This window comes from Solimonas terrae (genome assembly GCF_011067135.1).
Lineage (GTDB): Bacteria > Pseudomonadota > Gammaproteobacteria > Nevskiales > Nevskiaceae > Solimonas > Solimonas terrae.
Genome location: NZ_JAAMOW010000004.1, coordinates 1 through 56,343, shown reverse-complemented (window position 1 = coordinate 56,343; position 56,343 = coordinate 1). Strand labels below are relative to the sequence as shown.

The following is a 56,343-nucleotide window of genomic DNA, read 5'->3' as shown; positions in this document are numbered from 1 at the left end:
TTGATTGTTTCTTTCGATACGATAGTCAATGACTGTCGCCGTCGATGCGCGGCCCGGCCGCGCTGTTGGCGCCACCCGCCGAATCCCGGACAATCGCGCGCTCGTTCGCCTGCTCCGCACCCATGTCACGCCTCTTCCTGCTGGAAATCGGAACCGAAGATCTGCCGGCCCGCTATGTCGTGCCGCTCGCCACCGCCTTGGCGCGCGGCATCGGCGACGGCCTGACGCGCCGCAATATCGGCTTTGCCGGCACGCAGACCTTCGCCACACCGCGACGCCTCGCGGTCCTGATCGAGCAGCTCGACGCGACGCAACCCGAGCAGAACATCGAGCGCCTGGGCCCGGCGCTGAGCACCGCGCTCAAGGAGGGTCAGCCGACGCCGGCCGCGCTGGGCTTCGCGCGTTCCTGCGGCGTCGAGTTCGCCGCCCTCGGCGAGAAGGAGGGCAAGCTGCATTTCGCGCAGCGTGTACCCGGCAAGCCGACGGTCGAGCTGATTGCCGACATCTTCGAAGAAGCTCTCAAGCAGATGGACGCACTGGTGCCGAAGCGCATGCGCTGGGGCAGCAGCGACGAAACCTTCGTGCGTCCGGTGCAGTGGCTGTGCTGCCTTTACGGCACCGATGTCGTGCCGCTGCGCCGCTATGGCCTCGACAGCGGCCGTCTGACCTACGGACATCGCTTTCACGCGCCGGCCGCGATCTCGCTCGCGTCGCCGGACGTCTATGTCGAGTCCCTGCGCGCGGCGCACGTCTGGGCCGATATCGCCTCGCGCAAGACCGAAATCCGCAGACAGATCGAAACGCAGGCGGCGGCGCTCAAGGGCCACGCGCGCATCACCGACGATCTGCTCGACGAAGTGACCGCGCTGGTCGAATGGCCGGTCGCGATCACCGGGCATTTCGAGGAGCGCTTCCTCGAACTGCCGCCGGAAGTGATCGTCGCCACCGTCGAGACCAACCAGCGCTACTTCACGGTCTTCAGCGACGCCGCGCAGACGCAGCTGACCAACGCCTTCATCACCATCAGCAACATCGAGTCGCGCGATGTCGCACAGGTCATCACCGGCAACGAGCGCGTCGTGCGGCCGCGCTTGAGCGATGCGCTGTTTTTCTGGCGGCAGGATCTCAAGCAGCCACTCGCCGCCTATGGCGCGGCGCTCGAAACCGTGACTTATCAAAAGGATTTGGGCTCATTAGCACACAAGGGAGCCCGCGTCCGCGCGATGAGCAGTCACGTCAGCAGCTTGTTGTCCGCCTCGACGCATAAAGTAGATTTCGTCAGCGATGTAGCTGCGGATGCCGGCATAGCCGCCAGCCTGTGCAAAAACGACCTCGTCACGAAGATGGTGTTCGAGTTCCCCGAGCTGCAGGGTCTGATGGGCGGCTACTACGCTGCTAAATCCGGCGAGTCGCCTGCGGTCGCGGCCGCCATCCGCGAGCACTATCTGCCGACCCAGCAGGGCACGCCGATCCCGTCGACGCGCGAAGGCCAGATCGTCGCGCTCGCCGACAAGCTCGACACGCTCGCCGGCATCTTCGCGATCGGCCAGAAGCCGACGGCCAGCAAGGACCCGTACGCGCTGCGTCGCGCCGCGCTCGGCGTGCTGCGCATCTGCCTCGAGGCCGGGCTGCCGCTCGATCTCGAGGAAATGCTGGGTTATGCCCTCGAGCTGCAACCGGCCGGCAAGCGCGACGCCACCACGCTCGGCGAACTGGTCGCGTTCGTGCAGGAACGCCTGCGCGCATTTCTCGTCGGCCAGATCGTCGACGGCCGCGCGATCGGCGGCGAAACCTTCGAGGCGGTACGCGCGCTCGACATCCGCCAACCGCTCGATTTCCAGAAGCGCCTGCATGCGGTCCACGCCTTCGCCGCCCACGCCGCTGCAGCCAACCTTGCCGCCGCCAACAAGCGTGTGCGCAACATTCTCAAGCAGGCTGGCGATGTGTCCGGCGCAATCGATGCCTCGCGTTTCGAACATGCCGCCGAGAAGCAGCTGTTCGCCGCACTCGAAATGATCGAGGCACAGAACGTGAAGACCGGCGACTACACGCAGCAGCTCGTCAATCTGGCGGCGCTGCGCGAACCGGTCGACGCATTCTTCGACGGCGTGATGGTGAACGCCGACGATGCAGCCGTGCGCAGCAACCGCCTCGCACTGCTCGGCAAGCTCGATGCGGCCTGCCGGTCGGTAGCGGATCTGTCGCAACTACCGGGCTGATCCGGCGCGTGATCCATCGATGATAAGGGGCTCGATCCGGCCTTTCGTTCCGCGCTGCGGCGCGGGTTTCTTTTCTTTGCGTGTCCAAAGAAAAGAAACCAAAAGAAAGGACACCCCTGGCTTACGCGTCCCGGCCCTCGCCAGAGGCTCGGGCGTTCGTCGGGGCGGATTGCCATTTAGGCAATCCGCTTGTTCCCGACTCACCCCTGCGATGCTCGAACGGCAGGCCGTGCCTGAAACTCGCGCTGCTCCGCAGCGCTCAGACAGTCAGGCCAGGACGGCCGGCCAAGTCGTCGTCGCGGCAGGACGCCGCGTCGGCGACGCTCCCGAGCACGTGAGCAGCGCAGGGCACTCCGCAAAGCGGAGTGCGGCCCCAGGGGTGTGCTTTCTTTTGCATACTTGTTCTTTGCACAAGCAAAGAAAAGTAAGTCGCGCCGCAGCGCGAAACCAAAGGGAGGATCGAGCAACAACCCCGCAAAGGAGAAGCGCCCTGACACGCACGCCTTCCCGAAGCGCTAGAGTTGCCGCATGAAACTCGTCATCCTCGACCGCGACGGCGTGATCAACGAAGACTCGCCGCGATACGTGAAATCGGTCGCCGAATGGCAGCCGATCCCCGGCAGTCTCGAAGCGATCGCGCGCCTGAGCCAGGCCGGGTATCGCGTGTTCGTCGCGAGCAACCAGTCCGGTCTCGGTCAGGGCCTGTTCGACTACGACGCGTTCAGTGCGATGAACGATCGCATGCAGACACTGCTCGCCGAAGTCGGCGGACGCATCGACGGAATCTTCTTTGCGCCGGACCACCCGCAGCAGGCAACCGCCCAGCGCAAGCCGGCGCCGGGCATGCTGCTCGATCTGGCCAAGCGCCTCGGCCTCAATCTCGAGGAAGTGCCGTCGGTCGGCGATTCACTGCGCGACATTGAAGCGGCGCGTGCGGCGGGCGCGCGGCCGGTGCTGGTCCGCACCGGCAATGGCCGCCGGACCGAAGCCGAACACGGCCCATCGCTGCGCGGCATCGCCGTCTACGACAGCCTCGCGGATTTTGTCGTAGCGCTGCTGACCGGCGCCGATCAGCGCCCGCAGACGGCGTAGTCCTCGCGGCGGCGGTCGATTTCGATGCCGACCGCCTTGACGCCGGCAACGGCGCCCGGCTTGTCGATCGCCAGTTTCAGACTCAGGATCGGATAGCTGTCGAACAATGCACGCGCGATTTTCTCGGCAAGGGTTTCCAGCAGGCCGGGCTGTTCCTTGCCGGCGACGCGGCGCACGGCCTGCGTGACCGCATCGTAGTCGACGGCGTCGCGCACCTGATCGCTGGCCGCGGCATCGCGGGTATCGACCCCCATTTCCAGATTCAGGATCAGCGGTCGCGGCAACTGCCGTTCCCAGCCATGAATGCCGATGATGGTTTCGATTTCCAGCCCGCGGATAAAGACTTTGTCCATGCGTTCCAACGATCAGGCAGCGGCTTCGGGAGTGCGCAGTTCGGCAAGCGGCCAGCGCGGCGTCGTGAACAGCGCGCCATCCGGGGCGCGACCCTGCGCACGACGTGCCCAGCCGGCATAGGCGATCATCGCACCATTGTCGGTGCAGAACGCCTGGCGCGGGAAGAACAAGTCGAACCCGTCGCGACGTGCACGCTCGGCGAGCTTTTCGCGCAGACGCAGATTGGCGCCGACGCCGCCGGCGACCACCAGCTGCCCGTAGCCGCTCGCCTGCAGCGCGCGTTGGCACTTGATCGCCAGCGTATCGGTCACGGCTTCCTGGAAGGAGGCGGCGAGATCGGCCTTGTCCTGCTCGTCCGGCGTTTGCGGCAGCGTCGTCAGTACCGCGGTCTTCAGGCCGCTGAAGCTGAAATCGAGGCCGGGGCGGTCGGTCATCGGCCGCGGAAACTTGTAGCGCCGACCGTCGCCGCGTTCGGCCAGTCGCGCGAGTTCGGGGCCGCCCGGATACGGCAGGCCGAGCAGTTTCGCGGTCTTGTCGAACGCCTCGCCGACCGCATCATCGAGGCTTTCACCCAGCAGTTCGTAGTCGCCCACGCCACGCACCGCTACCAGCAGGGTGTGGCCGCCCGAAACCAGCAGGGCAACGAACGGAAAGGTCGGCCGCCGTTCTTCCAGCATTGGCGCGAGCAGATGCGCTTCCATGTGGTGGACCGGAATCAGCGGCAGGTCCAGCGCCGTCGCCAGCCCGGCCGCAACCGAGGCGCCGACCATCAGCGCGCCGATCAGGCCCGGCCCGGCGGTGTAGGCGATGCCGCCCAGGTTCGCCGGCGCGAGTCCGGCCTCGTCGAGCACGCCGCGGACCAGGCCGTGGATGCGCGCCACGTGATCGCGCGATGCCAGCTCCGGCACGACCCCGCCGTACTCGGCGTGCAGGCGGATCTGGCTGTACAGCACGTGCGCCAGCAGACCGCGCTCGCCGTCATAGATCGCGCAGGCGGTCTCGTCACAGGAGGTCTCGATGCCGAGCACGGGGCGGTTCGGCGGAACAGGAGGCGCAGGCATTCGCGCATTGTACGGGAGCGTTTGCGCTGTTCGTCATCGCAAGCTAGAATCGCCGCCCCTTGTGGGGCCTCACGGCCTTTTTTTGCCAAGATTCAATAGAGAGTGATCTGAATGCCTTCCGTTCGCGTTCGCGATAACGAGCCTTTCGAAGTGGCGCTGCGCCGCTTCAAGCGCACCTGCGAAAAGGCCGGCGTGCTGACCGACCTGCGCAAGCATGAGTACTTCGAGAAGCCGAGCCAGGAACGCAAGCGCATGCGCGCTGCTGCGGTCAAGCGCCAGGCGAAGAAGGTCCAGCGCGAATCGAACCGCCGGATCCGCCTGTTCTAAACGGCGGTCGCGGTTTCGCGGCACCCTACGACCCCGGCCTCAAAGACCGGGGTTTCGTTGTTTGTGTGGCTTGAGCGGAGAACGCAGATGTCCGACCTGAAAACGCGCGTCTACGACGACGTCAAGACGGCGATGAAAGCCGGCGAGAAAGAGCGCCTGGCGATGCTGCGCATGCTGACCGCCGAGCTCAAGCAGCGCGAAGTCGTCGAGAGCACCGAGCTGACCGATGCGGTCGTGCAGAGCGCGGTCGAGAAAATGATCAAGCAGCGGCGCGATTCGGAAGCCCAGTTCCGCAACGGCAATCGCCCGGAGCTGGCCGACAAGGAAGCGCGCGAGATCCAGATGCTGATGGCGTACCTGCCGCAGCAGCTGACGGAAGCCGAAGTCGTTGCGTTGGTGAAGCAGGCGGTCGGCGAAACCGGCGCCGCCAGCGGCAAGGACATGGGCAAGGTCATGGGCTGGCTCAAGCCCAAGGTCCAGGGGCGTACCGACATGGGCAAGCTGTCGGGCCTGATCAAGGCGCAGCTGCCCGCCTGAGTCGGCGCGGCCTGCCTGCTCAAGATTGCCGGCTGCAGAGTCCGTAAACTGCGGCGCTCATGGCCGGCCGCATTCCCGATTCCTTCATTCACGATCTGCTCGCACGAACGGACATCGTCGAGCTGATCGGTTCGCGCGTGGAGATCAAGCGCGCCGGCAAGGAATTCAAGGGACTCTCGCCGTTCACCAGCGAGAAATCGCCGTCGTTCTTCGTTTCGCCGCAGAAGCAGATGTTCTTCTGCTTTTCGTCCGGCAAGAACGGCACGGCGATTTCCTTTCTCATGGAGTACGACCGCCTCAGTTTCGTCGAGGCCGTCGAGGAACTGGCCAGGCGCGCCGGCGTCGAGGTGCCGCGCGAAGGCGGCAACGAACCGCGCGTGGTCATGGACGGTCCGCTCGATGCGCTGGCCGCCGCCCAGCGCTATTTCACCGAACGCCTGCGCCACGCGCCGGCCGCGATCGAGTACCTGAAGAAGCGCGGCGTCAGCGGCGATACCGCGAAGCGCTTCGGCATCGGCTACGCACCGGACAGCTGGGACGGCCTCACCCAGTTCCTGAAGGACACCCGACACGCCGTCGATGCCGGTCTGCTGATCGAGCGCGACGGCCGCGACGGCGCCTACGATCGCTTCCGCAACCGCGTGATGTTCCCGATCCGCGATACGCGCGGCCGGGTGATCGGCTTCGGCGGCCGCACGCTTGCCAACGATCCGGCCAAGTACCTGAACTCGCCGGAGACGATGCTGTTCCACAAGGGCCGCAACCTCTACGGCCTGTACGAGGCCCGCACCGCGACCACCGGCGCGCTGCCGTATCTGATCGTCGTCGAAGGCTACATGGACGTGGTGATGCTGGCGCAGCACGGCATCACGCAGGCGGTCGGCACGCTCGGCACCGCGACCACGCGCGAGCATGTGCAGCTGCTGTTCAAATCGACCGCGAAGATCGTGTTCTGCTTCGACGGCGATCGCGCCGGCCGCGCCGCCGCCTGGCGCGCGCTCGAGCAGGTGCTGCCGGAAATGCAGGAAGGCCGCGAATGCGTGTTCATGTTCGTGCCCGACGGCCAGGACCCGGACAGCTGGGTGCAGGAAGTCGGCGCCGCGGCGTTCCGCGCGGCGCTCGATGAAGCGGCATCGCTGACACAGTTCCTGCTCGAATCGCTGATCAGGCAGGTCAATCTCGGCTCCCTGGAGGGCCGCGCGCGGTTGATCGCGCTGGCGCGTCCGCACCTCGACAAGCTGCCGGCCGGCGCCCTGCGCACCCTGCTGGTCGACGAACTCGGGCGTCGCGCGCGGCTCGGCCGCAACGACATCGAATCAATGCTCGGCGCGCCGAAAGCGGCGCCGGCGCCGGTTGCGGAGAACGGGGCAGTGCAAGCGCCGACGCCCGGCACTTCGCGACCCGTCCGGCGTGCGATGCAGCTGCTGCTGGAACGGCCGGCGCTGGCGGAAAGCGTCGATCACATCGAGTTGCTGGCGCAGGCCGGCGTGCAGGGCATCGAGATCCTGATCGAGGCGATCGACTATTTCCATGCGCATCCGGGTGCGCATGCCGCGCATCTGGCCGAAGCCTGGAAGGACACGCCGAAAGGGCGCGGCGTCGCGCGCCTGCTGAGTCAGGATCTCGGGGTCGGCGACGACACGCTTGAAATCGAGTTCCGCGACGCCATTAACCTGTTGACGTTCAAGGCGCTCGAGACTGAAACCACGCGCCTGCTGGAGGAATCGCGGCACCGCGAACTGACGCGCGCCGAGCTCGGCATCATCGACTCCTTCCATCGGAGCCGCCCGCCCCGATCGCGCTGACGATCGCATTCATCCGCGGCATTTTTGCAGGGCTGCCGGTATAATAGTCAGTTCCGCGCTTACCGCCGCACCGTGCCAAGTCCTTTGGCGCCGCTACACGAAGAGTACCGCATGGCCAACACGAACCACTCCGAAAAGATCGACAAGCTCGCCCTGGCGATCGAGAAGCAGGTGCAGAAGCAGTCGCAGATCAAGGTCCTGATCGCGCTCGGCAAGGAGAAGGGCTACCTGACGTACGCCGAGGTGGCGGACCATCTGCCCGAGATCGTCGATACCGAGCAGATCGAAGACATCATCAGCATGATCCAGGCCATGGGCATCAAGGTCCATGAGGAAGCGCCGCAGGAAGACGAGCAGCTGTTCTCGGAGCCGGCCGTCGTTGCCAGCAACGAAGAAGAAGAAGACGCCGCCGAAGAAGCGGCCGCGGCGATCGCGGCGCTCGATGACCAGTTCGGTCGCACCACCGACCCGGTGCGCATGTACATGCGCGAGATGGGCTCGGTCGAACTGCTCGATCGCGAAGGCGAAATCCGCATTGCCAAGCGCATCGAGGAAGGCCTGAACGAAGCGATGTTCGCGATGGCCCAGTATCCGGAAACGGTCGCGATCCTGCTCGAGTCCTACGAGAATTCGAAGATCGGCAAGAAGCGTCTCGCCGACATCATCACCGGCTTCATCGATCCGAATGCCGCCGACACGCCGCCGCCGCCGCCGCCGGTCGCACAGGTCGAGGAAGAAGACGAGGACGAGGACGGCGAGGACGGCGACGGCGAAGAGGAAGAAGCCGTCGACACCGGCCCCGATCCGGTCATGACCGCCGAGAAGTTCGCCGAAATGCAGGCGCTGTACGACAAGGCCTGGGACTCGCTGCTCAAGCTCGGCTCGGCGCATCCGAAGACGCAGGCCAGGCGCGAAGCGGTGGCGTCTCACATCATGACGCTGAAGCTGTCGCCGAAGATCGTCGACGAGATCACGCAGAACCTGCGCGCCAAGATCGACACCGTGCGCCAGACCGAGAAGTCGATCATGCGCATCTGCGTCGTCGACGCCGGCATGACGCGCGAGGAATTCATCAAGATCTATCGCGAGAGCAACGGCGCGACCAGCCCGGAGTGGATCCAGAAGCTGATCCGCGCCAAGCGCAAGTATTCGTCCGAGCTCAATGCCCGCCAGGAAGAGATCTACGCGCTGCAGGAACAGCTGCGCAAGATGGAAGGCGACAACCTGGTTTCGCTCGACGAGATCAAGGACATCAACCGCCGCATGAACGTCGGCGAGGCCAAGGCCCGCCGCGCAAAGAAGGAAATGGTCGAGGCCAACCTGCGCCTCGTGATCTCGATCGCCAAGAAGTACACGAACCGCGGCCTGCAGTTCCTCGACCTCATCCAGGAAGGCAACATCGGTCTGATGAAGGCGGTCGACAAGTTCGAATACCGCCGTGGCTACAAGTTCTCCACGTACGCGACCTGGTGGATTCGTCAGGCCATCACGCGTTCGATCGCCGACCAGGCCCGCACCATCCGCATTCCGGTGCACATGATCGAGACGATCAACAAGCTCAACCGCATTTCCCGGCAGATGCTGCAGGAGATGGGCCGCGAGCCGACGCCGGAAGAACTCGCGCAGAAGATGGAAATGCCCGAGGACAAGATCCGCAAGGTACTGAAGATCGCCAAGGAACCGATCTCGATGGAAACGCCGATCGGCGACGACGAGGATTCGCATCTCGGCGACTTCATCGAGGACACCGCCGCGGTCTCGCCGCAGGAATCGGCGACCTCGCAGTCGCTGTCCGAGGCCACGCATCAGATCCTCGCGTCGCTGACCCCGCGCGAGGCCAAGGTGCTGCGCATGCGCTTCGGCATCGACATGAATACCGACCATACGCTGGAAGAGGTCGGCAAGCAGTTCGACGTGACCCGCGAGCGCATCCGCCAGATCGAAGCCAAGGCACTGCGCAAGCTGCGCCACCCTTCGCGGGCAAATTACCTGCGCAGCTTTCTGGACGAGTGACCATTCCGCGGGATTGCGGGGATTGCCGGCGGCAGTCCTGATCGTGCAAGCCGGCAGCTGACCGACGGCGCGGTCCGTCGGTGAACCGGCTGTTGTTCCGGCAGGGCCGCGCCTCATACTGTGCGGAAACTTTCAGTGTGGGCGAAGCATGTCTTTGCGGCGGGGTCCGGCACCTGCTTCGGTCTCATCGGGACATTCCGGCGCGCTGCGCACGGACCTTGCGATCCTGCTGGTCGCCGCGGCCTATTTCGCCAGCGGACGGATCGGCCTGCTGCTCGCGATTCCGCCCGGCTATGCAACGGCGGTCTGGCCCGCGTCCGGGATCGCGCTGGCCTGCATCCTCGTCCTCGGCCGCCGGGTCTGGCCCGGCGTCTGCGCCGGCTCGTTCCTGATCAACGTCTGGACGTCTCTCGATCCTTCGGCCCCGACTGCGCTGCTGCGCTCGCTGCTGCTGCCCGGCGTGATCGCCTGCGGCGCGGCCGCGCAGGCCTTGATCGGGGCCGCGTTGATCCGGCGTTTCGTGCAGCATCGCAACATTTTCGAGCAGGAATTCGACGTCATCCGCCTGCTCGCGCTCGGCGGCCCGCTGGCCTGCCTGACGGCGGCAAGCATCGGCGTCGGCAGCCTGTGGCTCAGCGGCCAGATCGACAGTGGCGCCATCCTGTTCAGCTGGTGGACCTGGTGGAGCGGCGACGTCATCGGCGTGCTGGTGTTCACCCCGGTGGTGCTGGTCTGGGCGGTTCGCCCCTATCGGCTGTGGCTGCGCCGACAGCTCGCGATCACCTTGCCTTTGCTGATGCTGTTCACGCTGGTCGTGACAGTGTTCGTTCTCACCAGCGCGCGCGAAGACCAGCGCCTGCGTTCCGACTTCGACAATGACACCAACCACGCGGGTCAGCGCCTGCAAGTCCAGCTGGACCGCTACACGATGGCGCTCGCGGCCTGCGCCGGCCTGTTCACCAGCTCGGACTCGGTGACGGCTGCGGAATTCGATCGCTACGCCGGCATGCTGTTCGAGCAGACGCCCGGGCTGTTCGCGGTGAGCTGGAACGCCGTGGTCCGCGAAGACCAGCGCGTCACGTTCGAGCAGGACATGCGTCGTCAGGGCTTCGGCGATTTCCGCATCTACGAGGTCGATGCCGGTGGCCGGACGGTACCGGCCCTGGCCCGTCCGGAGCACATCGTCGTGACCTATGTGCGCTACTCGGCACCGGCGCTCGGCGCGCAGGGTCTCGATGTCAGTTTCAATGCCGATCGTCGCAACGCTTTCCTGCGCGCCGCACAGACCGGCAGCCCGGTGGCGACACCGCAACTGAAGATCATCGGCGATCTGCGCTCGGTAGACGGCCTGTTGATGGTGCTGGCCGTTCGCAAACACGAACGCGTGCTCGGCTATGCGACGCTGGTCGTGCGTTCGTCCGACCTGTTCGACGCCATGCTGGGCGAGCTGTCGGCAAACGGCATCGGTCTGCGTGTCGTCGACCACAGCGGTGACACGCCGCAGCTCATGTTCGAGGCCGGCGCCGCGGCGGATGGCGATCGCAGGGCGTTGCGCCGCACATCGGAACTGCACTTCGCCGGCCGCAACTGGACCCTGCAGTACTCGCAACCGGGTTCCTATCTGGTTGGCCACAGCACCTGGCAGGCCTGGCTGGTACTGGCAGGCGGCATGCTGCTTACCGCCTTGCTGGGCGTGCTGATGCTGGTCATGGTCGGGCGCAACGCACGCATCGAGCGACTGGTACGCGAGCGCACAGGCGAGCTGATGGCCAGCGAGGAGCGCTTTCGCAGCCTGCTGGAATCGGCCCCCGACGCCATGGTCATCGTCGCCGCCGACGGCCGCATCGTGCTCGTCAATTCGCAGACCGAAAGCCTGTTCGGCTACACGCGCGAGGAACTTCTGAGCCAGCCCGTCGAACTGCTGCTGCCACAGCGCTTCCACGAGGCCCATCCGGTGCATCGGGCCGGCTATGCGAAGCTGCAACGCGCCCGCCCGATGGCGGAAGGCAAGGCCCTGTGCGGAAGGCGACGCGACGGCAGCGAATTCTTCGCCGAGGTGTCGCTGTCGCCACTGCTGCTGGGACAGGAGCATGTGGTGACAGCGGCGATTCGCGACGTCACCGGGCGCAAGCAGGCCGAAGACAAGCTCAACCGCGCGCATTCCGTGCTGGCCGCGACGCTGGAGTCGACCACCGACGGCATCGTCGTCGTCGACCTCGGCGGCAGGATGCAGCACTTCAATCGCAATTTCGTCGAGATGTGGGGCCTGCCCGAGTCGGTCGCCGCCGGCGGCAGCGACGCGGCCGCGCTCGACGCCGTGTTGCCGCAACTCCGCAATCCGCAGGCCTTCATCGACCGCGTCAGGGAGCTGTACGCAGACCGCAACGCCGAGAGTTTCGATCTGATCGAGCTCAAGGACGGACGCGTCTTCGAACGCTACTCGCGCCCGCAGGAGGTCGGCGGCGAGATCGCCGGCCGCGTCTGGAGCTTTCGCGACATCACGCAACGGCGCTCCAGCGAAGCGCGCATCCGTCATCTCGCACAGCACGACGCGCTGACCAATCTGCCGAACCGCAGCCTGCTGTCCGAGCGCCTCGAAAGCGCCATCAGCAGCGCCGGCCGCGGCGGGCATCAGCTTGGCGTCATGCTGCTCGACATCGACCATTTCAAGCGAATCAACGATTCACTGGGCCACGAGACAGGCGATGAGCTGTTGCAGGTGATTGCCAACCGCCTGCGCGAGTGCACCCGCAAGACCGACACCGTCGCCCGTCTGGGCGGCGACGAGTTCGTGGTGCTGTTGAGCGATATCCGCGATCGCGGCGACGTCGCTCACGTTGCCGGCCACATCGTGCGCGAGCTGTCGCTGCCGATCCATCTCGGCACACACGAACTGAGCGTGACGCCGAGCATCGGCGTCAGCACCTATCCGGACGATGCACGGGACGCGACGGGACTGATCAAGTGCGCCGACATGGCCATGTACCACGCCAAGTCGCGTGGCCGCGGCAACTGGCAGTGGTATCACCAGGACCTGCTGCGTGCCAACGAGGAACACCTGTCGCTCGACAGCGCCCTGCATCGCGCCATGGAGCGCAACGAACTGTCGCTGCACTATCAACCGGTGCTGGCGATCGGCAGCGGCCGCATCGTCGGCATGGAAGCGCTGCTGCGCTGGAACCATCCCGAGCGCGGCCCCCTGCTGCCGAGCAGCTTCGTCGGCATCGCCGAGGAGTCCGGACTGATCGTGCCGATCGGCGAATGGGCCTTGCAGACCGCCTGCCGCGAAACGCATCTGCTCCAGCAACAGACCGGCGTACCGCTGATGCTGGCCGTCAACGTGTCGCCGCGCCAGTTCCGGCAGCAGGACCTGGTGAAGCGGGTCAGCGCGGCGCTGAATGCCAGCGGGCTGTCGGCTCACAGTCTGACGCTGGAGATTACCGAAAACCTGCTGCTTGTCAGCCGCGACGAAACCATCGCCACCCTGCAACAACTGCGCGAGCTGGGCGTGTCGATCGCCATCGACGACTTCGGCACCGGCTATTCGAGCCTGTCGTATCTCACCCGCTTCCCGGTCAACAAATTGAAGATCGACGGCTCCTTCATTCGCGATCTCGCCGAGGACTCGCGCGATGCCGCCGTCGTCAGCTCCATCATCGCCATCGCGCGCAGCCTGCAGATGACGGTAGTCGCCGAGGGCGTGGAAACGCCCGGCCAGCTCGCCTATCTGCGCGAACGCGGTTGCGACGAAGTGCAGGGCTTCCTGGTCAGCGAGGCCGTCCCGTACGCTGCATTCGCGGCAACCATGGACGAAGTGCAGCGCCGCGGCAGCTCGCCGACCTGAGTCCGCCTGCAGCACGAAAAAGCCCCGCCGAAGCGGGGCTTTTCGTTGTCGCTGCCGCGTTCTACATCGCGCCGAAATTCCAGCGCAGGCCGAGACGCACGTCGTCGAGCTTGATATCGACGTTGTCGCTGTCCTTCAGATCGGTCGAGCGGTAGTCGGCGAACGCGCCGAACATCGGCGTGAAGTTGTACGCCGCACCGACCTGCCACTCCAGTCCGTCGGCAGAACCATGATCGCTGACGCGCACATAGCCAAGCTGACCATACAGCGTCGCCGCAGGCAGCGGTGCGAACTCGATGCGTCCGTGCAGGCCGTAACCGTCGGGCGTCGAGCTGTCGCCGCCGCCGGCGTCGAGCTTGAGATGCACGTATTCGGCGAGACCGCCGAAGCGCAGCTGTTCACCCATCATGAAACCGAGCCCGGCGCGGATCTGGTCGATATCCGTGTCGCTGTCGTCGAGATTCGCGGTCTGGTACTCGGCTGCGACAAACAGCGTGTCGCCGATCGGTGCCGCCACGCGCAAGCCGTAGCCGTCGCCGCTGTCGTCACCGGAACCGGCGCCCGGAACATGGACCTTGAGCTTGGAATCGGCTGTGTAATAGCCGTCCAGATATCCAGGCGTCGCCGCGAAAGCCAGACACGGACCCACAAGCAATGCTGCGGCGATGCCGCTCTTCAGGAAATTCATCTTGTCTCCCTTATTGGTTTTTGTATCGACCGACCCCAGTCGACCGCCGCAGTATACCGATCAGGATCAGCTCGCTACGGCCTGCCCGCGCAGCGAAACCTGACCGGGCGCACAAAAAAACGGCGCCTTTTCGGGCGCCGTCGGACCAGCATCCAGCCGCGAACGGACTTACGGCGTTTCCGGCGTGGCCTCGCCGACGCTCGGGGTATACAACGGGCTCTCCTGCTCGGAGAAATAGCCCGCCAGCGCCTTGATGTCGTCTTCCGACAACGTCGCCGCCTGCGCGCCCATGATCGGATTCTTGCGATCGCCGGACTTGTACTCGTGCAGCGCGCGTTCCAGATAGTTGGCGTACTGGCCGGCGAGCACCGGATAGTTCGGCGCGATCGGCTTGGCGCCGCGCTCACCGTGGCACGCCGTGCAGACGGCCGCCTTTTCCGGAGCGGCGCTTTGCGCCAGCGCGACGCCGGCGGGTGCCAGGCCGAGCAGGCTGACAGACAGGACCCAGGAAGGGAAAGATGCAAGCGAACGTTTCATGCGTCGACCTCTACGGATGCTTGGGCGCGGTGGCGAGGAACGCGGCGATGTCCGCGATGTCCTGATCGGACAGGCTGGAGGCCTGCGCGTGCATCGTGCCGTGCGCGCGGTTGCCTTGCTTGTACTCGTTCAGCGCGGCGGCGATGTAGTCCGCCGACTGGCCGCCAAGCTTGGGCACGCGGTAGGTCGGATAAACATTGTTGTACTTGGGAATGCCGTGGCATCCCATGCAGGTGTTGGCCTTGACGCGGCCTGCCTCGGCATTGCCGTCCGCGGCCTGTACGGGCGCAGCCAGCAAAAGGGCAAGCGGAGCGGCGAGGGCAATGACGCCCCAACGCGCAGACTTCATGGTAGAGCTCCCAAACCAGGGCGGATGTAGATGAACCTGAATCCAGCCGCAATATGTTCCGGGAATTGCGCCCTGCGGTCAACGCGTGTCCGCGTCGGCCGCAGGCCGCGCGTGCGCTGTCTGGAGCCCGTCACGGATGAACTGCTACGCTGCCGCACAAATTTTCGCGACGCTTCTGCCGACATGCCCCTTTCCGTTCCCCGCGTCCCGTTTGATGCCACGCATGCCGCCGGCTAAGCCCGCGCGCAGTGCCTCGACGCGCGCGCAGGAGTTTGCGGCGATCGACCTGGGCTCCAACAGTTTCCACATGCTGGTTGCGCGCCGCGAGGGCGACAAGCTGCAGGTGATCGACCGTCTGCGCGACTCCGTGCGTCTGGCCGCCGGCCTGGAAGCGGATCGCCGCCTGTCGCCGCTGGTCACTGAACGCGCACTGGCCTGCCTGCGTCGTTTCGGCGAGCGCCTGCGCGGCATTCCCGGCAGTCAGGTGCGCGCGGTCGGCACCAATACCATGCGCAAGCTCAAGGCCGGCAGCGATTTCGTCGCGACCGCCGAAGCCGCGCTCGGCCATCCCATCGAAGTCATCGCCGGCGCCGAGGAGGCGCGGCTGGTGTACGGCGGCGTCATCCACGGCCGCGGCCGCAGCCAGCCACAGCGGCTGGTGGTCGACATCGGCGGCGGCAGCACCGAATTGATCATCGGCCGCGGCGAAACGCCGAAACTGCTGGAGTCGGTGTCGCTGGGCTGCGTCGTCCACACCCAGCGCTTTTTCGGCGATGGCCGCATCACGCCGATACGCTTCAAGCGCGCGCGGCTGGCCGCCGGGGTCGAACTCGAATTCCTGCAGCAGCCCTATCGCGACGCCGGCTGGGATCTGGCAATCGGCTCGTCCGGCACGATCCGCGGCATCTGGCGCGTGATGCGCGAGAACGGCTGGATCGACGACGAGATCACGCGCGACGGCATGGAACACCTGATCGCGCTGGCGCTGCGTCGACGCAGCATTGCCGACATCGACTTCCCGGCGCTGCGAGAAGATCGCCGGCCGGTATTCATCGGCGGGCTTGCGGTGCTGGCCGGCGTGTTCGACGCGCTGCAGATCGACCGCATGGAGACCTCGGATCGCGCCTTGCGCGAAGGCCTGCTCTACGACCTGCTGGGCCGGCTCAGCAATCGCGACATCCGCAACGACTCGGTACAGACGATGGCGCAGCGCTACGGTGTCGACGTGGCGCATGCCCGCGATGTCGAACGCACGGCGCTGCGCATTTTCGAGCAGCTGGAAACGCCCTGGAAGCTCGACCGCGTCATGGCGATCCCGTTCCTGCGCTGGGCCGCGACCCTGCACGAAGTCGGCCTCGCCATCACCCACAACGGTTATCACAAGCACGGCGAATACATCGTCCGCCACAGCGACCTGCAGGGCTTCTCGCAAACCGACAAGCACATGCTCGCCGCGCTCGTGCGCCTGCATCGCGGCAAATTCACGCCGGCACCAACCGCCGGCCTGCCGGGCGACTGGATCGTGCCCGTGCAGAAGCTGGCGGTGATCCTGCGTCTGGCCTATCTGCTGCATCGCTCGCGCAAACCCGGCCTGCGACCGCCGCTGCAGGCGGATGCCACACGCAAGGCGCTGCAACTGCGCTTCAATCGTGATGGCTGGCTTGACCGGCATCCGCTGACGCGCGCCGACCTCGAGCGCGAGGTGCACTATCTCGCCGCGCTGCCGATGACCCTGCGCCTCGTCTGACCGACGGCGCCACGAGGCGCGGCTTCAGCCTTCCAGCAGCTTCTGCTGGATCGCCTTGCCTTCGATGCGCTCGGCGCGCTGGTAGGAACCGTCGGCCTGCAGGAACCAGCTCTGCGCGGTGTCTTCGAGATAGCCCTGCAGGTGCGCGAGAATGCGCTTGCGCAGGCGCTTGTCGAGAATCGGGAAGGCCACCTCGACACGCTTGAACAGATTGCGCTCCATCCAGTCGGCGCTGGACAGATAGAGCTCGATGTCGCCGCCGTTCTCGAAGCAGTACGCGCGATGGTGCTCGAGAAAGCGGCCGATCACCGAACGCACTTCGATGTTGTCCGACAGCCCCTTGACCCCCGGCCGCAGCGAGCACATGCCGCGCACGATGAGATCGACGCGGACGCCGGCCTGCGAGGCGCGATACAAGGCGCGGATCATGTCCGGCTCGACCAGGGCATTCATCTTGGCGATGATGCGCGCCGGCCGGCCGGCGCTGGCGTGCGCGATCTCGCGCTCGATCTTGCCGTGCACTTCCTTGGCCATCGTGAACGGCGACTGCAGCAGGCGATCGAGCTTCATCACCTTGCCGAGGCTGGTCAGCTGCAGGAACACGGCATGCACGTCGCGGCAGATCACCGGATCGGCCGTGAACAGGCCGTAATCGGTATAGATGCGTGCCGTCTTCGGATGGTAATTGCCGGTGCCGAGATGCGCGTACTGACGCAGCGCCGACGGTCCGTCGACGACCGTTTCCTCGCGGCGCACGATCAGGCACATCTTGGCGTGCGTCTTGTAGCCGACCACGCCGTAAACGACGTGAGCGCCGACTTCCTGCAGTTTTTCCGCCAGATCGATGTTGTTGGCCTCGTCGAAGCGCGCACGCAGTTCGACGACCACGGTCACTTCCTTGCCGTTGCTGGCGGCTTCGATCAGGGCGTCGACGATCGACGACTGGTCGCCGGTGCGATACAGCGTCTGCTTGATCGCCAGCACCTTGGGATCGCGCGCCGCCTGGCGCAGGAATTCGACGACCGGTGTGAACGAATCGTAAGGATGGTGCAGCAGGTGATCGCGCTCGCGGATCGCCGTGAACAGATCGCCGGACAAGGCCTTCGGGACGTGCGGCACGTACAGCGGATATTTGAGGTCTGGACGATCGACCATGTCCGGAATCGCCAGCAGACGATTCAGATTGACCGGCCCGTTGACCTGGAACACGTCGTCGGCAGTCAGCTGCGCGACGTCGGTGAGGTACTGCCACATCTGTTCCGGACAGTTGTGCGCGACCTCGAGCCGCACGATGTCACCCCATTGCCGCTGCGAGAGCTCGCCTTCCAGCGCCTCCATCAGATCCTTGGCTTCTTCCTCGTCGACCAGCAGATCGGAATTGCGCGTCAGGCGGAACTGGAAGCAGCCGCCGGCCTGCATGCCCGGGAACAGTTCGTCAACATAAGCGTGAATGACGCTCGAAAGGAACACGAAATCGTAAGGACCGCTGCCGGCGATCTCGCGCGGGATCTGGATCAGGCGCGGCAGCGCACGCGGCGCCTGCACCACGGCGAAGCCGGTATTGCGACCGAAGGCGTCCTTGCCGGACAACTGGACGATGAAGTTCAGCGACTTGTTGAGAATGCGCGGAAACGGATGCGCCGGATCGAGTCCGAGCGGCGACAGCACCGGCATCAGCTCGTTCTGGAAGTAGGTATGCAGCCAGGCGTCCTGCTCCGGGCTCCATTCGGTACGGCGCACGAAGCGGATCTTCTCCTGCTCCAGCGCCGGAATCAGCACTTCATTGAAAACCCGGTACTGCTCGGCGATCAACGCGCGCGCGCGGGTGCTGATTGCCGCCAGCGTCTCGGCCGGCCGCATGCCGTCGGCGCCACGATTGAGCGGATTGAGCTCCGCCATCTGCTGCAGGCCGGCAACGCGGATCTCGAAGAACTCGTCGAGATTGGCACTCGAGATGCAGAGGAACTTGAGGCGCTCCAGCAGGGGCACGGTTTCGTCGAGCGCCTGCGCGAGCACGCGCCAGTTGAATTCGAGCAGCGACAGTTCCCGGTTGAGGAAAAGGTCGGCGGGCTGCAGTTCGAGATCGGGAGGCGTTTCGCTCATGAAGGCATCCACTGACGCCATGGTCGGCGCCGGCATTCGGGCTCTGCAGTCTATGACAGCGCCGTGAACTGCATGTGACAGGCCCAGCGTTCAGCCGGAGGCGAGCAAGGCCGGATAGCGCGCGCTCAGGCAGCGGTACTGCAATGCACGCTGCGCGACCGCCGCGATGTCCTGCAGATAGCCGGCGTTGACGGCGCCGCCGATCACCGCACCGATCACCGGCACCAATCCCAGGCCGAACACCGAACGGCGGGCGATGTTGAAGCCGATGCGGTCGGCCAGCGACTTGATGCTGAACTGCGCCGCGCCCTTGGCCAGATGCCGTTCGGCGACGCGCTCGACGCCGTCGCGCCAGGCTTCCGCGAACAGGTCGCCGGATTCGCACCACGCGGCCCAGGCCGTCTGCTTCTCCTCCAGCGTGTTGGCCGAGGCCAGCGCGAACACGCCGATCGCCAGACCCCGGCGCTCCGGCGCCCGCCAGTCCTCGCCGTAGCAGTACGCCGTGCGATGAATGGTGCGCAGCGCCAGCGCCAGCAACGTCGGAATGTCGGCAGCGATGCCCGGCGCACCGGCGAGCCCGAACAGCGCCCCGCCGCCGATGCCCAGCGCCATCGCGCGAACTTCCACACGCTGCGCAAGGCGATCGCATTCTTCCAGCGGTGCGCGACGCAAATCGTCCAGCTGCTCGACACCGGCGGCCTTCAGCACGTCCTGACGAACCGCCGTCCAGCCGGCCGCATGATCGACACCGCGCAGAACGCCGCGCAGAACGCCGGCCGGGACGATCTTCTGCGCGGCAAACGCCGCGATCCGGCTCGGCGTGCGCATGGTGCGCGTGCCCCAGTCGGGCTGCGCTTGACGCCAGCGCTCGATCGCCTGCCATTGCGCCAGATCGTAAGCCAGGGGTTTGCCGTGCTTCGTCATGCCGACACTGTAGGCGCAGACGGCGCCACGAACCAGACACGCGACGATATTGACCGCCGATATCGCGGCCCCGATAGTGCGCGCCATGTGTCTCATCGCACTGGCGCTCGACGCCCATCCCCGTTATTCGCTCGTGCTCGCCGCAAACCGCGACGAGTTTCACGCCCGCCCGACCGCGCCGGCTTCGTACTGGGACGACAGTCCGCAGATTTTCGGCGGCCGCGATCTTCAGCAGCACGGCAGCTGGCTGGCCGTCGCGCGCGATGGCCGCTGGGTCGCCGTCACCAATGTGCGACGCATGGAATTGCCGGACCCGACGGCGCCATCGCGTGGTGGCCTGGTCACTGCGTATCTGCGCGGCGCGCTCGGTGCGCGCGACTACGGCGAATCGCTGGCCGAACGTGCCAGCCGATACGCGGGCTTCAATCTGCTGCTCGGCGATCGCGACGGCGTCTGGTATCTGAGCAACCAGCCGGGCTTCCAGCTGCAGGCACTGCAGCCCGGTCAGCATGCCGTCAGCAACGCCAGTCTCGACACGCCCTGGCCGAAACTGGTCCAGCTGAAGTCACGCGTCGGGCAGTGGTGCGGCGATGGCGAAACCGACACGGCGGCCTTGTTCGCGGCGCTTGCCGATCCGGAGGCTGCCGATGACGGCGCGCTGCCGGATACCGGCGTCGGCATCGAGCGCGAGCGCTTCCTGTCGCCGGCTTTCGTCAACAGCGACGAATACGGCACGCGCTGCAGCACGGTACTGACCGCCGATGCCGGCGGCCACGCGGTGTTCCACGAACGCCGCTTCGGGCCGCGCGCGGCATTCCTCGGCGAGACGATCGAGTATCTGTCACTGGCCTGATCGCGGCGGCGCCGGTGCGGCTGCCGCGCTCGATCGCGCCGGTGATCGCGGCACCACGCACGGCGAACACCCTGGCGTCTTTTCAGCGCAGGCGCAGACCGCCGTCGACCGGCAGGATCGCGCCGGTGACATAGGCCGCATCGGATGACAGCAGAAAACGCACGGCGCGCGCGATCTCGTCGGCGCCACCGAGTCGACCCAGCGGGATGCGCGCCAGCTCGCGCGCCTGTTCGGCAGCATCGATGCCACCGCTGACGGCCCACAGCATGTGTCCCGGCGCCACGCCGTTGACGCGCACGTGCGGCGCCAGTTCCAGTGCCAGCGACTCGGTGAGCGACCACAAACCGGCCTTGGCGGCGTGGTAGGCCGCATAGGGCGGCTGCGGCCGCGGCGTCTGCGTGTCGAGGATGTTGACGATCGCCGCACCGGCGCCGAACCGCGGCGCGCAGGCCTGCGCGAGCAGCAGCGGCGCCCGCAGGTTCGATGCGAACAGCTCCTCGAGCTGCGCGTCATCGATCGTCCCCCAGGGCGTCTGGAAATAGCTCGACGCGTTGTTGACCAGCGCATCGAGTCGCCGCCAGCGGCCGTGCGCGGCCTCCGCCAGCGGCGCGAGCCTGGTCGGGTCCGCCAGATCGGCGAGCTGCAGCACGGCCGAAGCGGCGCGCTCGCGGTTCAGTTCGTCGACCAGCGCCTGCGCCTCCGCCACCGAGCGGTGAGCATGGACGACGACATTCCAGCCGGCGGCATGCTGCGTGCGCGCGATCGCCGCGCCGATGCGCCGCGCGGCGCCGGTCACCAGTACCACGGGCGTTTCTGCTGCGAGCGCGCTCACGGTGCGTCCTTTATCCTTGTGTCCTCTTTCCCCAACCCAGTGTAAGGCCCCGCGTGGACGCCCTGATCAACGTCATCCTGCTTGGCATCATCGAAGGCATCACCGAATTCCTGCCGGTCTCCAGTACCGGCCATCTGCTCATCGCCGAACACTGGCTGGGACATCGCTCGGATCTGTTCAACGTCGGCATCCAGGTCGGCGCGATCCTTGCCGTGGTGCTGATCTACCGGCAAAGGCTCTGGGAGTTGCTGCGCAATGTCGGCAAGGCCGAGAACCGCGACTATCTGTTCAAGCTCGGCGCCGCGTTCCTGATCACCTGTGTCGGAGGCCTGGTGGCCAAAAAGCTCGGCCTCGAACTGCCGGAAACGGTGGCGCCGGTCGCCTGGGCGCTGATCATCGGCGGCATCGCGATCCTGCTGATCGAACGTGCCGCGGCGGGCATGACGCCGAGCGAAGCCGTGACCTGGAAGATCGCGATCTGGGTCGGGCTGGCGCAAATCCTCGCGGCCGTGTTTCCCGGCACCTCGCGCTCGGCGGCGACGATCTTCGCCGGCATGCTCGCCGGTCTGTCGTCGCGCGCGGCGGCGACCGAATTCGCGTTCATTCTCGGCATCCCGACGATGTTCGCCGCCAGCGGTTACGAAACCCTCAAACTGCTGAAAACGCCGGTGTTCGCCGACGAGAACTGGCAGGAGTTCTGGATCGGCTTCGTGGTCTCGGCGGTCGTCGCGTTCATCGCCGTGAAGTGGCTGCTGCGCTATGTGCAGAGCCACCGCTTCACGGTGTTCGCCTGGTATCGCATCGTCTTCGGTGCCACGCTGCTGCTGTTCCTGCCAGGCTGAGCGTCTTCGCTCAGTCGGCAGCAACCGCGTGCACGGCACCCTTGGGCCGGCGCGTGAACCAGACCATGCCGATCACCGCCAGCGACAGCCAGCCGGCGAACCAGAAGATGTCGAGCGCCGACATCAGGTAGGCCTGTCCGGCCAGCGTGTGCGCCAGCGCACCCAGCGACTGCTGCTCGTTGAGGCCTCCCGCCTGCAAGGTGTTCATCGCGTGCTGCAGGCTTGGATCGTAGATGCTCGACGCCTCGGCCAGCCGTGACTGGTGCAAGGTGGCGCGACGATCCCAGGTGGTCGTGACGATCGAGGTCGCGAAGCTGCCGGCCGTGATGCGCAGGAAGTTCGACAGACCCGACGCCGCGGGAATCTGTGAATCCGGCAGACCGTCAAGCAGGATCGCCAGCATCGAGACGAAGAACATCGACATCGCGATGCCCTGTACCAGCAAGGGCATCACATAGGTCCAGAACCCGGCGTCGGCGGTGTAGCCGGCGCGCATGAAGTATGAAACGCCGAAGAACACGAACGAAGCGGTCGCGAACAACCGCGCATCGAACTTGCCGATGTACTTGCCGACAAAGGGCGACAACAGCACCGCGACCACGCCGCTGGGCGCGGCGACGAAACCGGCCCAGGTGGCGTTGTAGCCGAGCCAGGTCTGCATCCACAGCGGCTGCAGCACGACCGCGCCGAAGAACACTGCGTAGCCGAGGCACAGCACGACCGTGCCGAGCGCGAAATTCCGACCCTTGAACAGGGACAGGTCGATGATCGGGTGCTCCTCGCCGAACTCCCAGATCAGAAAGACGATGAAGCCGATCAGCGCGACGATCGCCATGGTGACGATGAAGCCGGACGCGAACCAGTCGGCATCCTTGCCCTTGTCGAGCAGAATCTGCAGCGAACCGACCCAGACGATCAGCAAGCCGAGGCCGATGCCGTCGACCGGCAGCTTGCGGGTCGGCGTCTCGCGATGCTTGAGGCCCTGCCAGCAGATGAACGCGCAGAACAATCCCACCGGCACGTTGATGTAGAAAATCCACGGCCAGGAATAATTGTCGGAAATGAAGCCGCCGAGAATCGGCCCGCAGATCGGCGCAACCAGCGTCGTCATCGACCAGACGGCCAGCGCGGTGCCTTTCTTGTGTGGTGGAAACAGGGTGATCAGCAAGGCCTGCGAGCCGGGAATCATCGGCCCCGATACCGCGCCCTGCAGCACGCGGAATGCGATCAGCGACGGCAGACTCCAGGCCGCACCGCAGAGAAACGATGCCAGCGTGAACATCAGCACCGACATCACGAACACGCGAACAACGCCGAAGCGCTGCATCAGCCAGCCGGTCAGCGGCACCGAAATGCCGTTGGCGACGGCGAACGAGGTGATGACCCAGGTACCCTGATCGCTCGACACGCCGAGGTTGCCGGCGATCGTCGGGATCGACACGTTGGCGATCGTCGTGTCGAGCACCTGCATGAAGGTGCCGAGCGCGAGCGCCGTCGCGACGAGGCCCCGCGCGCCGACCTGCGGCGCCGGGCTGGCGGCCGCTTCGCTCACGGCGCGGCAACTCCGGCCGCAGCGCCCGTCGCGACGTCACCGCCACCATTGCGGGCGATGATGTCGGCGACCAGCCGATCGACCGCGGCGTCATATTCCTCCGACGCCACCACCTGCTGCGGTCCGGTGCGGACTTCGGTCGCGATCAGCGGCCCCGAGGTGTCATGCAGGTCGACCTGCACGTCCATCGACAGGCCGACACGCAGCGGATGCGCCTGCAGCTCCGCGGCGTCGAGCGCGATGCGCACCGGCACCCGCTGCACGATCTTGATCCAGTTGCCGGACGCGTTCTGCGCCGGCAGCAAGGCGAACGCGCTGCCGCTGCCGGCACCGAGGCCGGCGACATGGCCGTGGTACGTGACGTCGCCGCCGTACAAGTCGGCATGCACCTCGGCCGGCTGACCGACGCGCATCTTCTCGAGCTGGACTTCCTTGAAATTGGCTTCGACCCAGGCCTGGTCGAGCGGCACGACCGCCATCAACGGCGCCCCCGGCGCGATGCGCGCGCCGATCTGCACGCCGCGACGGGCAACGGTGCCGCTGAGTGGTGCGGTGATCTTCGTGCGCTTCAGCGCGAGCGCGGCTTCGCGGACCTTGGCGGCGGCGGCCAGCACCTGCGGGTGATCGGCAACCGTCGTGTTCTCGATCTGCGCGTTGTTGGTGGCGAGATCTTCCTGGGTGGTGGCGAGTTGCGCCTCGAGCTGCGCAACGCGATCCCGTGCATGTTGCAGCTCCTCGCTCGACACACCGCCATCGGCAGCCACTTCGAGACGGCGCTTGAGATCGCCGCGTGCCGCCTGCAGCGAAATCTCGCTGCTGCGCATCTGCGCCTTCAGGCCGCTGCTCCTGGAGAACAGCCCGCGAACGGTACGCACGGTGCGCGCGAGTTCAGCCTCTGCCGCGGACTCGGCGACTTCGGCGTCGGCCGGGTCGAGCTCGACGAGAAGCTGGCCGCGTTCGACATGCTGGGTGTCGTCGACGTGCACCGAGGTCACCGTGCCGGCCACTTCGCTGCTGATCTGCACCAGGTCCGATGCCGCGTACGCGTCATCGGTGCTCTCGAAGTAGCGTCCATGCAGCAGCCAGTAGGCGGCGTAGGCGATCAGGCCGAGCACGACCAGCGCGGCGACGATCAGCAGGCGGCGCCGGCGCGTGCCGTTGCCGTTGCTGGGAGGGTTCTGGACAGCGGCGTTCTGAGTGTTCATGAGGAGGCTCCGGCACCTGCGGCGGTGCCCGGCGTGGGGGGATCGAAAGTGCCGCCAACGGTCAGCAGCAAGGTGACGCGCGCGACGGCGAGTGCGGCCTGCAGCGAAACCACGTCGCGGCGCGCACTGAGAACATTGGATTCGGCATTGAGGACGACGATCTGCGAGCTCAGGCCTGCCGCGTAGCGCTTTTGCGCCAGTGCATAAGCCGCTTCGCTGGCGGACAGTGTCTGCCGGCTCTGTTGCAGTTGCTGTGCCTCCGACCGGCTCAGCGTCAGCTGATCGGCAACGTCACGCACGGCGTTCAGCACGGTGTCGTTGTAGCTGGCAACGGCGGCGTCGACTTCGGCGGTCGCGCCGTGATAGCCGGCCTTGAGGCGCTGTGCGTCGAACAGCGGCAGGTGCACGCTCGGGCCGAAGCCCCAGATGCCGCTGCCGCCCTTGAACAAGGTGTCGAGGCCGATCGCCTGATAACCGGCAAACGCCGTCAGGCTGATGTCCGGGTAGAACGCGGCTTTCGCTGCGGCGCGGCCGGCAGTCGCCGCATCGACGCGCGCCCGCGCCGCGAGCACGTCCGGACGATGCGCGAGCAGATCGATCGGCAGCTGCGCCGGCAAGGGCAGCGCGACATCCAGCGTCAGCTGCGGGCGGCCGATGCGGTCATAGGCATCGGCGCCATGGCCACTCAGCGCCGCGAGCCGATGCACCGCGAGATCGCGCGCGCTTTCCGCCTGCAGCCGCGCCGCGCGTGCCTGCGGCAGCAGGGCTTCGGCGCTTTTCACGTCGAGCTGGGTATCGAGTCCGGCACGGACGCGATCCTCGGTCAGCTTGAGCAGGGTCTCGCGCTGCTGTTCGGCCTGCGTCGCGATGTCGGCGAGCGCGTAGGCGCGATACAGATCGAGATAGGCCTGCGCCAGCGAGCCGGACAGCGCGAGTCGTGCCGATGCGTGATCGAGCGCTGCGGCCTGCGTCTGCAGGCGCGCCTTGTCGATCAGATCGGCCTGCCGGCCCCAGAAGTCGAGATCCCAGTTGAGATTCGCGCCGAGCTGGCCGACCCAGTATTCGCCGCCGCCATACGGCGGCGGGATGTAGTAGTTCTCGGAGAAACGCTGACGCACTTCCTGACCGTCCAGCGTGACGCCGGGACGCGTCGCGGCACCGGCGGCCTGCGCCTGCGCCTGGGCGCTGCGCACGCGCGCCAGCGCTTCGGCAAGACCCGGATTGTTGGCGAGCGCATCGTCCACCAGCCTGTCGAGCTGGGGATCGCCGAACGCCTTCCACCAGTCGCCGCTGACGGTCTGCAGCCGGTCGCTGCCGAGTCCCAGCGCCTGCGCATCCACCGTCGTCACGCGCGGCTCGTCCTTGGGCGGCAGTACGCACGCGCTCATCAGCAGCAGGGGGATCAAGGCCGCCGCCACGCGGCTCGTCTTCATGTCGTTCATCGCTTTCATCCTTCCGCCCCGGCAAGGCCCTTGGTCTGCAAGGCCAGCAACAGCTTGTTGAGCAGACGTGTCAGCTCCGCGAACTCGGCCTTGCTGAAGCCGTCCATCAGGCCATTGAGGGCCTCGACGAACTGCGGCTTGAGTGCCGCAACCTGCTGCTCGCCGGCCGCCGTCAAGGCCAGTTCGACGACGCGACGGTCCTGCACGCTGCGCTGACGCGTGACGTAACCGCGCTCCTCGAGCTGATCGAGCATCCTGGTCACCGCGCCGTTGTCGTGGCACATCGCACGGCACAGGTCGCTGGCGGTCTGCGCCTGGCCTTCGCTGAGTTTCAGCAGCGCCATCCATTGCACGAAGCTGATGCCGTTCGGCGCGAAGATCGCCTCGGCGCGCGCCAGCATCTGCGCGTGCGAAACCTTCAGCAGATACCCGACGCTGTTGGTCGAATGAAAGGTCTTCACGTTGTAATGCTGGTTCGTCACGGTTCCCTGCCCGGCAGTTATCTGCCTCATCAATGTCTGCTTCGGCAACTATTGTATTTGCAATTATTGCCGTGTCAAGAAGCTTTCGCTCTGGCCCCGGCAGGCAGCGCACGCTCGCGCATCCGCGCAGCGGCGGGCTTGCATGAATGCGAGCATTGACTCACGTTTTTGCAATAATACGAGCAATGACTCGTGTTCCCTACTCGCATTCGGAAACCGCCATGAGACGGATCGAAAAACCCAGAAAGCTGCCGCGTCAGCAGCGCGCGCAAATGACGGTCGACGCGATTCTCGATGCCGCCGCTCGCATTCTGTCCGGCGACGGCTATCCCGCCATGAGTACCAATCGCGTCGCGGAGCTGGCCGGCGTCAGCGTCGGGTCGCTGTATCAGTACTTCCCGAACAAGGATGCGCTGGTCGCCGCCCTGCACGAACGGCACGGACGGCAGATTCACGAACTGCTGGATGTGGCGCTGCGCGAAACCGAAGGCAGCAGCCTGCGCGCGGTCGTCACGGCACTGGTGCGCGCCGCGCTGCAAGGCCATCTCATCGACCCGCAGCTGCACCGCGTGCTGGAAGCCGAGTTTCCGTTCTTCGATGCGCCGGTCGCCGAAGGCAACGACCATCTCGATGTGCATGCGCGTCTGCGCGCCCGTCTGGCCGAACATCGCGCCGAGATCGCGCCCCGCGATCTCGACCTCGCCAATTACATCGTCAGGACCACCGTGCAGACCATGGTGCACGCCGCCGTCATCGACCCGCCGGCCGCGTTCACGACTGCACAGCTGGAGACCTCGATCATCGATCTGGTGATGGGCTACCTGCAGCCCGCGACCCTCAGGACACCGATGCGCGCGCGGCGCGCCAGCGCGTGAGCGCCTCGATCCGCAATGCCTGCACGCGGGCGCCGATGGCCGCACCTTGCAGGGCTTCGGTGGCGAGCACATCGCGTGCCTGGATCGTGGCCGCGACGGCGCGCGCCTCGCGCAGATAGTCGGCCGGCGGATAGGCGGACTGTTCGAAGCCGAGCCGGCCGCGCGCGTCGCAAAGGCTCGCCTGCAGGACCTGCTCGAAACGCTCGCCGCTGCGAAACGCCGCGGCCCGGTCGAGAAACTCGAGCAGGGTTTTCGGTCGCAGCTCGAGCGCGCGGTGGATCAGCAGATGCTCGCGCGTGTGCAGGACGGCGAGATCGCGGCAGGCGGCCGGCACACGCAAGCGCGCCGAGAACGCCTCGACCAGCGGAACACCGCGCACGTCGTGCAGCCGGTGTGACGGCCATTGCTCGGGCGGCGTACTGGCCTTGCCGAGATCGTGCACCAGCGCCGCATAACGTACGGGCATATCGAACGCCGCGCGCGCGGCCACGTCCACGCACATCAGCGTGTGGACGAGGCTGTCGACTTCCGGATGGTAGTCGGCGCGCTGCGGTACACCGTGCAGCGCGTCGAGTTCCGGGAGGATGCGCGCCAGCGCGCCGCAATGCTGCAGCGTCGTGAAGAACACGCTCGGCGCCGGAGTCGCGAGCGCCTTGAGCATTTCCTGCCAGACGCGTTCCGGCACCAGATGGTCGACTTCCCCGCTGTCGACGATCTGTTTCAGCAGCACGGAAGTCTCCGGCGCCACGTGAAAGCCGAGCGGGGCAAAGCGCGCATGAAAACGCGCAAGCCGCAGCACGCGCACCGGATCTTCGACGAACGCATCGGCGACATGACGCAGCACGCGCGCTTCGAGGTCGCGTACGCCGCCGAGCGGGTCGATCAACTCGCCGTGTTCGTCTTCGGCAATCGCGTTGACGGTGAGGTCGCGTCGCCGCAGATCGTCTTCGAGCGTGACATCGGCGCCGGTATGGAAAGTGAACCCCTGATAGCCGCGACCCGACTTGCGCTCGGTGCGCGCGAGCGCGTGCTCTTCGCCGGTCTGCGGATCGAGAAAGACCGGGAAGTCCTTGCCGACCGGTCGATAGCCGAGCGCCACCATCTGATCCGGCGTACTGCCGACCACGACCCAGTCGCGCTCCTTGACCGGCAGGCCGAGCAGGCGATCGCGCACCGCACCGCCGACCAGATACTTCTTCATGGCTGCGCGTTCAGAGCGCGGGCACGACGCGTCGCACGCTGCTGCGGCTTCGCGGGCTGTCGCTCATGGCGTCACCCTGTGCACGGGCTGCAGCAGGTCATCGAAATCGCGAATCTTGCCGGAGGTCTGCCAGTCGTGGACGGCGATATGCCAGGCGATGCGTTCGACGTACTTGCGCGTCTCGTTGTACGGCACGTTCTCGATCCAGATGTCGGCATCCAGCGGCGTATCCGGCAGCCAGCGCGCGACGGCATTCGGGCCGGCGTTGTAGGACGCCACGGTCAGCACGAACTGCCCGCCGTAGCGGTCGGTCATCTGCCGCAGATAGGCGCTGCCGAGTGCGATATTGGTCCGCGCGTCGAAAAGATCGTCGCGATCCGGGCGCGGCAGTCCGGCACGACGCGCGGCGTCGCGCGCCGTCGCCAGCTTGAGCTGCAGCAGACCCAGCGCATCCGATGACGACACCGCCTGGCGCAGGAACAGGCTCTCCTGCCGCATCACGCCGTAGATCCAGGCCGGCGGCAGATCGCTCTGCTTCGCCGCATTGCGAATCTCGTCGGCATAGGCCTTCTTCGGATACATGAGATCGAGCGCGTCGCTGTCGTCGAGTCGCGTCAGCATCAGCACCGCCTGCCAGTGCCAGCCCCAGTGCGAAGCGAGCAGCGCGGCCTGCAGGCGATCGGCATCCGTCATCGTCGCGGTTGCGGTCCGCCATTCGCTGTCGGCCCAGGGCACTTCGTCGACGAAATACAGCTCGCGTGCGCGCAGCAGCGCGTCATTGCGCTTCAACAGACGCTTCTGCGCGGCATGGTCGGCGTCGAGATCGCGGGTCTGCGGTTGGTAGCGTGCACCGAGCCGCCAGGCCGACAGCACGCCGTAGTAGCCGTTGCTCTGCGCGAGCGAGCTGTACAGGGCGCGGGCCTGATCGTTCTGCCCCAATTGCTCGGCGCTGCGGGCGCGCCAGTACGCCCAGCGCGGATCGTCGGCCGCCGATGCCGGCAGCGTCTGCAGCCAGTTCGCGGCCAGCTGCCAGTCGCCATTCCACAAGGCCGCACGGACCCGCCATTCGCGCACCGTGTCGTCGACGGCGTCTTCGGGGACCGCCTGGAACGCGGCAATCGCGCCCGGATCGCGATCCCACGCCAGGCCCAGCGCGACCGCGCGGCACAGCTCGCCGTATTGCGCGTCATCGATGCGGCTGCGATCGAACTGCTTGAGGAGCGTTTGCGCCGTCGGTGGATCGCGGCGCGCCAGCTTCTGAAATCCGGCATCGAATGCCGTCCACTCGAAGCGCTGGCGAGGATCGCCGACGATCGCGCTCAGCGCCTGCTGTGGATCGTCGAGCAAGCGCTGCCACTGCCGCAACGGCGCGGCCCGCTCCGGCGGCAGACGCTGGATCAGGACGCCGGCGAGATAACTGTTGCCGGCACTCAGCGCCTTGCGTGCGCGCTGTTCGACGGCCGCATCGCCGATCAGGTTCTGCGCCTGCAGCCAGTCGAACGGCGGGTTGCAGACCGCCGGCATCTGCGGCGCATCGACCCAGAACGCCAGCAGGGCCTGCCCGGTTGCGGCAGGATCGCCGTCGCTGGCGATGCGTGCCTGCCAGCGATAGCAGACCAGGGTCGGATCGCTGTCGCTGCCGTCGTCCTGTGCCGTGAACAGCGGCCAGTCTCCGCGTGCGGCAATGTCGCGCAACCACTGCCGCCGCAGTTCGCGGCTGACCGGCAGATCGGGATGCGCGTTGAGCCAGCGTGCCGCCGCCGCATCGGCGCTGCCGTCGATACCACGCGAGATCAGACTCTGGATGCGCGTGGCTTCCAGATAGGGATAGAGCACGTAGTCGCGCAGTGCCGCGCTGTCCGGCTGCGCCGGCGTCTGCCCGGCGCGGGCACTCGTCATCGCGTCGCGGAATTGCTGACGGACAGCGTCGTCATCGTCGGCACGGGCGATCGCCGGCACGGCCAGCAGGATCGCGAGAAACAAGGCAGCGGTTCTGTTTTTCATCATCATCGGTCGGCCCGCTGCGATTGTAGTGCAGCGAACCGAGCCGGCGATGAACAGCCGGACTCGATCAGTCCAGCGGCGGCGCGGCGTCCGGCAGCAGGCGAACCCCTTTCATGCCACAGGCAAGAATGGCGTCACGCAGTTGCGTGATCGCCTGGCGGCGCGGAAAGGTCTTGCGCCAGACCAGCGCGATGCGGCGATGCGGTCCCGGCGGCACGAACGGTTTGGCCAGCAGGCGCGAACGTTCGTCCGGCCGGTTCTCGACCGATGACTGCGGCAGCACCGTGATACCCAATCCACCGACGACCATGTGGCGGATCGTCTCCAGCGAACTGCCGGACTGCGGCTGCGGTCCGTCACGATCCGGATCGACGCATTTCGGGCAGGCCTCGATGACCTGCTCGCGGAAGCAATGCCCCGGACCGAGCAGCAACAGCTTTTCGCCTGCAAGCTGCCTGGCAGCGATCGCCCCGGTATCGGCCCAGTGATGCTCTGGCGGCACCAGCACGACGAAGTCCTCATCGTAGACCGGCCACGCGCACAGACCGTTGAGATCGACCGGCAGCGCCACGCAGATCACGTCGAGTTCGTTGTCGCGCAGCTGTTCGAGAAGCCGCGCAGTGAAATTCTCCTCGATCATCAGCGGCATCTGCGGCACGGTTTCGCGCAGCACCGGCACCAGGTTCGGCAGCAGGTACGGCCCGACCGTGTAGATCGCACCGAAGCGCAGCGGGCCGACCAGCTCGTCGTGACCCTCGCGCGCCAGATCCTCGATGCGCCGCGCCTCGCCGAGCACGCGCTTGGCCTGCTCGATGATGCGCACGCCGACCGGCGTCGGTCGCGCTTCGCCACGATTGCGCTCGAACAGCGCGACGCCGAGTTCGTCCTCGAGCTTTTTCAGCGCGACCGACAGCGTCGGCTGCGACACGAACGAGCGCTCCGCCGCACGGCCGAAGTGGCGTTCCTTGTCGAGGTTGACGAGATAGCGAAGCTCGGTGAGGGTCATGCGGGGATTATGGCATTGCGCCGGGATCACTTTTGGGGCGCACGATCCTTCGATGATGGGTTGTTTGATCTGGCCTTTGGTTTCGCGCTGCGGCGCGACTTACTTTTCTTTGCTTGTGCAAAGAACAAGTAAGCAAAAGAAAGCACACCCCTGGGGCCGCACTCCACTTTGCGGAGTGCCCTGCGCTGCTCACGTGCTCGGGAGCGTCGCCGACGCGGCGTCCCTGCCGCGACGACGACTTGGCCGGCCGTCCTGGCCGGCCATTCCCTGCGCGCGCTGCGCTGCTCGGTGCGGCCCAAGGGGACCCCGAAATCAAAAGCCAAAGCGCGATCACCGCGAAAGCCTGCTGAAGCCTTTGACGTTCGGGTCCCCTTTGCGAAGCGCCGAGAAGCGCAGGACGGCAGGAGCTGTCCGGGCCTGACTGTCTGAGCGCTGCACAGCAGCGCGAGTTTCAGGCACGGCCTGCCGTTCGAGCATCGCAGGGAATCCTCGCGAAGCGAGGACGCGTGAGCCAGGGGTGTCCTTTCTTTTGGTTTCTTTTCTTTGGACACGCAAAGAAAAGAAACCCGCGCCGCAGCGCGGAATCAAAGGCCGGATCGAGCAACAACCCCGCAAAGGAGAAAGGCCCCTATCGCTACGTGCCGCCTACCAATCCCGCGGCACCAGAAACTTCTCGTACAACTCGGCTTCGGGCGAGCCCGGCTCGGGCCGCCGGTCGTACTGCCAGGCGGCCAGTGGCGGCATCGACATCAGGATCGACTCGGTGCGGCCACCCGATTGCAATCCGAAATGCGTGCCGCGGTCCCAGACCAGATTGAACTCGACATAGCGCCCGCGCCGATAGAGCTGCCAGTCGCGCTCGCGCTCGCCGTAGGCCATGTCCTTGCGCCGTTCGACGATCGGCAGATAGGCGTCGAGGAAATGATCACCGACGCTGCGTTGCAGTGCGAAGCTGCGCGCAAAGCCGCCGACGTGCCAGTCATCGAAGAACAAACCGCCGATGCCGCGCGGCTCCTCGCGGTGCTTGAGGAAAAAGTAGTCGTCGCACCATTTCTTCAGCTTCGGATGCGCTGGCGCACCGTCGTCGGTGACGAAACCTTCGCATGCGGATTTCGCGCATCGGTGCCAGTGCCGCGCATCCTCGTCGAAGCCGTAATACGGGGTCAGGTCGAAGCCGCCGCCGAACCACCAGACCGGCAAGGCATGCGTGGCTTCGGCGACGAAGAAACGGACATTGGCGTGCACGGTCGGCACGTAGGGATTGCGCGGGTGGAACACCAGCGAAATGCCCATCGCGCGAAAACCGCGGCCCGCGAGTTCCGGACGATTCTGTGTCGCCGACGGCGGCAGCCGGCTGCCGCGCACGTCGGAGAACGCAACGCCGGCCCGCTCGAAAATCCGGCCGTCGGCGAGCACGCGCGTCTCGCCGCGGCCGCGCAGCGGACTGTCGGCGGGCTTTTCCCAGGCATCGGCAGCGAAGCGCGCGCCGTCCGCCGCTTCGATCGCCTCGACGGCGTCGCAGATGCGTTGCTGCAGTCCGCGCAGATAGGTTTCGACAGCGGCGCTGTCGACCGGCGAGCCGGCCTCGGACAGGTTCGTCATCGCCGCAGGATATGGCCGGTCGCGACGTCGCGAATGGTCGTCGGCTTGGCGAGCCCGCCGAGCGCGCCCGGCACCACGACATCGACCTGTCCGCGAAAATAGCGGCGCGCTTGGTGTGCACTGCGCGCCGGTTCGCGGCCGGACGGATTGGCGCTGGTCGACACCAGCGGACCACCGAAGCGCTTGCTCAGGGCACGCAGGACCGGATGGGCCGTGACGCGCACGGCCACGCCGTCGTGATCACCGCTGACCCACATGGGCGTGTGCGGCGTCGCCGGAAAGATCCAGGTGGCGGGGCCCGGCCAGGTGGCGGTCGCGCGCTTCAGGGCGTTGTTCGACGGCACATCGACGAACGGCGCGAGCTGCGCGAAATCGGCGGCCACCAGGATCAGACCCTTGCTCCAATGCCGTCGCTTGGTCGCGAGCAGGCGCATGCAGGCGCGCTCGTTGAGCGGGTCGCAGGACAGGCCCCAGACCGCCTCGGTCGGGCAGGCGATCAGGCCGCCGGCCTCCAGCGCGTCGATTGCAGCACGCAGATGCCAGGGTGCGACGTCCATCAAGCAGTCTTTTTCGCGGCCTTCTTGACGGCCTTCTTGGTCGCTTTCCCGGCCGCTTTCCTGACCGCCTTCTTGGCGACCTTCTTCACCGCCTTGGGTTTGGCGTCCGCCGCGACGGTCTTGCTCGCTGCCTTCTTGGTCGCGCCCTTGCGGCCGCCCTTCTTCGGCGCCGCCGCTTCGGCTTCGGCCAGATACGCTTCGCACTCGAACACGCTGAGGGCTTCCGGCTCGCGACCCTTGGGAATGCGGGCGCGCCGTGAACCGTCGGTGATGTAGGGGCCGAAACGGCCTTTGACGATGCGAATGCCGCTGTCGCCGAACTTGACGATGGTCGCCGCTTCCAGCGCCGCCGCCTTCTGTTCGATCAACTCGATCGCGCGCGGCATCTCGACGGTGTACGGATCATCGTCCTTCTTCAGCGAAACGAACTTCTTGCCGTAGCGCACGTACGGACCGAAGCGGCCGATGTTGACCTCGACCTCGTCGCCGTCCGGCAGAAAGCCGAGCTTGCGCGGCAGGCGGAACAGCGCCAGCGCCTCTTCGAGCGTGACCGTGTCGATGCGCTGATTGGCGCGCAGCGAGGCAAAGCGCGGCTTTTCCTCGTCGTCGCGCCTGCCGATCTGCACGCAGGGTCCGTAACGGCCGAGACGTGCCGACACCGGCCGGCCGCTGACCGGATCGATGCCGAGCTGACGGTCTTCGGAAATCTCGGTGCGCGAAAGCTCCATCTTCTCGTCGATGCGCGGCTTGAAGCTGCCCCAGAACGACGCGAGCAGCGGCTTCCACTGCATCTCGCCACGCGACACCGCGTCGAGTTCGTCTTCCAGATTCGCGGTGAATTCGTAGTCGACGTACTGCGTGAAGTGATCGGTCAGGAACTTGTTGACGATCAGGCCGACATCGGTGGGCGAGAACGCCTTGCCTTCGAGGCGCACGTAGTCACGCGCCTGCAGCGTCGAGATGATCGACGCGTAGGTCGACGGGCGGCCGATGTCGTATTCCTCCAGCGTCTTGACGAGGCTGGCTTCCGTGTAGCGCGGCGGCGGTTCGGTGAAGTGCTGATCGGCGATCAGATCGGCGAGCTTGACGCGATCGCCGACCTGCAGCGCCGGCAGGCGCTTGTCGTCATCGTCGTCTTCCTTGCCGCTCGGCGTATCGAAGCTCTGCGTATAGGCCGCGATGAATCCGGGTTCGATCAGGGTCGAGCCGCTGGCGCGGAACGCATGGGCGCCGCGGGCACCGGCCGGCGCCTCACCGGCGCGCAGCTCGACAGTCACGGTATCGAACAGCGCCTGCTCCATCTGGCTCGCCACCGTACGCTTCCAGATCAGCTCGTAGAGCTTGGCCTGATCGGGCGCGAGATACCTGGCGATATCCTTCGGCAGACGTGCCGCCGCGGTCGGACGCACCGCTTCGTGCGCTTCCTGCGCGTTCTTCGACTTGGTCTTGTAGTAGCGCGGCTCCGGCGGCAGGGCCTTGGCGCCGAATTGCTGCGGAATGACCTGGCGAATTTCGGTCAGCGCATCCTGCGCGAGATTGACCGAGTCGGTACGCATGTAGGTGATCAGACCGACCGTTTCGCCGCCGATGTCGATGCCTTCATAAAGCTGCTGGGCGGCGCGCATCGTGCGGCTGGCCGCAAAGCCGAGCTTGCGGTTGGCTTCCTGCTGCAGGGTCGAGGTCGTGAACGGCGGCGCCGGATTGCGGCGGCGCTGCTTCTTGTCGACCGTGCCGACCACGAGTTCGCCGTTTGCCGCCTTCAGCAACACCGACTTCGCCGCCATCGCGCCGACGACATTGTTGAGCGTGAACTGCTCGACCTTGCGACCGTCGAATTCGACCAGGCGCGCCGTGAACGCTTGCGCGTCCTTTTCGACCGCGGCCTCCATCGACCAGTACTCGCGCGGCACGAACGCGCGGATCTCCAGCTCGCGCTCGCAGATCAGGCGCAAGGCCGGCGACTGCACGCGGCCGGCCGACAGGCCCGGCTGCACCTTGCGCCACAGCAGCGGCGACAGATTGAAGCCGACCAGATAGTCGAGTGCGCGCCGTGCCTGCTGGGCGTTGACCAGATCGGCGGAGATTTCGCGCGGATTCTGGATCGCCTTCTGCACCTCGCGCTGCGTGATTTCGTAGAACACCACGCGCTTGACCGGCTTGTTCTTGAGCGCGTTCTTCTCGCGCAGCAATTCGGCCAGATGCCAGGAAATCGCCTCGCCTTCGCGATCAGGGTCGGTCGCGAGCCAGAGTTCGTCGGCGTCCTTCAAGGCCGACACGATCGCCCGCACATGCTTCTCGTTGCGGTCGATGATCTGGTACTTCATGTCGAAACCGTGCGTCACGTCGACCGCACCGTCCTTCGGCACCAGATCGCGGACGTGGCCGTAGCTGGCGAGAACCTCGAAGTCCTTGCCGAGATATTTCTTGATCGTCTTGGCCTTGGCGGGCGACTCGACGATGACCAGGTTTTTGCTCATTCACCGCTCAGGAGGTGGAGGCGACCGACGGCCGCTGTTGGGCGCCTTATAAGCGGTGCGGTGCCACGGTGTCCAGCCAACCGCGCGCGCGCATGCGCGTACGCGAGGGCTAAAAAGGGCTTTTGGATCTGCCGCTTGCAGCGTCGGCCGATGTGCGGAGAAATCGTCGCGAGCAGCGCCGAGGTCGCACCGTTCGCGCACAGCCGTACGGACAGTACGGCGAGCACGGCCGGTGCGAGATCGACGCGCGCAGCAGATTTATCGGTGCATCAGTGCTTGAATTCGCCGTGGTAATAGACCATCTCTTCGAGATGCCCGAACGCTTCTTCGGCATCCGGCTGGTTCATCAGCACCAGCAGGCACACCCACTTGACCCGTTCCAGGTCGATTTCCTCGGTGAGCGCCATCAGCCGATCGATGATCAGCTCGCGCATTTCCAGACTGATGATGCCGAGCTGTTCGAGGTAGATGATGAAACCGCGGCAATCGGTCGCGATCTTCGCCGTTTCTTCACGGGTATAGATGCGCGTCGAACGGTACGGCCCGAACACCAGCGGCAGCTGCCGCTGTTCGGCCAGGCCGTCGAGCCAGGCGAACGCGCTGCCAACCTCCTCGTCGGGAAATCCCGCCGCGAGCAGTTCTTCGCGAAGGGTGTCGTGGTACTCGGCGTCGGAAAACTCGCCTTCCTGATAGTTCTCGAACAGATACATCAGCACATCCAGGACCGTCTCTTTCATGTCGCGAGTCTCCGTGCTGTCGGTTCAGTTTAATGACTTTGGCGTGCATGAAAAGTGCCACGCCCGTTCAAAACGCCCCTCCCAGCCGCTGATAACGCCCGCCGGGCGCCACCGCGACCTGTCCTGCCATCTCCAGTTGCGTCAGTGTCACCTGCAATGCTGCAAGCTCATGTCCGGTTCGTTGCAGCAGGCTGTCGAGGTCCAGCAATTCATCGCCCAGGGCCTGCAGGACGGCAGCCGCGTCGGCATCGAGCGCGATGCCGGCCGGGGATGCAGCCGGTACGGGTGCCGGCTTCAGCAAGGGGCCGAGCAGCGGCCCCAGCTCCTCGAAGATGTCATTGACCGTCTCCACCAGCTTGGCGCCCTGACGGATCAGCGCGTGGCAACCCCGCGCCTGCGGGTTGTGGATCGAACCGGGAATCGCGAACACCTCGCGGCTCTGCTCCAGCGCATAGCGTGCCGTGATCAGCGAACCGGAGCCGTGCGCGGCCTCGACCACCAGCGTGCCAAGCGCAAGCCCGGAGATGATGCGGTTGCGGCGCGGGAAGTTCTCCGCCAGCGCCGCGACGCCGACCGGAAATTCGGAGATCAGGGCGCCGCGCGCGCAAATCTCGTGGGCCAGCGTCTTGTGGCGCGCCGGGTAGACGCGATCGAGGCCGGTCGCGCAGACCGCGATGGTATAGCCATCCGCCTGCAGCGCGCCCCGATGCGCGGCGCCGTCGATGCCGAGCGCCAGGCCGGAGGTGATGACAAAGCCGCGCCGGGCCAGTTCGGCGGCGAACGCCTGCGCATTTTCCAGACCCTGCGGCGTCGCCGTGCGGCTGCCGACGATCGCCAGCTGCGGCATCGCCAGCAGCTCCGGATCGCCCTGGCAGAACAGCACGGGCGGCGCCTGAGCGATGTTGCGCAGCGTGGCCGGATAGGCCGGATCGAGCAGGTTCAGCAGATGGCGTTGCGGCTGCGCGAGCCAGTCTCGATCCGCGGCAATGCCGTCGGCGTCCGGCTTCTTGAGCGCATCGGCCTGCTCGCTGCTGAGGCCGGCGTGCCGCAGCGCGGCCTGGGAGGCGGCCAGCGCTGCCCCGGCCGAGCCGAAGGTTTCGAGGAGTCTGTGGACAGCGGCGCTGCCGACGCCGGGCGCGCGGCAGAGCGCCAGCCAGGCGTTCAGGTCCGGCGCGGACACGCCTTGGCAGCCGGCGCTGGCGATGCCGGAACGGAACGCATCAGGACTGCTCGCCGTCCTTCGGCTTCTCGACGCGGTCCAGCACATGAATCTCGCGCGTCGCGCTCAGGACCAGGGCGTACGAGACACGCTTCTCGACCTTGAACACCATCAGCGTGCCGGCGTACAGCGGCGGCAGCGTGACGAGGCGATTGGTATACGGATCGCGTGCGGTGCGATTGGCCTGCAGGATGCTCAGCACATGACCGGGCTCGATGCCTTCACGCGTGCCGCGGTTGAGCGTCACGACCTGATACTGGCCGATCTGCGAGACCCCGTCGTACACCGACAGGATGCGGCCGCCGACCGCGTGATCCGGCGCGTGCGGATAGAAGTTGGCGTTGAAGCTGTCGTCGAGCGGCTTGATCAGGCGGTCGCCCGGCAGCGTCTCGCGGGTGCTGTCGCTGATGATCGCGGTCGCCGGCGAGCCGAACTCGCGGACATCGACCGAACCCACCGGCGTGCCCTCCCAGCCCAGCATTTCGCCGGTATCCGGATCGACGAACTTCTGCCCCAGCCGGATCGTGTCCCAGTGCGAGGCGCCGCCATTCGGCAACTTCTGCAGGTAGACGAGGCTGCCGGTGCCTTCGACGATGTGCGGGTCGACGAAGCTCAGCACGTATGGCGCGTCGCGCAACTCCTCGGCATCGACCAGCCGCGGCGTGCGCAGGAAATCGCGAATGGTTTCCAGCGGAATCGTCGGAATCGCCTGCTCGAGCGGCACTTCGCGCACGCGCGGCGACAGGTATTCGGTGTTGGCCGAGAGGTTGTCGCTGGCCTGCAGCATCGGTCGCCCGTCGCGCCACATCAGCGTCAGCACGTCACCCGGGAAGATCAGATGCGGATTGCGCACGTGATCGTTGACGTACCAGATCTCCGGCCACTGCCAGGGCTGCTTCAGGAAGTGATTGGCGATGTCCCAGAGCGTGTCGCCCTTCTTCACGACGTAATGCAGCGGCGCGTCTTCGCGCATGCGCACCGGTGCCGGCACCGCCGGTTCACTGACCGGTTCGGGTGCGGTGGTTGGCGCCTCCTGCGGCGGCGGATCACCCGCATACGCCTGATGCTCGGCCGGGCGATTCGCACACGCCGTCAGCAACACCGTCAGCAGCGTGCCGTGAATGATCGTCCAGCCGTTATACTTGCGCATGGCGGCGCATCCCCCGGAAGCTCTGCCAGACCAGAAAAACTCTGGGCAAACTCTAGACGGCTCAATCGTTTGCCGTCAACTTTGGCGGTTGTTTCTAAAGACTGGTCCGTTTTATGTCGCTGCTCACCATCCTTCACCATCCCGATCCGCGGCTGCGCCAGAAGGCGCCACCCGTCACGGTTTTCGACGACGCCCTGCAGACGCTGATCGACGACATGTTCGAGACCATGTACGACGCGCCCGGCGTCGGCCTGGCGGCGACCCAGGTCGGCGTTGCGCTGCGTCTGGCGGTCATGGATTGCAGCGAGGACAAGGCCAGGCCGCAACCGATCGTCATCATCAATCCGCAGATCGTCGATCCCGACGAGCGCGTCGAAATGGAAGAAGGCTGCCTGTCCGTCCCCGGCATTGCCGACAAGGTGCAGCGCTACAGCCGCCTCAAGCTGCAGGCGCTCGATCGTCACGGCCAGCCGTTCGAAATGGACGCCGAAGGCCTGTTGGCACAGGCTGTGCAGCACGAGATCGACCATCTCGATGGCAAGCTTTATATCGACTACCTGTCGGCGCTCAAGCGTGAGCGAATCAGCAAGAAGCTGGCGAAAGCCCGCAAGAGCTGAACCGACGCAACGCAAGGGATCTGCGATGAAAAAGATGTTGCTGGCCAGCCTGCTGCTGGCTGTTTGCACCACCGCCAATGCCGCCCCGCTGCCGGTCGAGACCCTCGACGGCGACCCGGCCACGGTGCCGGACAGCCTCGATGCCGGCCCCCGCCTGTTGCTGATCGCGTTCTCGCGCGCCGCCCGCAAGCAGACCAACGACTGGGACGCACACCTTGCTGCGACCTGCGCCAGCCACAGGCCGGCCTGTTACGACGTCGCGGTGATGGAGGGCATGCCCGAGTTCGCCACGGAAATGGCGGTCGGCAGCATGCGCGACGAGGTGCCGGTCACGCATCAGGGCCACTACCTGCTGGTGATGAAGGGAACCTCGGACTGGAAGCAGCTGGCAGCCACGCCCGCAACGCCGGGCGACGATGCGTATCTGGTGCTGCTCGGCGCCGACGGCACCGTGCGCTGGCGCGGCCGCGGTGCCTGGAGCGCCGCCACCGAAGCCGGCATGCAGCAGGCGCTGCACGCCGCGCCGTGAGCGCCCGTTGAGACTGGTTTTTGCCGGCACGCCGGACTTTGCCGTCGCTGCGCTTGATGCGCTGCATGCCGCCGGCCATCAGATCGTCGGTGTCTATACCCAGCCCGACCGTCCGGCTGGCCGTGGCCGCAAGCTCGCAGCCTCGCCGGTCGCACAGCGGGCGCTCGAACTCGGGCTGCCGCTGTTCAGGCCGGAACGGCTGCGCGGCGAGGCCGAACAACGGCAATTGCGGGAACTGGCACCGGCGTTGATGGTGGTCGTCGCCTACGGCCTGATTCTGCCGCAGGCGGTGCTCGACATTCCGCAGCATGGTTGCTTCAACATTCACGCCTCGCTGCTGCCGCGCTGGCGTGGTGCCGCGCCGATCCAGCGCGCGATCGAGGCCGGCGACCGCCAGACCGGGGTGACCATCATGCAGATGGAAGCCGGCCTCGACACCGGGCCGATGCTGCTCCGCGAGCCGGTGGCGATCACCGACACGACCACCGCGGCATCCTTGCACGACGAGCTCGCCGCACTCGGCGCGCGGCTGATCGTCGCTGCCGTCACGCAACTGGCGCGCGGCGAACTTCAGGCGACGCCGCAAGCGGCCGACGGGGTGACCTACGCGCGCAAGCTCGACAAGGACGAAGCGCGCATCGACTGGTCGCAGCCGGCCGAACAGATCGCGCGCCGCGTGCGCGCGTTCAATCCGGTACCGATGGCCTGGAGCGAACTCGACGGCGAGCGCGTGCGCGTGCTGATGGCGCAGGCGGCTCCGGCCGCTGCGGCCGCCGCCCCCGGCACGATCGTCAGCGCCGACGCCGACGGCGTCGGCGTCGCCAGCGGCGACGGCCTCGTGCGCCTGCTGCAGCTGCAATGGCCGGGCGGCAAAGCCCTGCAGGCGGCGCAGATCGCCAGCGGCCGCGCGCTGTCCGGCCGGCGCTTCGCATGAACTCGGCGTCCGGGACGACGCGCGACGACGACGATCTGCCGCCGCCGCCCGAACGCCCGGACTGCTGCTTCGGCGGCTGCGCGCAATGCGTACTCGACGACTACGCCGAGCAGATGCAGCGCTGGCAAGCCGAAGTCGACGCGATTCTCGAGCGACGCAAGGCCGCCGGACCCGATCGCTAGCTGTCCGTCGCACAAAAACCACCGTACGTCGAACACGGCCGTCGCGGCAGCTCGTCGCTGCCTATTCTGCATGCACGTGCCGGCCCCGACCGGCCACGCATGGAGACGCTCATGCTGATACAGATTGCCGCCGCCCTCGGTCCGCTGAAACTGGTCCTCGCCGGTCTGCTGTTCCTCAATCTCGCGTGGATCGCCGTCCGCAAGTGGCTGGTGATCGGTGCGCTGGCCGTCAGCGTCGTCGAGATCGCCATGCCGGACGCATGGGCGCACATGCAGACCTTTGGCGCGACGCCCTTGATGCGCGCCGACGGATCCTGGCTCGTTGACCCGCAGGCGATCACTGCGATCGTGCTGGCCAATGCGCTGCTTGCCGGCGCGATCTGGTTTGCCGTGCGCGGGCTGCAGCTGTGGGCGCGCGCCACGGTCAGGCGCCATCAGCAGGAATTTCTCGCCCTGATCGAGCGCGAAGAGCACTATCACGGCGTGTAAGGCCGCCGCCGCGGCGGCGTTCGGCGTCGCGTGGCGGCGCGGCGTCTATGATGGGCGCCCCTTGCCGCTGCCGCCGCGATGAAACCTGCGCCGTCGTCCCGTTCCCACGCCAATGTTCGCGCCAGCGCCGCGCGTGCCGTCAGTCGCGTCTTGCGTGGCAGCAGCCTCGACGACGCGATGCTGCCGATCAATCGCTTCCGCGTGCCGTCCGACGCGGCGATGACCCGTTTGCTCGCCTACGGCGTACTGCGCGAACTGTCGCTGCTGCAATGGCTGACGGCGCGGATGATGGACAAGCCGCTGGCTGTCGACGACGAGATTCACTGCCTGCTGCTGGTCGGCCTGTACCAGCTGCGCAATCTGGCGACACCCGCGCACGCCGCGATCAACGAAACGGTGGCCGCCGCCGAGATCATGAAGCGGCCGCAGGCACAGGGTTTCATCAACGCGGTGCTGCGTCGCTACACGCGCGAGCATGTCGAGCTCGAAGCGGGCCTGCCCGACGACGAGGCCATCCGTCATTCGCACCCGGCGTGGCTGGTCGAACAGATCCGCGTCGACTGGCCGACGCAGTGGCCGGCGATTCTCGCCGCCAACAATGCCCAGGGCCCGCTGACGCTGCGCGTCAATCGCCGGCGCCTGACGCGCGATGCCTATCTGCAGCGCCTCTCCGAGATGAACATCGCCGCACAGGCGGTGGCCGACGTGCCGGACGCGGTGATGCTGGCCGAGCCGCGCGCCGTCGAAAAGATTCCCGGCTTCAACGGCGGCCAGGTGTCGGTGCAGGACGCCTCGGCGCAGCTGGCCGTCGATCTTCTCGAGCTGCAGGCCGGCCAGCGCGTGCTCGACGCCTGCGCTGCGCCGGGCGGCAAGTCGGCGCACATCCTCGAACGCGCGGACATCGAATTGACGGCACTGGACCGTGACCCGCAGCGCCTGATCCGGGTCGACGAAAACCTGCGTCGGCTGCGCCTCGATGCGCGCCTGCTGGCTGGCGATGGCGGCGAACCGGCGCGCTGGTGGGACGGCAAACCCTTTCACCGCATCCTGCTCGATGCGCCCTGTTCCGGCACCGGGGTCATCCGCCGGCATCCGGACATCAAGTGGTTGCGCCGCGAAAGCGATATCAGCGGCCTGCAGGGTCAGCAGCTGCGCCTGCTGAAGAGTGTCTGGCGCCTGCTCAAGCCGGGTGGACGGCTGCTCTATGCGACCTGCTCGCTGCTGCGCGCGGAAGGTGACGATACGGTGCAGCGCTTCGTAGGCCTGCACGACAACGCCGAATGCCTGCCGATCACGGCCGACTGGGGCGAGGCCACAGCCTGCGGCCGGCGTATCGCCCCGAGCCCGGCGCATGACGGATTTTATTACGCGGCGCTGCGCAAGACCGGCGACGATCGCCCATAAAAAAACCTCGCCGAAGCGAGGTCATGGCACCGCTCTGGGGAAACGGTACGGCCGTCGCCTCCCCCGAAGCGACGACCGCCCGCCGGACTCCCCAATACAACCAGGAAGCACACCCCGACTGCGCGAGCTTTGCAGCTCAGCGCCGACGAGGCTTGACTATAGGTTGCTGTCGCCAAATGGCGACATAGTAAAAATCCATCCATCAGGATCTTCCTACAAAACCCCCAAATGCTGCCGACACGTCGCCGAAGCACCGCCGGGCCGCGTATCTTGCGGTGCAGCATCCAAGGGGCGTAAGGTGCGCGGCCCATGAAAATCGTCATTCTCGGCGCGGGCCAGGTGGGCTCCACGCTGGCGGAGAACCTCACCAACGAGCGCAACGACGTGACCGTCGTCGATACCGACGCGGCCGCGCTCAACGATCTGCAGGAGCGTCTCGACCTGCGCACGGTCAAGGGCCACGCCTCGTATCCGATGGTGCTGCGCGAAGCCGGCGCCGACGATGCCGACATGATCATCGCCGTCACCGACAGTGACGAAACCAACATGCTGGCGTGCAAGATCGCCGACACCCTGTTCAAGACCCCGACCAAGATCGCGCGCATTCGGGCCACCGAATACCTGCGCGAGGACAAGCTGTTCGGCGCCGAAGCGCTGCCGGTCGACATGCATATCTCGCCGGAGCAGCTGGTCACCAACCAGATCAAGCGCCTGATCGAATATCCGGGCGCGCTGCAAGTCGTCGATTTTGCCGACGGCAAGGTGCAGCTGGTCGGCGTGCGTGCGTACTACGGCGGCCCGCTCGTCTCGCGCCAGCTCAAGGAGCTGCCGCTGCACCTGCCGGGTGTCGACGCCCGCGTCGCCGCGATCTACCGCCGCGGCCGGCCGATCATCCCGGAAGGCGACACCACGATCGAAGCCGACGACGAGGTGTTCTTCGTCTCGGCCGCGCACAACGCGCCGAAGATCATCGCCGAGCTGCGCCGTCTCGATCGCCCGGTGCGGCGCGTGATGCTGGCCGGCGGCGGCAACATCGGCTTCCGGCTCGCCAAGGCGCTGGAAGACGGTCGCATCCAGGTCAAGCTGATCGAACGCTCGCGCGAACGCGCGCGCTTCCTGTCCGAGCATCTGCACAACGCCGTGGTGCTGTCCGGCGATGGCGCCAACGAGGCGCTGCTGCGCGAAGAGAACATCGAGGACATCGACGTGTTCTGCGCGATCACCAACGACGACGAGGCCAATATCCTCTCGGCGATGCTCGCCAAGCGGCTCGGTGCGCGCAAGGCGCTGTGCCTGATCAACCGGCTCTCGTACGTCGAACTGGTCGAAGGCGGCAGCATCGACGTCGCGATCTCGCCGCAGCAGTCGACCGTCTCGGCGCTGCTGTCACGCGTGCGTCGCGGCGATGTCGTGCGTGTGCACTCGCTGCGCCGCGGCGCCGCCGAAGCGATCGAAGCGGTGGCGCACGGCGACCGCCACAATTCGAAGGTCGTCGGTCGCCGCCTCGAAGAGATCAAGTTGCCGGCCGGCACCACGATCGGCGCGGTCGTGCGCGGCGACGAGGTGATCATCGCGCATCACGACACCGTGATCGAGGCCGAGGATCACGTGATCCTGTTCATCGTCGACAAGAAGAAAGTCAACGATGTCGAAAAGCTCTTCCAGGTCGGCTTTTCGCTTCTGTAAATGCGCCTGTCGCTGACCCACAGCGTGCCGCTGCAGCAGCCGCGCCGGCGCTTCGCCGCCGTGCAGCGCATCACCGGCATTCTCCTGATGTGCTTCTCGACGACGATGCTGCCGCCGATCCTCGTCGACCTCTGGTACGGCGGCGGCACCGCAAGCTCGTTCCTCGAAAGCATGGGCCTGTCGCTGTCGGTCGGTGCGCTGGTCTGGTGGCCGGTGCGGCGACATCGCGGCGACCTCAAGATGCGCGACGGCTTTCTCGTCGTCGTGCTGTTCTGGGCGGTGCTGTCGGCCTTCGGTGCGGTGCCGCTGCTGGTCACGCACGTCGGCTGGCACAGCTACACCGAGGCGCTGTTCGAAGCGGTGTCCGGCCTGACCACGACCGGCGCAACGACCATCGCCGCCGGCCTCGACGACATGCCGCGGGCGATCCTCTACTACCGCTCGCAACTGCACTGGCTCGGCGGCATGGGCATCATCGTGCTCGCCGTTGCCGTGCTGCCGATGCTCGGCGTCGGCGGCATGCAGCTGTACAAGGCCGAAACACCGGGGCCGATGAAGGACAACAAGCTGACGCCGCGCATCATGCACAGCGCGCGCGCGCTGTGGGCCGTCTACGTGGTGCTGACATTCGCCTGCGCCGTGATCTTCTACGCGCTCGGCATGACGCCCTTCGATGCGATCTGCCATGCGATGTCGACGCTGGCGACCGGCGGCTTCTCGACGCATGACGCCAGCATCGGCTACTACCACAGCCTCGGCATCGAGATTGCGGCGATGGTTTTCATGCTGGTCGGTGCATCGAACTTCGCCCTGCACTATCTGGCCTGGGACGGGCGCTCGCTGGCACTGTACTGGCGCAATACCGAGTTCCGCGCCTTCCTCGCGATCTATGCCGTGATCGGCAGCGTGGTCTGCACGACGCTCTATCTGTACGGCGGCTACGCGGATCTCGGCAGTGCCATCCGCAACGGCCTGTTCACGGTCGTCGCGTACGGCACCAGTACCGGCTTCGCGATTGCCAATCCCAGCGGCTGGCCGCTGTTCGCACCGCTGCTGGTCGTGCTGATCACCTTCTTCGGCAGCTGCGGCGGCGGCACCGGCGGCGGCGTCAAGGTCATACGCCTCGTGCTGTTTCTCAAGCAGGCCGGCCGCGAAACGCGGCACCTGATCCACCCGAACGCCGAAGTGCCGATCAAGATCGAGAACAAGCTCGTGCCCGATACCGTGGTGTACGCGATCGGCGGCTTCTTCTCGATCTACATCGGCGCCACCATCCTGCTGACCTGCATCATGATCGGCACCGGCCTCGATGCCCTGACCGCGCTTTCGGCGGTCGCCGGCGCGATCAACAACACCGGCCCCGGCCTCAACAGCGTGGTCGCCAATGCGGCCGGCATCAGCACGTTCGGCAAGTGGGTGCTGATCGTCGCCATGCTGGTCGGCCGCCTCGAAGTGTTCACGCTGCTGGTGATCTTCACGCCGGCGTTCTGGCGCCGCTGAGGACACGCCGCACAGGCTGCTGCGCTCCGGCGTCTTGCGCAAGGGCGGTTGCCCGGAATGCTCACGTACTCCATGTACGCTGCGCCTCCAGCCGCCGTCCTCGCGCACGCTGCCTTCGCGCGCGACGCCTGTGCAACGTTTCCTGAACGGCGCGAGACGATAGAATCGGGCACGCCATCCGCCCGCATTCCCCCAACCGCGACGCCCCATGTCCGTCTTCACCAAAGTCAGCCACACGCAGCTGCGCAGGTTCCTCAAGCAATACCCGGTCGGTGCACTGATCGGCTTCCAGGGAATCGGCGAAGGCGTCGAGAACACCAACTACTTCGTCGACACCGAAGACGGCCGCTGGGTACTCACGCTGTTCGAGCGCCTCAATTACGCGGACCTGCCGTTTTTTCTGGGTCTGATGGATCACCTCGCGTCGCGTGGCTTTGCCAGCGCGATGCCGGCGCGCACGCACGACGGCCGCAATCTGGTGACGCTGAACGGCAAGCCGGCCGCGCTGACGCGGCGCCTGACCGGCCAGAGCGTGCTGTTCGCCACGCTCGAACAATGTCGACAGGTCGGCCGCGCGCTCGGCGAGCTGCATGTCGCAGGCCAGTCCTATGCCGGCCACTGCGACAACTCGCGCGGCGCGCTGTGGCGCGAACAGACCGGCCGCCTGCTGGCGCGCAAGACGCGCGAGGCGTCGATCCGCAAACTAATCGACGACGAGCTCGCCCAGCAGATGTCGATCGATCTGGCGAGCCTGCCGCAGGGCGTGATTCACGCCGATCTGTTTCGCGACAACGTGCTGTTCGTCGACGATCGCCTGACCGGCGTCATCGACTTCTACTACGCATGCAACGACGCGCTGCTCTACGACCTCGCGGTCACCGTCAACGACTGGTGTTTCGAGCCGGACGGCACGCTCAATCCCTCACGCTGGGACGCGATGGTCACCGCATACCGTTCGCGCCGCGAACTGACCGACAACGAGCGCGCCGCCTGGCCGCTGGTACTGCGCGCCGCCGCACTGCGCTTCTGGTTGTCGCGCCTGTACGACTGGACCTTCCCGCGCGAGGGCGACGTCGTGCACATCAAGGACCCGGAGCAATATCGCCGCATCCTGGCGTATCACCGCGAGCACGCGCCGCCGGTATTGTAGGCGCGGCACAGGCCGCGACTGCGGCACAGCCTGAACGACAGGTCGCAGCTCGCGTCGCGTCTGCGCTTCAGTGCGGGTCCTGCGTCTGCGCGTCGATCGCGTCATCCATCTTCTGCTTGGCCTGGTCGTTGGCATCGAGCGCGGCATCGACCTTGTCGGCGATCGCGTTGCCGGCGTATCCGACCGCCTCGGTATTGCGGATGCCCTGCGTCTCGTCGCGGCCCTGTTGCTGCTTGTCGACATGCTCCGGCTGCTCCTTCGGATGGCAGGCGGACAGCAGCAGGGCACTCAGCGCAGCGGCACAGATGATCGTCGTTTTCATGGCATTTCCTCCGGAGGCACTCGCGACCAAGTCTAGCGCCACGGACGACTCCTGCAGCACAATCCGTCGCACTCGCGCGCCGCCAGCGCAGCGGCCGCCGACACCCCGGGAGCAGCGATGAACCATACGAGCGCAGCAGCGGCTGCGGCCAACTCTCCGCGCCGCGTGCTGTTCGCGAGCATGATCGGCACGACGATCGAGTTCTTCGATTTCTACATCTACGCGACCGCCGCGGTGCTGGTGTTCCCGAAGCTGTTCTTCCCGGCCGGCGATCCGGCGTCCGCAGTGCTGCAGTCGCTGGCAACTTTCGCGATCGCCTTCTTTGCGCGGCCGATCGGCTCCGCCCTGTTCGGTCATTTCGGCGATCGCATCGGCCGCAAGGCGACGCTGGTTGCCGCGCTGCTGACGATGGGCCTGTCGACCGTCGCGATCGGCCTGCTGCCGACCTATGCGCAGATCGGCACGCTGGCGCCGCTGCTGCTCGCACTGTGCCGCTTCGGCCAGGGCCTCGGCCTCGGCGGCGAATGGGGCGGCGCCGTGCTGCTCGCCACCGAAAACGCGCCGCCCGGCAAGCGCGCCTGGTACGGCATGTTCCCGCAACTCGGCGCGCCGCTCGGCTTCATCTGCTCCGGCGGCACCTTCCTGCTGCTGTCGGAAACCCTGAGCGATACGCAGTTCTTCAACTTCGGCTGGCGCATTCCGTTCCTGGCGAGTTCGCTGCTGGTGTTCATGGGCCTGTACGTGCGGCTGCGCATACAGGAAACGCCGGCGTTCAAACGCGCGCTCGCCAGGCACGAACGCGTGCGCGTGCCGATGCTCGGCGTGCTGCGCGATCAGCCGAAGGCGCTGCTGCTCGGCACGCTGATCGCGGTCGCGACCTTCGTGCTGTTCTACCTGATGACGGTGTTCGCGCTGTCCTGGGGAACAACCGCGCTGGGTTATCCGCGCCAGCAGTTCCTGATGATCCAGCTGTTCGGCATCCTGTTCTTTGCAGCGACGATTCCGTGGTCGGCACGACTCGCGGATCGCTACGGCCGACGCCGCACGCTGTTGTGGGTCAGCGCCCTGATCGCCGGCTTCGGGCTGATCCTCGCGCCGCTGTTCGGCGGCGGGCTGGTCGGCGTGCTGCTGACGCTGGCGCTGGGCCTGGCGCTCATGGGCCTGACTTACGGCCCGCTCGGCACCATTCTCTCCGAGCTGTTCCCGACCGCCGTGCGCTACACCGGCGCGTCGCTGACCTTCAATCTCGCAGGCATCGTCGGTGCGTCGCTGGCACCTTACATTGCCACGTATCTGGCCCGCACCTATGGCCTGCAATACGTGGGCTACTACCTGAGCGGCGCGGCGCTGCTGACCTTTGGCGCACTGTGGTTCACGCACGAGACAAAGGACGATGACGGCCAGTAGGGCACGACACTGCCTCTCGTCCATCGGGGCAGGCGCGTGCTCGCCGTGATGCCCGATGCGGCGCCCCTCAACCCAAGCCTCTCCCCACGTTGCGGGGCGAGGGAACTGTTCAAGAAGCTCGCCGGGCGGACAGCTCATGAGTATTCCCTCTCCTCCATGAACTTGGAGGAGAGCGCCAGGGTGAGGGGGTGCTCGCTCGCCGCGCCGGCCGATCACCAGCACAACCGGAATTACGGGAAGAATCCATGCTCGGCCTGACGCGATATCAGTGGCTGGTGCTGTTCGCGGCGTGGCTCGGCTGGGGCTTCGATCTGTTCGACAGCATCCTGTTCAACTTCGTCGCACCGAACTGCGTGCCGACGCTGCTGCATCTGCCGATCGGCTCGCCCGAAGCCAAGCACGCGACGCTGTACTGGACCGGCGCGCTGACCTCGCTGCTGCTGCTCGGCTGGGCGGCCGGTGGCGTGCTGTTCGGCTATGTCGGCGATCGCATCGGCCGCACGCGCACCATGCTGATCACGATGCTCATGTATGCGCTCGGCACCGCCGCCTGCGCCTTCGCGCCGAACATCTGGGTACTGGTGTGCTTCCGCATCGTCGCGTCGCTCGGCATCGGCGGTGAATGGGCGGCCGGCGCGTCGATGGTCGCCGAAGTCATGCCGGAAAAGCGCCGTGTCGAAGCCGGTGCACTGCTGTACACCTCCGCCGTGTTCGGCACCACGCTGGCGACGCTGCTCAATCTGCAGATTGCCGGGCGCTGGTTCGCCGACCAGCCGGAAGTTTCGTGGCGCTACGTGTTCCTCTGCGGGCTGATTCCGGCGGCAGTCGCGTTCGGCGTGCGGCTGTTCGTCAAGGAACCGGAACGCTGGACGCGCGTTGCACAGAACAGCGCGCCGCCGCGCCTGATCGAGCTGTTCTCGCCGCCGTTCCGTCGCACGACATTGAGCGGCGTGCTGATGGCATTGATCGCGCTGATCACCTGGTGGAGCTGCAACGCCTTCCTGCCGGTGTTTGCCACCGGCCTTGCACAGACCGAAGCCGCGCTGCGCGATTTCGACAAGGCCGCCACCGTACAACTCATCGAAAACTGGAAATTCCATGCGACGATGGCATTCAACGTCGGCGGCCTGCTCGGCACGTTGCTGACGATTCCGGCCGCGAAACTGCTCGGCCGCAAGCCGATGTTCGCGATCTACTTCGCGGTCTCGATGGCATCGATCTTCTTCACCTTCGGCGCACCGCTGGAAGCGCACACGCGGCTGTACGGCTATTTCCTGATTGGCCTCTCCGTGTTCGGCGTGTTCGGCAGCTTCACCTACTACCTGCCGGAGCTGTTCCCGACGCGACTGCGCGCCACCGGCGCGGGCTTCTGCTACAACATCGGCCGCGTGATCGCCGCGATCGGCCCGTTCGTCGTCGGCCTGTTCGCGTCGAAAGTGGCCGGGGGCGCCATCGGCGTGCTGTTCTGGATCGGCGTCGTGCCGCTCGCCGGCCTGCTGCTGATGCCCCTGGTGATCGAAACCCGAGGTCGCGCCTTGCTCGATTGAGCATGCGGCCCGGCAAACGCGCGCTGTCGAGGACAAGGACCATGAATCTCGCGATCCCCAAAACGCTGATGGCCGCGTCCTTGTGCCTGAACCTTGCAGCCTGCGGAACGCCTACGCCGGCCACCCACGCAGACCCGGCCGCCGCGGCAGCGGCACCGATGGTGGGCGGCGACCGCGATGCGCACGGCTGCATCGGCTCCGCCGGCTATCTGTGGTGCGCCCACACCCATCAATGCGAACGCCCCTGGGAACTCGCGGCCCGCGCCGGCTTCGATTCCGGCGCCGCCGCGTACGACGCCTATTGCGCACAGCTTTCGCAAAAACCTAACCCACCCGATCCAGCGGGCTGACGATGCCGCGTCCGCCACGATTCAGAACGTGCGTATAGATCATCGTCGTGCTGACGTCTTCATGTCCGAGCAGTTCCTGGACCGTGCGAATGTCGTAGCCGCTCTGCAACAGGTGCGTGGCGAACGAATGCCGCAGCACATGCGGCGTGCACGGCTTGGCAATGCCGGCGCGCTGCGCTGCACCTCGCACCGCTTTCTGGATCGTGTCCGGTTGAAGATGATGCCGCCGCTGGACGCCGCTGCGTGGATCGACGGAACGTACCGTCGACGGAAAAACGTATTGCCACCCCCAGCTGCGCGCCGCGCGCGGATACTTCACCGCCAGCGCATCCGGCAACCACACTTCGCCAAAACCTTCGGCCAGATCCCGGTCATGCAGACGCTTGGCGGCGATCAGCTGATCGCGCAGCAACAGCATCAGATTCTCCGGCAGGACCGTAACGCGATCCTTGCCGCCCTTGCCTTCCCGAACGACGATCTCGCGCCGCTCGAATTCGATGTCCTTGACCCGCAGGCGCAAGCCTTCGAGAACCCGCATGCCGGTTCCATACAGCAAGGCCACGACAAGCCAGGTGGTGCCGGACAGCTCACCGAGCAGAGCAACGACCTCACGCGTCGTCAGCACAACCGGCAGACGCCGCGACGGTTTTGCCTGGATTACCTCATCGAGCCAGGAAAGCTCGACGGCGAGCACATGGCGATAAAGAAACAGCAGCGCCGCCTTCGCCTGATTCTGCGTCGATGCGGAAACCGAACGATCCACCGCCAGATGACTGAGAAACGCCGCCACTTCCGGCGCGCCAAGCGTTGCCGGGTGGCGCGTCCCGTGGAAATGAATGTAGCGGCGAACCCAGTGCAGGTAACTGCGCTCCGTACGCAGGCTATAGTGCCGGACACGCAGCGCGTCCCGAACCTGGACCATGAGCTTTGGAGCTTTTGGCGGTGTCGTTTCCATACGCCGATTCTTAACCCTGTTTAAATCCAAAAGTGAGACCTAAGTCATTGTTTTGGCGAACCGACGATTGTCTTATCCGGATGGCCGGCGTACTTTTCAGTCCGTATAAATCTAGTTCGGCGTCATCAGCAGCAGTTCCGGCGTGTCGCCTTCCTCATACCAAGACCAGCCGATGCACTTGCCGTCTGGCTCGTCCAGATACGGCATCAACCACGACACAAATGCCGCGATTTCGCCGTCGTAGTTCTTCAAGTCGCTGCGGCTGAAAATGCGGCCGTCGTGGTAGCGGCTCACCGCCCAAGGAATGTGGTAGTAGCTGCTCATTGAGCCTATGTGTTCCCACCGCTCGCACTCAAAGAACCGATGCTGCGGCAGTTCTTTCGGGCACTCTTCGCCGTTAAACAAATGCTGCAACACCGCCTCTACCTCGCGCGGCAAGTCGCGTTTCACGTCGGCTTTCAGCACCAATTCGGTATACATTCCCATTACTCGTCTCCTTCACCAGATGCCGCCGAACAAGGAACTCCAGCCGACGTTCTCGCTTCGCTCGAACGCGGCTGAGTTCCGGCGTTATGTCTCACAGAAGCTGCCTTGGGGGCGTCGTTAGATCATGGACCTAGAGACATTTGATGATGTGCGCGCGTCCATCAGGAAGAACCCGAGTCGTAGTTTTCATCTCCTGCTCGGGAACGGCTTCAGCATGGCGTACGATCCAAGCATCTTCTCCTACAACGCATTGCATGATTTTGTCGAGAAGCTTAACGACAAGGATTTGTCCGTAGCGCTAAGCGTCATTGAAACCCGCAACTTCGAAGTGATCATGCAGTATCTCGACACTTGCTCGGCGCTTATAAGTGCATTCGGGGGAGACAGCTCACTGAAGAAGAAGATTGATCAGGCTAGCGCAAAACTGAAGAAGAGCCTGCTGAGGGCGGTAAAGGAGCTTCACCCGGAACATGTGTTTAAAGTGCCAGAGGCGCAGAGCAAAGCGTGCTCCAACTTCCTCAGCGTCTTCCTGAATGCCGGCGGCAACATCTACTCGACTAACTACGATCTCTTGCTCTACTGGGTCCTTCTGCGAAATAACGTCGTGAATCACGTCGATGGCTGCGGAAGGGAACTAGAGAATGTCGGTGATGAGTTTGTTCCTGAAGAGGAGCAGGTGTGGTCAGACCTTGTGTGGGGCAAGCATAGAAAAGACCAGAACGTATTCTACCTACATGGGGCTCTGCAGTTTTTTGACAATGGAACCGCGATCACCAAGGAGGAGTACGACGAGTACAACTACCTACTCCAGAAGATTGGTGCGCGCATGGAGAGCGGCGAGTATCCAATTTTCGTCACGGCGGGGGATGGGCGCCAGAAGTTAAAACACATCATGCACAACCATTACCTTACTCACTGCTACGAGAGTCTTTGTGAAGCGCAAGGATCCTTGGTGACGTTCGGGTTTAACTTCGGGCAGTATGACGATCACATTATCTCCGCAATAAATAAGGCGGCGAGAAAGGGAAGAAGCCCATCTGAGAAGTTGTGGAGCGTATACATCGGTGTCTACTCTGAGAGCGACAGAGCGCACATCGAGAAGATAAGAGGAAAGTTCAAGTGCAAGGTTCGTATATACGATGCCAAGTCTGTGGACGTCTGGGGTCGACGTGAGACATAACCATCGCATCCAGCCGACGTATTTGCCTCCGCTTCGCTACGGCAAATCCGCGGCTGATGCGGGGCGTTGGGCGTAAGCTGCTCGTAGCCTGCTATCGATGAGCGCCGAGCCACCGTCGTGTAAATCGGTTTGCCGTCGTCGTCGTATCCGTCGAGCCGTTGCGTGTCCACGACCCAATCCCAATCTCGATGCCCGCGCGCGGCGATCTTTGCGCGCAGCAGCGCAGGTTTGAGACGAGCATGTCGCCCAGCGAATCGATAGTCGCTATCGCTGCTCACCGCGTACGCGATATAGCTGCTCATGCGTCACCCTCCAGCCCAACATCGCGTTCCAGGGGCGACGGCTTCGCCGCGCCCTGAACTGAGGTGTTAGCAGTCATGAAAACAGTTCTTCTAGTTATCCTTGCGCTGTTCTCTGCCGGAGCTTTTGCTGTGGAGCCAATCTATTCCGAGTTAGACGCCGAGTGGAGTTCAGACCTCGCAGCTAAGAGGGCTTTCGTCGCCGCCCTCGCTGAAAAGCACTATGGGTACCGGCTTTCAGGCACAGCAAAGGACTTACCTGTTCTGCAGCGCATCGTCGATGAAAATCTAGTTAGCCACGAAAACACAGCAGACCTTCAGGCTCTTGGCGTTGTATTTGGTGATGCTACGGCGGCTGACATCAACGCAGAATGGAAGCAGGTAAAGGACGAGTACGGAGAGAATCCTGTTCTAAAGATTCGCGGCAAGCGGGCCGCAATCGGTGCACTCACCATAATCTCCAAGCGAATTGAAGACCAGGGCACGGTCAACGTTATCATGCTCCACGACAATCTCGTACGAGATGTAAAGCGGCTAAGCAGCGAGTTTGGCGTGGACAGCCACTAATGACTGCTAACAACAGGTTGCAGTGGGACGTCCTCGCCTTCGGCGAGGCCGCCCCTGAACCTGGGCGTTGGGCATCACAAAGCGAGAGTTGAGCAATGGCGACTTGGCAACTTGAACTTCAACCGCCGCCGCGGGAGCCAAGAGCGCTTGAGCTTTGGTTGCAGCATGCCGCTGGGCGCATCTTGCTCGAGGACGTTCGCGCCTACGCAGTAGAAAAATTGGACAAAAAGCTAACCGCAAAAGCTCGGGCCGTTGCAGAGCAAGCCATTGACGATGCGCTCTACGGGGTGATGATGGTTCTTGACGGCGTCACAGGAGCTATCTCAAACGCAGAACAGCAGGTAGAACTGTCTGTCCAAGTAAAACTGATTCAAAAGAGCAACAGGCAAGTCATCGCACAGCAGGACATCATGGCTGGAGATGAAATGTGTATGGGCTATCACGGGTGGCTAGAAGGCGACTACGGAGAGATCCCTGTGGCCAAGTACAAATTAGAGGCCGGTGCGGAGTGATGCCCAACCATCGCTTCCAGCCGACGTACCTGCCTCCGCTTCGCGGCGGCAGGTACGCGGCTGAAGCGGGGCGTTGGGCGCCTCTTCCGCAGCAGCGTCAATCGCCGCCATGGTGTAGTTGCCCATCCATTGGTAGCCGCTCCAGTAGGTGCCTTCACCGTCGCACCCCTCTTCGTCGAGTTCGTCAGGCCGTTGTATCTTGTCCAAGCACTGCGCGAAGTGCGTCACCTCGCCAGCCGACACGTTTTCAACCTCATCGGCCCAGCCCTCATCCAAGTAAGCGGCGATAGCTTTCTCAGCGGCATCATCCCGCGCGTCCTGGGTGCGGTAGTAGATCATCCCATCGCCTTCCGGGTCATAGAGCCAGTAGCGGTATTCGTGGCTCGGGTGATATTTCACGTCGAGCCGTTTTCTTGCTGTCAAATCCATAGCCTTCACTCCGTGGTTACGTGGGCACGCCCAACAAGGCGTACATGGACTCCTCCCGCAAGCCCGCAGGTGAAGTGAATCGCTGATCGCTGGCGTGCGAAGGTGGTTGCAGTCGTACATTCGGCTTCGTCGAGGGCCTGTGATGCAGGCCGAGCCTTCATG

Annotated in this window: 51 protein-coding genes; 26 read left to right on the top strand and 25 right to left on the bottom strand. The window is 65.6% G+C overall.

The window, feature by feature from the left end; genetic code table 11:
* Positions 1 to 122: 122 nt before the first annotated feature.
* Positions 123 to 2,219, top strand: a complete 2,097-nt coding sequence (gene glyS / locus G7Y85_RS08420; RefSeq protein ID WP_166254860.1) for a glycine--tRNA ligase subunit beta — start codon at positions 123 to 125, stop codon at positions 2,217 to 2,219.
* 528 nt (positions 2,220 to 2,747) lie between these two features.
* Positions 2,748 to 3,311 (top strand): D-glycero-beta-D-manno-heptose 1,7-bisphosphate 7-phosphatase, encoded by a 564-nt coding sequence (gmhB, locus tag G7Y85_RS08415; protein ID WP_166254857.1) that lies wholly within the window; start codon positions 2,748 to 2,750, stop codon positions 3,309 to 3,311.
* Here the strand turns inward: gmhB and folB are convergent.
* Both folB and tsaD read right to left on the bottom strand, forming a co-directional pair.
* Positions 3,290 to 3,664 (bottom strand): dihydroneopterin aldolase, encoded by a 375-nt coding sequence (gene folB / locus G7Y85_RS08410; RefSeq protein ID WP_166254854.1) that lies wholly within the window; start codon positions 3,662 to 3,664, stop codon positions 3,290 to 3,292. The two genes, gmhB and folB, sit on opposite strands and share 22 nt — an antisense overlap.
* A gap of 12 nt (positions 3,665 to 3,676) precedes the next feature.
* Positions 3,677 to 4,726, bottom strand: coding sequence for a tRNA (adenosine(37)-N6)-threonylcarbamoyltransferase complex transferase subunit TsaD (gene tsaD / locus G7Y85_RS08405; protein WP_166254851.1), 1,050 nt, complete (start codon positions 4,724 to 4,726; stop codon positions 3,677 to 3,679).
* Between the two features lie 111 nt (positions 4,727 to 4,837).
* Between tsaD and rpsU the strand changes: the two genes are divergently transcribed.
* The 5 genes from rpsU (at position 4,838) to G7Y85_RS08380 (ending at position 13,252) form a co-directional block, all read left to right on the top strand.
* Complete coding sequence (gene rpsU, locus G7Y85_RS08400; RefSeq protein ID WP_166254848.1) at positions 4,838 to 5,053, top strand: 30S ribosomal protein S21; 216 nt, start codon at positions 4,838 to 4,840, stop codon at positions 5,051 to 5,053.
* Positions 5,054 to 5,140: 87 nt separating this feature from the next.
* The gene (locus tag G7Y85_RS08395; RefSeq protein WP_166254845.1) at positions 5,141 to 5,590 is read left to right on the top strand and encodes a GatB/YqeY domain-containing protein; all 450 of its coding nucleotides are present in this window, start codon (positions 5,141 to 5,143) and stop codon (positions 5,588 to 5,590) included.
* A 59-nt stretch (positions 5,591 to 5,649) separates the two neighbouring features.
* Positions 5,650 to 7,395 carry a DNA primase gene (gene dnaG, locus G7Y85_RS08390; RefSeq protein WP_166254842.1) on the top strand — a complete coding sequence of 582 codons (1,746 nt, stop codon included), beginning with the start codon at positions 5,650 to 5,652 and terminating at the stop codon, positions 7,393 to 7,395.
* Between the two features lie 111 nt (positions 7,396 to 7,506).
* Positions 7,507 to 9,408, top strand: coding sequence for an RNA polymerase sigma factor RpoD (rpoD, locus tag G7Y85_RS08385; protein ID WP_174839752.1), 1,902 nt, complete (start codon positions 7,507 to 7,509; stop codon positions 9,406 to 9,408).
* A gap of 148 nt (positions 9,409 to 9,556) precedes the next feature.
* Positions 9,557 to 13,252, top strand: coding sequence for an EAL domain-containing protein (locus G7Y85_RS08380; protein ID WP_166254839.1), 3,696 nt, complete (start codon positions 9,557 to 9,559; stop codon positions 13,250 to 13,252).
* A gap of 61 nt (positions 13,253 to 13,313) precedes the next feature.
* On the opposite strand, the gene G7Y85_RS08375 is transcribed toward G7Y85_RS08380, so the two are convergent.
* From G7Y85_RS08375 to G7Y85_RS08365, 3 genes are all read right to left on the bottom strand, one after another.
* Positions 13,314 to 13,940: a porin gene (locus G7Y85_RS08375; RefSeq protein WP_166254836.1), complete on the bottom strand. Its 627-nt coding sequence runs from the start codon at positions 13,938 to 13,940 to the stop codon at positions 13,314 to 13,316.
* A gap of 168 nt (positions 13,941 to 14,108) precedes the next feature.
* A complete protein-coding gene (locus G7Y85_RS08370; RefSeq protein WP_166254833.1) occupies positions 14,109 to 14,477 on the bottom strand; it encodes a c-type cytochrome in 369 nt (122 codons plus the stop codon).
* Positions 14,478 to 14,487: 10 nt separating this feature from the next.
* Positions 14,488 to 14,826, bottom strand: coding sequence for a c-type cytochrome (locus G7Y85_RS08365; protein WP_166254830.1), 339 nt, complete (start codon positions 14,824 to 14,826; stop codon positions 14,488 to 14,490).
* Positions 14,827 to 15,049: 223 nt separating this feature from the next.
* Between G7Y85_RS08365 and G7Y85_RS08360 the strand changes: the two genes are divergently transcribed.
* A complete protein-coding gene (locus G7Y85_RS08360) occupies positions 15,050 to 16,573 on the top strand; it encodes a Ppx/GppA phosphatase family protein (RefSeq protein ID WP_206675540.1) in 1,524 nt (507 codons plus the stop codon).
* Between the two features lie 24 nt (positions 16,574 to 16,597).
* Here the strand turns inward: G7Y85_RS08360 and ppk1 are convergent, their stop codons facing one another.
* Together ppk1 and G7Y85_RS08350 are read right to left on the bottom strand one after the other, a co-directional pair.
* Positions 16,598 to 18,676, bottom strand: a complete 2,079-nt coding sequence (gene ppk1 / locus G7Y85_RS08355) for a polyphosphate kinase 1 (RefSeq protein WP_166254824.1) — start codon at positions 18,674 to 18,676, stop codon at positions 16,598 to 16,600.
* Between the two features lie 90 nt (positions 18,677 to 18,766).
* Entirely contained in the window at positions 18,767 to 19,687 is a 921-nt protein-coding gene (locus G7Y85_RS08350) for an EcsC family protein (RefSeq protein WP_166254821.1), read from the bottom strand.
* Between G7Y85_RS08350 and G7Y85_RS08345 the strand changes: the two genes are divergently transcribed.
* Positions 19,686 to 20,453 (top strand): NRDE family protein, encoded by a 768-nt coding sequence (locus G7Y85_RS08345; RefSeq protein ID WP_166254818.1) that lies wholly within the window; start codon positions 19,686 to 19,688, stop codon positions 20,451 to 20,453. The genes G7Y85_RS08350 and G7Y85_RS08345 overlap by 2 nt on opposite strands.
* 82 nt (positions 20,454 to 20,535) lie before the next feature.
* On the opposite strand, the gene G7Y85_RS08340 is transcribed toward G7Y85_RS08345, so the two are convergent.
* Positions 20,536 to 21,285 carry an SDR family oxidoreductase gene (locus tag G7Y85_RS08340; RefSeq protein ID WP_366514933.1) on the bottom strand — a complete coding sequence of 250 codons (750 nt, stop codon included), beginning with the start codon at positions 21,283 to 21,285 and terminating at the stop codon, positions 20,536 to 20,538.
* A gap of 53 nt (positions 21,286 to 21,338) precedes the next feature.
* On the opposite strand from G7Y85_RS08340, the gene G7Y85_RS08335 reads away from it, so the two are divergent.
* Positions 21,339 to 22,127 (top strand): undecaprenyl-diphosphate phosphatase, encoded by a 789-nt coding sequence (locus G7Y85_RS08335; protein WP_166254815.1) that lies wholly within the window; start codon positions 21,339 to 21,341, stop codon positions 22,125 to 22,127.
* Between the two features lie 10 nt (positions 22,128 to 22,137).
* On the opposite strand, the gene G7Y85_RS08330 is transcribed toward G7Y85_RS08335, so the two are convergent.
* The 4 genes from G7Y85_RS08330 to G7Y85_RS08315 are packed head-to-tail and all read right to left on the bottom strand — an operon-like array spanning position 22,138 to position 26,838.
* Complete coding sequence (locus G7Y85_RS08330; RefSeq protein WP_166254812.1) at positions 22,138 to 23,679, bottom strand: DHA2 family efflux MFS transporter permease subunit; 1,542 nt, start codon at positions 23,677 to 23,679, stop codon at positions 22,138 to 22,140.
* Positions 23,676 to 24,884 carry an HlyD family secretion protein gene (locus G7Y85_RS08325; protein WP_166254809.1) on the bottom strand — a complete coding sequence of 403 codons (1,209 nt, stop codon included), beginning with the start codon at positions 24,882 to 24,884 and terminating at the stop codon, positions 23,676 to 23,678. The genes G7Y85_RS08330 and G7Y85_RS08325 overlap by 4 nt, the downstream gene beginning before the upstream one ends.
* Complete coding sequence (locus tag G7Y85_RS08320) at positions 24,881 to 26,326, bottom strand: efflux transporter outer membrane subunit (protein WP_166254806.1); 1,446 nt, start codon at positions 26,324 to 26,326, stop codon at positions 24,881 to 24,883. The genes G7Y85_RS08325 and G7Y85_RS08320 overlap by 4 nt, the downstream gene beginning before the upstream one ends.
* A 5-nt stretch (positions 26,327 to 26,331) precedes the next feature.
* Positions 26,332 to 26,838 carry a MarR family winged helix-turn-helix transcriptional regulator gene (locus G7Y85_RS08315; RefSeq protein ID WP_166254803.1) on the bottom strand — a complete coding sequence of 169 codons (507 nt, stop codon included), beginning with the start codon at positions 26,836 to 26,838 and terminating at the stop codon, positions 26,332 to 26,334.
* A 191-nt stretch (positions 26,839 to 27,029) separates the two neighbouring features.
* On the opposite strand from G7Y85_RS08315, the gene G7Y85_RS08310 reads away from it, so the two are divergent.
* Positions 27,030 to 27,683 (top strand): TetR/AcrR family transcriptional regulator, encoded by a 654-nt coding sequence (locus tag G7Y85_RS08310; protein WP_206675539.1) that lies wholly within the window; start codon positions 27,030 to 27,032, stop codon positions 27,681 to 27,683.
* Here the strand turns inward: G7Y85_RS08310 and G7Y85_RS08305 are convergent.
* The 9 genes from G7Y85_RS08305 to G7Y85_RS08265 all read right to left on the bottom strand — a co-directional run bounded on the left by G7Y85_RS08305 (position 27,646) and on the right by G7Y85_RS08265 (position 39,636).
* Positions 27,646 to 28,884, bottom strand: a complete 1,239-nt coding sequence (locus tag G7Y85_RS08305; protein WP_166254797.1) for a multifunctional CCA addition/repair protein — start codon at positions 28,882 to 28,884, stop codon at positions 27,646 to 27,648. The two genes, G7Y85_RS08310 and G7Y85_RS08305, sit on opposite strands and share 38 nt — an antisense overlap.
* A 63-nt stretch (positions 28,885 to 28,947) precedes the next feature.
* Complete coding sequence (locus tag G7Y85_RS08300) at positions 28,948 to 30,888, bottom strand: lytic transglycosylase domain-containing protein (RefSeq protein ID WP_166254794.1); 1,941 nt, start codon at positions 30,886 to 30,888, stop codon at positions 28,948 to 28,950.
* Positions 30,889 to 30,955: 67 nt separating this feature from the next.
* Entirely contained in the window at positions 30,956 to 31,894 is a 939-nt protein-coding gene (locus G7Y85_RS08295) for a hydrogen peroxide-inducible genes activator (protein ID WP_166254791.1), read from the bottom strand.
* A gap of 645 nt (positions 31,895 to 32,539) precedes the next feature.
* Positions 32,540 to 33,496 carry an oxygen-dependent coproporphyrinogen oxidase gene (gene hemF, locus G7Y85_RS08290; protein ID WP_166254789.1) on the bottom strand — a complete coding sequence of 319 codons (957 nt, stop codon included), beginning with the start codon at positions 33,494 to 33,496 and terminating at the stop codon, positions 32,540 to 32,542.
* Positions 33,493 to 34,053 (bottom strand): L-threonylcarbamoyladenylate synthase type 1 TsaC, encoded by a 561-nt coding sequence (gene tsaC / locus G7Y85_RS08285; RefSeq protein WP_166254786.1) that lies wholly within the window; start codon positions 34,051 to 34,053, stop codon positions 33,493 to 33,495. Before tsaC ends, hemF begins: the two co-directional genes overlap by 4 nt.
* Positions 34,053 to 36,530: a DNA topoisomerase I gene (locus tag G7Y85_RS08280; protein ID WP_166254783.1), complete on the bottom strand. Its 2,478-nt coding sequence runs from the start codon at positions 36,528 to 36,530 to the stop codon at positions 34,053 to 34,055. Before G7Y85_RS08280 ends, tsaC begins: the two co-directional genes overlap by 1 nt.
* A 269-nt stretch (positions 36,531 to 36,799) precedes the next feature.
* Complete coding sequence (locus tag G7Y85_RS08275) at positions 36,800 to 37,267, bottom strand: Smg family protein (RefSeq protein ID WP_166254780.1); 468 nt, start codon at positions 37,265 to 37,267, stop codon at positions 36,800 to 36,802.
* Positions 37,268 to 37,334: 67 nt separating this feature from the next.
* Positions 37,335 to 38,447 carry a DNA-processing protein DprA gene (gene dprA / locus G7Y85_RS08270; RefSeq protein ID WP_366514932.1) on the bottom strand — a complete coding sequence of 371 codons (1,113 nt, stop codon included), beginning with the start codon at positions 38,445 to 38,447 and terminating at the stop codon, positions 37,335 to 37,337.
* Positions 38,448 to 38,487: 40 nt separating this feature from the next.
* A complete protein-coding gene (locus G7Y85_RS08265) occupies positions 38,488 to 39,636 on the bottom strand; it encodes a LysM peptidoglycan-binding domain-containing protein (RefSeq protein ID WP_166254774.1) in 1,149 nt (382 codons plus the stop codon).
* A 113-nt stretch (positions 39,637 to 39,749) separates the two neighbouring features.
* Between G7Y85_RS08265 and def the strand changes: the two genes are divergently transcribed.
* From def to G7Y85_RS08220, 9 genes are all read left to right on the top strand, one after another.
* Positions 39,750 to 40,253, top strand: coding sequence for a peptide deformylase (gene def, locus G7Y85_RS08260; RefSeq protein ID WP_166254771.1), 504 nt, complete (start codon positions 39,750 to 39,752; stop codon positions 40,251 to 40,253).
* Between the two features lie 25 nt (positions 40,254 to 40,278).
* Entirely contained in the window at positions 40,279 to 40,782 is a 504-nt protein-coding gene (locus G7Y85_RS08255) for a hypothetical protein (protein ID WP_166254768.1), read from the top strand.
* A gap of 7 nt (positions 40,783 to 40,789) precedes the next feature.
* Complete coding sequence (fmt, locus tag G7Y85_RS08250) at positions 40,790 to 41,716, top strand: methionyl-tRNA formyltransferase (RefSeq protein ID WP_166254765.1); 927 nt, start codon at positions 40,790 to 40,792, stop codon at positions 41,714 to 41,716.
* Positions 41,713 to 41,898, top strand: coding sequence for an oxidoreductase-like domain-containing protein (locus G7Y85_RS08245; protein WP_166254762.1), 186 nt, complete (start codon positions 41,713 to 41,715; stop codon positions 41,896 to 41,898). The genes fmt and G7Y85_RS08245 overlap by 4 nt, the downstream gene beginning before the upstream one ends.
* Positions 41,899 to 42,009: 111 nt before the next feature.
* Positions 42,010 to 42,387 carry a hypothetical protein gene (locus tag G7Y85_RS08240; RefSeq protein ID WP_166254759.1) on the top strand — a complete coding sequence of 126 codons (378 nt, stop codon included), beginning with the start codon at positions 42,010 to 42,012 and terminating at the stop codon, positions 42,385 to 42,387.
* Positions 42,388 to 42,465: 78 nt separating this feature from the next.
* Positions 42,466 to 43,791 (top strand): 16S rRNA (cytosine(967)-C(5))-methyltransferase RsmB, encoded by a 1,326-nt coding sequence (rsmB, locus tag G7Y85_RS08235; protein ID WP_166254756.1) that lies wholly within the window; start codon positions 42,466 to 42,468, stop codon positions 43,789 to 43,791.
* Between the two features lie 309 nt (positions 43,792 to 44,100).
* On the top strand, positions 44,101 to 45,477 hold the full coding sequence (trkA, locus tag G7Y85_RS08230) for a Trk system potassium transporter TrkA (RefSeq protein WP_166254753.1): 1,377 nt from the start codon (positions 44,101 to 44,103) through the stop codon (positions 45,475 to 45,477).
* Positions 45,478 to 46,977: a potassium transporter TrkG gene (locus tag G7Y85_RS08225; RefSeq protein WP_166254750.1), complete on the top strand. Its 1,500-nt coding sequence runs from the start codon at positions 45,478 to 45,480 to the stop codon at positions 46,975 to 46,977. It begins immediately after the preceding gene.
* Positions 46,978 to 47,185: 208 nt separating this feature from the next.
* The gene (locus G7Y85_RS08220) at positions 47,186 to 48,127 is read left to right on the top strand and encodes a homoserine kinase (RefSeq protein ID WP_166254747.1); all 942 of its coding nucleotides are present in this window, start codon (positions 47,186 to 47,188) and stop codon (positions 48,125 to 48,127) included.
* Positions 48,128 to 48,194: 67 nt separating this feature from the next.
* On the opposite strand, the gene G7Y85_RS08215 is transcribed toward G7Y85_RS08220, so the two are convergent.
* Complete coding sequence (locus tag G7Y85_RS08215) at positions 48,195 to 48,449, bottom strand: hypothetical protein (RefSeq protein WP_166254744.1); 255 nt, start codon at positions 48,447 to 48,449, stop codon at positions 48,195 to 48,197.
* Positions 48,450 to 48,566: 117 nt separating this feature from the next.
* Between G7Y85_RS08215 and G7Y85_RS08210 the strand changes: the two genes are divergently transcribed.
* From G7Y85_RS08210 to G7Y85_RS08200, 3 genes are all read left to right on the top strand, one after another.
* The gene (locus tag G7Y85_RS08210) at positions 48,567 to 49,856 is read left to right on the top strand and encodes an MFS transporter (protein ID WP_166254741.1); all 1,290 of its coding nucleotides are present in this window, start codon (positions 48,567 to 48,569) and stop codon (positions 49,854 to 49,856) included.
* A 245-nt stretch (positions 49,857 to 50,101) separates the two neighbouring features.
* A complete protein-coding gene (locus G7Y85_RS08205) occupies positions 50,102 to 51,403 on the top strand; it encodes an MFS transporter (RefSeq protein ID WP_166254738.1) in 1,302 nt (433 codons plus the stop codon).
* Positions 51,404 to 51,444: 41 nt separating this feature from the next.
* Positions 51,445 to 51,753: a hypothetical protein gene (locus tag G7Y85_RS08200; protein WP_206675538.1), complete on the top strand. Its 309-nt coding sequence runs from the start codon at positions 51,445 to 51,447 to the stop codon at positions 51,751 to 51,753.
* On the opposite strand, the gene G7Y85_RS08195 is transcribed toward G7Y85_RS08200, so the two are convergent.
* Positions 51,728 to 52,675: an integron integrase gene (locus G7Y85_RS08195; RefSeq protein WP_206675537.1), complete on the bottom strand. Its 948-nt coding sequence runs from the start codon at positions 52,673 to 52,675 to the stop codon at positions 51,728 to 51,730. The genes G7Y85_RS08200 and G7Y85_RS08195 overlap by 26 nt on opposite strands.
* A 144-nt stretch (positions 52,676 to 52,819) precedes the next feature.
* A complete protein-coding gene (locus G7Y85_RS08190) occupies positions 52,820 to 53,194 on the bottom strand; it encodes a hypothetical protein (protein ID WP_166254732.1) in 375 nt (124 codons plus the stop codon).
* Positions 53,195 to 53,318: 124 nt separating this feature from the next.
* Between G7Y85_RS08190 and G7Y85_RS08185 the strand changes: the two genes are divergently transcribed.
* The 3 genes from G7Y85_RS08185 (at position 53,319) to G7Y85_RS08175 (ending at position 55,752) form a co-directional block, all read left to right on the top strand.
* Positions 53,319 to 54,374, top strand: coding sequence for a DUF4917 family protein (locus G7Y85_RS08185; protein ID WP_166254729.1), 1,056 nt, complete (start codon positions 53,319 to 53,321; stop codon positions 54,372 to 54,374).
* Positions 54,375 to 54,751: 377 nt separating this feature from the next.
* Entirely contained in the window at positions 54,752 to 55,240 is a 489-nt protein-coding gene (locus tag G7Y85_RS08180) for a DUF3806 domain-containing protein (RefSeq protein WP_166254726.1), read from the top strand.
* Between the two features lie 95 nt (positions 55,241 to 55,335).
* Complete coding sequence (locus G7Y85_RS08175) at positions 55,336 to 55,752, top strand: hypothetical protein (RefSeq protein WP_166254724.1); 417 nt, start codon at positions 55,336 to 55,338, stop codon at positions 55,750 to 55,752.
* On the opposite strand, the gene G7Y85_RS08170 is transcribed toward G7Y85_RS08175, so the two are convergent.
* Positions 55,732 to 56,181 carry a hypothetical protein gene (locus G7Y85_RS08170; protein WP_166254721.1) on the bottom strand — a complete coding sequence of 150 codons (450 nt, stop codon included), beginning with the start codon at positions 56,179 to 56,181 and terminating at the stop codon, positions 55,732 to 55,734. The genes G7Y85_RS08175 and G7Y85_RS08170 overlap by 21 nt on opposite strands.
* Positions 56,182 to 56,343 lie beyond the last annotated feature (162 nt).

Coding starts and splice junctions, on each gene's coding strand:
- G7Y85_RS08325 (WP_166254809.1), bottom strand. CDS start 24,884: ATGAACACTCAGAACGCCGCTGTCCAGAACCCTCCCAGCAACGGCAAC.
- G7Y85_RS08215 (WP_166254744.1), bottom strand. CDS start 48,449: ATGAAAACGACGATCATCTGTGCCGCTGCGCTGAGTGCCCTGCTGCTG.
- G7Y85_RS08240 (WP_166254759.1), top strand. CDS start 42,010: ATGCTGATACAGATTGCCGCCGCCCTCGGTCCGCTGAAACTGGTCCTC.
- G7Y85_RS08310 (WP_206675539.1), top strand. CDS start 27,030: ATGAGACGGATCGAAAAACCCAGAAAGCTGCCGCGTCAGCAGCGCGCG.
- G7Y85_RS08195 (WP_206675537.1), bottom strand. CDS start 52,675: ATGGTCCAGGTTCGGGACGCGCTGCGTGTCCGGCACTATAGCCTGCGT.
- G7Y85_RS08200 (WP_206675538.1), top strand. CDS start 51,445: ATGAATCTCGCGATCCCCAAAACGCTGATGGCCGCGTCCTTGTGCCTG.
- G7Y85_RS08365 (WP_166254830.1), bottom strand. CDS start 14,826: ATGAAGTCTGCGCGTTGGGGCGTCATTGCCCTCGCCGCTCCGCTTGCC.
- G7Y85_RS08225 (WP_166254750.1), top strand. CDS start 45,478: ATGCGCCTGTCGCTGACCCACAGCGTGCCGCTGCAGCAGCCGCGCCGG.
- folB (WP_166254854.1), bottom strand. CDS start 3,664: ATGGACAAAGTCTTTATCCGCGGGCTGGAAATCGAAACCATCATCGGC.
- G7Y85_RS08205 (WP_166254738.1), top strand. CDS start 50,102: ATGCTCGGCCTGACGCGATATCAGTGGCTGGTGCTGTTCGCGGCGTGG.
- G7Y85_RS08350 (WP_166254821.1), bottom strand. CDS start 19,687: ATGGCGCGCACTATCGGGGCCGCGATATCGGCGGTCAATATCGTCGCG.
- G7Y85_RS08175 (WP_166254724.1), top strand. CDS start 55,336: ATGGCGACTTGGCAACTTGAACTTCAACCGCCGCCGCGGGAGCCAAGA.
- G7Y85_RS08295 (WP_166254791.1), bottom strand. CDS start 31,894: ATGACCCTCACCGAGCTTCGCTATCTCGTCAACCTCGACAAGGAACGC.
- G7Y85_RS08395 (WP_166254845.1), top strand. CDS start 5,141: ATGTCCGACCTGAAAACGCGCGTCTACGACGACGTCAAGACGGCGATG.
- rpoD (WP_174839752.1), top strand. CDS start 7,507: ATGGCCAACACGAACCACTCCGAAAAGATCGACAAGCTCGCCCTGGCG.
- def (WP_166254771.1), top strand. CDS start 39,750: ATGTCGCTGCTCACCATCCTTCACCATCCCGATCCGCGGCTGCGCCAG.
- G7Y85_RS08265 (WP_166254774.1), bottom strand. CDS start 39,636: ATGCGCAAGTATAACGGCTGGACGATCATTCACGGCACGCTGCTGACG.
- G7Y85_RS08255 (WP_166254768.1), top strand. CDS start 40,279: ATGAAAAAGATGTTGCTGGCCAGCCTGCTGCTGGCTGTTTGCACCACC.
- rpsU (WP_166254848.1), top strand. CDS start 4,838: ATGCCTTCCGTTCGCGTTCGCGATAACGAGCCTTTCGAAGTGGCGCTG.
- G7Y85_RS08375 (WP_166254836.1), bottom strand. CDS start 13,940: ATGAATTTCCTGAAGAGCGGCATCGCCGCAGCATTGCTTGTGGGTCCG.
- G7Y85_RS08320 (WP_166254806.1), bottom strand. CDS start 26,326: ATGAACGACATGAAGACGAGCCGCGTGGCGGCGGCCTTGATCCCCCTG.
- G7Y85_RS08345 (WP_166254818.1), top strand. CDS start 19,686: ATGTGTCTCATCGCACTGGCGCTCGACGCCCATCCCCGTTATTCGCTC.
- G7Y85_RS08315 (WP_166254803.1), bottom strand. CDS start 26,838: ATGAGGCAGATAACTGCCGGGCAGGGAACCGTGACGAACCAGCATTAC.
- trkA (WP_166254753.1), top strand. CDS start 44,101: ATGAAAATCGTCATTCTCGGCGCGGGCCAGGTGGGCTCCACGCTGGCG.
- tsaD (WP_166254851.1), bottom strand. CDS start 4,726: ATGCCTGCGCCTCCTGTTCCGCCGAACCGCCCCGTGCTCGGCATCGAG.
- G7Y85_RS08245 (WP_166254762.1), top strand. CDS start 41,713: ATGAACTCGGCGTCCGGGACGACGCGCGACGACGACGATCTGCCGCCG.
- dnaG (WP_166254842.1), top strand. CDS start 5,650: ATGGCCGGCCGCATTCCCGATTCCTTCATTCACGATCTGCTCGCACGA.
- G7Y85_RS08170 (WP_166254721.1), bottom strand. CDS start 56,181: ATGGATTTGACAGCAAGAAAACGGCTCGACGTGAAATATCACCCGAGC.
- G7Y85_RS08220 (WP_166254747.1), top strand. CDS start 47,186: ATGTCCGTCTTCACCAAAGTCAGCCACACGCAGCTGCGCAGGTTCCTC.
- glyS (WP_166254860.1), top strand. CDS start 123: ATGTCACGCCTCTTCCTGCTGGAAATCGGAACCGAAGATCTGCCGGCC.
- G7Y85_RS08380 (WP_166254839.1), top strand. CDS start 9,557: ATGTCTTTGCGGCGGGGTCCGGCACCTGCTTCGGTCTCATCGGGACAT.
- G7Y85_RS08185 (WP_166254729.1), top strand. CDS start 53,319: ATGGACCTAGAGACATTTGATGATGTGCGCGCGTCCATCAGGAAGAAC.
- G7Y85_RS08275 (WP_166254780.1), bottom strand. CDS start 37,267: ATGAAAGAGACGGTCCTGGATGTGCTGATGTATCTGTTCGAGAACTAT.
- G7Y85_RS08360 (WP_206675540.1), top strand. CDS start 15,050: ATGCCGCCGGCTAAGCCCGCGCGCAGTGCCTCGACGCGCGCGCAGGAG.
- G7Y85_RS08210 (WP_166254741.1), top strand. CDS start 48,567: ATGAACCATACGAGCGCAGCAGCGGCTGCGGCCAACTCTCCGCGCCGC.
- rsmB (WP_166254756.1), top strand. CDS start 42,466: ATGAAACCTGCGCCGTCGTCCCGTTCCCACGCCAATGTTCGCGCCAGC.
- gmhB (WP_166254857.1), top strand. CDS start 2,748: ATGAAACTCGTCATCCTCGACCGCGACGGCGTGATCAACGAAGACTCG.
- G7Y85_RS08300 (WP_166254794.1), bottom strand. CDS start 30,888: ATGAAAAACAGAACCGCTGCCTTGTTTCTCGCGATCCTGCTGGCCGTG.
- G7Y85_RS08180 (WP_166254726.1), top strand. CDS start 54,752: ATGAAAACAGTTCTTCTAGTTATCCTTGCGCTGTTCTCTGCCGGAGCT.
- G7Y85_RS08280 (WP_166254783.1), bottom strand. CDS start 36,530: ATGAGCAAAAACCTGGTCATCGTCGAGTCGCCCGCCAAGGCCAAGACG.
- G7Y85_RS08190 (WP_166254732.1), bottom strand. CDS start 53,194: ATGGGAATGTATACCGAATTGGTGCTGAAAGCCGACGTGAAACGCGAC.
- G7Y85_RS08305 (WP_166254797.1), bottom strand. CDS start 28,884: ATGAAGAAGTATCTGGTCGGCGGTGCGGTGCGCGATCGCCTGCTCGGC.
- tsaC (WP_166254786.1), bottom strand. CDS start 34,053: ATGGACGTCGCACCCTGGCATCTGCGTGCTGCAATCGACGCGCTGGAG.
- ppk1 (WP_166254824.1), bottom strand. CDS start 18,676: ATGAGCGAAACGCCTCCCGATCTCGAACTGCAGCCCGCCGACCTTTTC.
- hemF (WP_166254789.1), bottom strand. CDS start 33,496: ATGACGAACCTGTCCGAGGCCGGCTCGCCGGTCGACAGCGCCGCTGTC.
- G7Y85_RS08370 (WP_166254833.1), bottom strand. CDS start 14,477: ATGAAACGTTCGCTTGCATCTTTCCCTTCCTGGGTCCTGTCTGTCAGC.